This is a genomic window from Pseudomonas sp. BP11-1-1 (genome assembly GCF_052112105.1).
GTDB lineage: Bacteria > Pseudomonadota > Gammaproteobacteria > Pseudomonadales > Pseudomonadaceae > Aquipseudomonas > Aquipseudomonas alvandae.
This window is the reverse complement of record NZ_JAUTYU010000008.1, coordinates 112,905-168,688: the sequence shown is the minus strand read 5'-3', so window position 1 is coordinate 168,688 and position 55,784 is coordinate 112,905. Positions and strand designations below refer to the sequence as shown.

Annotated in this window: 57 protein-coding genes and 1 tRNA gene (2 of these 58 cut by a window edge); 11 read left to right on the top strand and 47 right to left on the bottom strand. The window is 60.0% G+C overall.

Annotated elements, in window-relative coordinates:
- Together Q7C33_RS17690 and Q7C33_RS17685 are read right to left on the bottom strand one after the other, a co-directional pair.
- On the bottom strand, window positions 1–152 hold the 5' end (the start) of the coding sequence (locus tag Q7C33_RS17690) for a fumarylacetoacetate hydrolase family protein (RefSeq protein WP_407683857.1). Its footprint begins 544 nt before the window's first position; the window shows 152 of its 696 coding nt (coding positions 1–152); its start codon is at window positions 150–152; the stop codon falls past the left edge of the window.
- A gap of 102 nt (window positions 153–254) precedes the next feature.
- The gene (locus Q7C33_RS17685; protein ID WP_198797956.1) at window positions 255–1,604 is read right to left on the bottom strand and encodes an MFS transporter; all 1,350 of its coding nucleotides are present in this window, start codon (window positions 1,602–1,604) and stop codon (window positions 255–257) included.
- Window positions 1,605–2,150: 546 nt separating this feature from the next.
- Here Q7C33_RS17685 and Q7C33_RS17680 point away from each other — a divergent pair.
- Together Q7C33_RS17680 and Q7C33_RS17675 are read left to right on the top strand one after the other, a co-directional pair.
- The gene (locus tag Q7C33_RS17680) at window positions 2,151–3,083 is read left to right on the top strand and encodes a helix-turn-helix transcriptional regulator (protein WP_030137768.1); all 933 of its coding nucleotides are present in this window, start codon (window positions 2,151–2,153) and stop codon (window positions 3,081–3,083) included.
- A 316-nt stretch (window positions 3,084–3,399) separates the two neighbouring features.
- On the top strand, window positions 3,400–4,314 hold the full coding sequence (locus Q7C33_RS17675) for a hypothetical protein (protein ID WP_030137767.1): 915 nt from the start codon (window positions 3,400–3,402) through the stop codon (window positions 4,312–4,314).
- 58 nt (window positions 4,315–4,372) lie between these two features.
- Here the strand turns inward: Q7C33_RS17675 and Q7C33_RS17670 are convergent, their stop codons facing one another.
- The 3 genes from Q7C33_RS17670 to Q7C33_RS17660 form a co-directional block, all read right to left on the bottom strand.
- Window positions 4,373–4,870 (bottom strand): nuclear transport factor 2 family protein, encoded by a 498-nt coding sequence (locus Q7C33_RS17670; protein ID WP_407683856.1) that lies wholly within the window; start codon window positions 4,868–4,870, stop codon window positions 4,373–4,375.
- Between the two features lie 119 nt (window positions 4,871–4,989).
- The gene (locus Q7C33_RS17665; protein WP_407683855.1) at window positions 4,990–6,012 is read right to left on the bottom strand and encodes a UV damage endonuclease UvsE; all 1,023 of its coding nucleotides are present in this window, start codon (window positions 6,010–6,012) and stop codon (window positions 4,990–4,992) included.
- Window positions 6,013–6,238: 226 nt separating this feature from the next.
- Window positions 6,239–6,328: transfer RNA gene (locus tag Q7C33_RS17660), tRNA-Ser, on the bottom strand.
- 307 nt (window positions 6,329–6,635) lie between these two features.
- Here Q7C33_RS17660 and Q7C33_RS17655 point away from each other — a divergent pair.
- From Q7C33_RS17655 to Q7C33_RS17645, 3 genes are all read left to right on the top strand, one after another.
- Window positions 6,636–7,325, top strand: coding sequence for a crotonase/enoyl-CoA hydratase family protein (locus tag Q7C33_RS17655; RefSeq protein ID WP_030137756.1), 690 nt, complete (start codon window positions 6,636–6,638; stop codon window positions 7,323–7,325).
- 349 nt (window positions 7,326–7,674) lie between these two features.
- Window positions 7,675–8,397 (top strand): lysophospholipid acyltransferase family protein, encoded by a 723-nt coding sequence (locus Q7C33_RS17650; RefSeq protein ID WP_258650058.1) that lies wholly within the window; start codon window positions 7,675–7,677, stop codon window positions 8,395–8,397.
- Window positions 8,398–8,533: 136 nt separating this feature from the next.
- Window positions 8,534–9,505 (top strand): magnesium and cobalt transport protein CorA, encoded by a 972-nt coding sequence (locus Q7C33_RS17645; protein WP_407683854.1) that lies wholly within the window; start codon window positions 8,534–8,536, stop codon window positions 9,503–9,505.
- 55 nt (window positions 9,506–9,560) lie between these two features.
- On the opposite strand, the gene Q7C33_RS17640 is transcribed toward Q7C33_RS17645, so the two are convergent.
- From Q7C33_RS17640 to Q7C33_RS17630, 3 genes are all read right to left on the bottom strand, one after another.
- Complete coding sequence (locus Q7C33_RS17640) at window positions 9,561–10,277, bottom strand: amidotransferase (RefSeq protein WP_407683853.1); 717 nt, start codon at window positions 10,275–10,277, stop codon at window positions 9,561–9,563.
- An 82-nt stretch (window positions 10,278–10,359) separates the two neighbouring features.
- A complete protein-coding gene (locus tag Q7C33_RS17635; RefSeq protein ID WP_407683852.1) occupies window positions 10,360–12,501 on the bottom strand; it encodes a 3-hydroxyacyl-CoA dehydrogenase NAD-binding domain-containing protein in 2,142 nt (713 codons plus the stop codon).
- Between the two features lie 25 nt (window positions 12,502–12,526).
- Window positions 12,527–13,732, bottom strand: a complete 1,206-nt coding sequence (locus Q7C33_RS17630; RefSeq protein ID WP_407683851.1) for an acetyl-CoA C-acetyltransferase — start codon at window positions 13,730–13,732, stop codon at window positions 12,527–12,529.
- Between the two features lie 609 nt (window positions 13,733–14,341).
- Between Q7C33_RS17630 and Q7C33_RS17625 the strand changes: the two genes are divergently transcribed.
- Window positions 14,342–15,154, top strand: coding sequence for a c-type cytochrome (locus Q7C33_RS17625; RefSeq protein WP_030137750.1), 813 nt, complete (start codon window positions 14,342–14,344; stop codon window positions 15,152–15,154).
- Between the two features lie 180 nt (window positions 15,155–15,334).
- Here the strand turns inward: Q7C33_RS17625 and Q7C33_RS17620 are convergent, their stop codons facing one another.
- From Q7C33_RS17620 to Q7C33_RS17555, 14 genes are all read right to left on the bottom strand, one after another.
- On the bottom strand, window positions 15,335–16,138 hold the full coding sequence (locus Q7C33_RS17620) for a transglutaminase family protein (RefSeq protein ID WP_407683850.1): 804 nt from the start codon (window positions 16,136–16,138) through the stop codon (window positions 15,335–15,337).
- Complete coding sequence (locus tag Q7C33_RS17615; protein WP_030137748.1) at window positions 16,135–17,085, bottom strand: alpha-E domain-containing protein; 951 nt, start codon at window positions 17,083–17,085, stop codon at window positions 16,135–16,137. The genes Q7C33_RS17620 and Q7C33_RS17615 overlap by 4 nt, the downstream gene beginning before the upstream one ends.
- A 10-nt stretch (window positions 17,086–17,095) precedes the next feature.
- Entirely contained in the window at window positions 17,096–18,505 is a 1,410-nt protein-coding gene (locus Q7C33_RS17610) for a circularly permuted type 2 ATP-grasp protein (protein ID WP_323155154.1), read from the bottom strand.
- A gap of 278 nt (window positions 18,506–18,783) precedes the next feature.
- On the bottom strand, window positions 18,784–19,125 hold the full coding sequence (locus tag Q7C33_RS17605; protein ID WP_030137746.1) for a ribonuclease E inhibitor RraB: 342 nt from the start codon (window positions 19,123–19,125) through the stop codon (window positions 18,784–18,786).
- A gap of 202 nt (window positions 19,126–19,327) precedes the next feature.
- Complete coding sequence (locus Q7C33_RS17600) at window positions 19,328–19,564, bottom strand: hypothetical protein (RefSeq protein ID WP_030137745.1); 237 nt, start codon at window positions 19,562–19,564, stop codon at window positions 19,328–19,330.
- Window positions 19,565–19,700: 136 nt separating this feature from the next.
- Entirely contained in the window at window positions 19,701–20,309 is a 609-nt protein-coding gene (locus tag Q7C33_RS17595; RefSeq protein WP_217861494.1) for an START domain-containing protein, read from the bottom strand.
- A gap of 55 nt (window positions 20,310–20,364) precedes the next feature.
- Window positions 20,365–20,619, bottom strand: a complete 255-nt coding sequence (locus Q7C33_RS17590; protein ID WP_030137743.1) for a YkgJ family cysteine cluster protein — start codon at window positions 20,617–20,619, stop codon at window positions 20,365–20,367.
- Window positions 20,620–20,766: 147 nt separating this feature from the next.
- Entirely contained in the window at window positions 20,767–21,240 is a 474-nt protein-coding gene (locus Q7C33_RS17585; RefSeq protein WP_030137742.1) for a hypothetical protein, read from the bottom strand.
- A gap of 85 nt (window positions 21,241–21,325) precedes the next feature.
- A complete protein-coding gene (locus Q7C33_RS17580) occupies window positions 21,326–22,768 on the bottom strand; it encodes an aminotransferase-like domain-containing protein (protein WP_181287978.1) in 1,443 nt (480 codons plus the stop codon).
- A gap of 195 nt (window positions 22,769–22,963) precedes the next feature.
- Entirely contained in the window at window positions 22,964–23,773 is an 810-nt protein-coding gene (locus tag Q7C33_RS17575; RefSeq protein WP_030137740.1) for an OmpA family protein, read from the bottom strand.
- A complete protein-coding gene (locus Q7C33_RS17570; RefSeq protein ID WP_030137739.1) occupies window positions 23,770–24,129 on the bottom strand; it encodes a DUF4398 domain-containing protein in 360 nt (119 codons plus the stop codon). The genes Q7C33_RS17575 and Q7C33_RS17570 overlap by 4 nt, the downstream gene beginning before the upstream one ends.
- Before the next feature lie 9 nt (window positions 24,130–24,138).
- On the bottom strand, window positions 24,139–24,963 hold the full coding sequence (locus Q7C33_RS17565; protein ID WP_030137738.1) for a substrate-binding periplasmic protein: 825 nt from the start codon (window positions 24,961–24,963) through the stop codon (window positions 24,139–24,141).
- A 74-nt stretch (window positions 24,964–25,037) separates the two neighbouring features.
- Window positions 25,038–25,967: an electron transfer flavoprotein subunit alpha/FixB family protein gene (locus Q7C33_RS17560; protein WP_030137737.1), complete on the bottom strand. Its 930-nt coding sequence runs from the start codon at window positions 25,965–25,967 to the stop codon at window positions 25,038–25,040.
- 2 nt (window positions 25,968–25,969) lie between these two features.
- Window positions 25,970–26,719, bottom strand: coding sequence for an electron transfer flavoprotein subunit beta/FixA family protein (locus tag Q7C33_RS17555; RefSeq protein WP_007908338.1), 750 nt, complete (start codon window positions 26,717–26,719; stop codon window positions 25,970–25,972).
- Between the two features lie 545 nt (window positions 26,720–27,264).
- Here Q7C33_RS17555 and Q7C33_RS17550 point away from each other — a divergent pair.
- Window positions 27,265–28,929, top strand: coding sequence for an electron transfer flavoprotein-ubiquinone oxidoreductase (locus Q7C33_RS17550; protein WP_030137736.1), 1,665 nt, complete (start codon window positions 27,265–27,267; stop codon window positions 28,927–28,929).
- A gap of 184 nt (window positions 28,930–29,113) precedes the next feature.
- On the opposite strand, the gene Q7C33_RS17545 is transcribed toward Q7C33_RS17550, so the two are convergent.
- Window positions 29,114–30,004, bottom strand: coding sequence for an AraC family transcriptional regulator (locus Q7C33_RS17545; RefSeq protein ID WP_217861492.1), 891 nt, complete (start codon window positions 30,002–30,004; stop codon window positions 29,114–29,116).
- Between the two features lie 179 nt (window positions 30,005–30,183).
- On the opposite strand from Q7C33_RS17545, the gene Q7C33_RS17540 reads away from it, so the two are divergent.
- Window positions 30,184–31,236 (top strand): NAD(P)-dependent alcohol dehydrogenase, encoded by a 1,053-nt coding sequence (locus Q7C33_RS17540; RefSeq protein ID WP_030137734.1) that lies wholly within the window; start codon window positions 30,184–30,186, stop codon window positions 31,234–31,236.
- A gap of 6 nt (window positions 31,237–31,242) precedes the next feature.
- Here Q7C33_RS17540 and Q7C33_RS17535 read toward each other — a convergent pair whose 3' ends face one another.
- The 5 genes from Q7C33_RS17535 to Q7C33_RS17515 all read right to left on the bottom strand — a co-directional run bounded on the left by Q7C33_RS17535 (window position 31,243) and on the right by Q7C33_RS17515 (window position 36,470).
- Entirely contained in the window at window positions 31,243–32,046 is an 804-nt protein-coding gene (locus tag Q7C33_RS17535; protein ID WP_198797949.1) for an IclR family transcriptional regulator, read from the bottom strand.
- Between the two features lie 59 nt (window positions 32,047–32,105).
- Window positions 32,106–33,416 (bottom strand): MFS transporter, encoded by a 1,311-nt coding sequence (locus Q7C33_RS17530; protein ID WP_323155157.1) that lies wholly within the window; start codon window positions 33,414–33,416, stop codon window positions 32,106–32,108.
- Window positions 33,417–33,649: 233 nt separating this feature from the next.
- On the bottom strand, window positions 33,650–34,798 hold the full coding sequence (dgoD, locus tag Q7C33_RS17525) for a galactonate dehydratase (RefSeq protein WP_030137731.1): 1,149 nt from the start codon (window positions 34,796–34,798) through the stop codon (window positions 33,650–33,652).
- 49 nt (window positions 34,799–34,847) lie between these two features.
- Window positions 34,848–35,468, bottom strand: a complete 621-nt coding sequence (locus Q7C33_RS17520; RefSeq protein ID WP_030137730.1) for a 2-dehydro-3-deoxy-6-phosphogalactonate aldolase — start codon at window positions 35,466–35,468, stop codon at window positions 34,848–34,850.
- Window positions 35,469–35,486: 18 nt separating this feature from the next.
- Complete coding sequence (locus Q7C33_RS17515; RefSeq protein ID WP_407683849.1) at window positions 35,487–36,470, bottom strand: 2-dehydro-3-deoxygalactonokinase; 984 nt, start codon at window positions 36,468–36,470, stop codon at window positions 35,487–35,489.
- A gap of 190 nt (window positions 36,471–36,660) precedes the next feature.
- On the opposite strand from Q7C33_RS17515, the gene Q7C33_RS17510 reads away from it, so the two are divergent.
- Window positions 36,661–37,293, top strand: coding sequence for a glutathione S-transferase family protein (locus Q7C33_RS17510; RefSeq protein WP_030137728.1), 633 nt, complete (start codon window positions 36,661–36,663; stop codon window positions 37,291–37,293).
- Window positions 37,294–37,296: 3 nt separating this feature from the next.
- Here the strand turns inward: Q7C33_RS17510 and Q7C33_RS17505 are convergent, their stop codons facing one another.
- Window positions 37,297–37,779: a GNAT family N-acetyltransferase gene (locus Q7C33_RS17505; RefSeq protein ID WP_030137727.1), complete on the bottom strand. Its 483-nt coding sequence runs from the start codon at window positions 37,777–37,779 to the stop codon at window positions 37,297–37,299.
- Window positions 37,780–37,947: 168 nt separating this feature from the next.
- On the opposite strand from Q7C33_RS17505, the gene Q7C33_RS17500 reads away from it, so the two are divergent.
- Entirely contained in the window at window positions 37,948–38,292 is a 345-nt protein-coding gene (locus tag Q7C33_RS17500; RefSeq protein WP_198797946.1) for a hypothetical protein, read from the top strand.
- Window positions 38,293–38,322: 30 nt separating this feature from the next.
- Complete coding sequence (locus Q7C33_RS17495) at window positions 38,323–38,703, top strand: Rho termination factor N-terminal domain-containing protein (RefSeq protein ID WP_407683848.1); 381 nt, start codon at window positions 38,323–38,325, stop codon at window positions 38,701–38,703.
- Window positions 38,704–39,108: 405 nt separating this feature from the next.
- On the opposite strand, the gene araH is transcribed toward Q7C33_RS17495, so the two are convergent.
- From araH to acpP, 18 genes are all read right to left on the bottom strand, one after another.
- Window positions 39,109–40,077: an L-arabinose ABC transporter permease AraH gene (gene araH / locus Q7C33_RS17490; protein ID WP_030137724.1), complete on the bottom strand. Its 969-nt coding sequence runs from the start codon at window positions 40,075–40,077 to the stop codon at window positions 39,109–39,111.
- Between the two features lie 10 nt (window positions 40,078–40,087).
- On the bottom strand, window positions 40,088–41,632 hold the full coding sequence (gene araG, locus Q7C33_RS17485; RefSeq protein ID WP_407683847.1) for an L-arabinose ABC transporter ATP-binding protein AraG: 1,545 nt from the start codon (window positions 41,630–41,632) through the stop codon (window positions 40,088–40,090).
- A gap of 75 nt (window positions 41,633–41,707) precedes the next feature.
- The gene (locus tag Q7C33_RS17480) at window positions 41,708–42,712 is read right to left on the bottom strand and encodes a substrate-binding domain-containing protein (protein WP_030137722.1); all 1,005 of its coding nucleotides are present in this window, start codon (window positions 42,710–42,712) and stop codon (window positions 41,708–41,710) included.
- Window positions 42,713–42,886: 174 nt separating this feature from the next.
- Window positions 42,887–43,705, bottom strand: coding sequence for an SDR family oxidoreductase (locus tag Q7C33_RS17475; protein ID WP_030137721.1), 819 nt, complete (start codon window positions 43,703–43,705; stop codon window positions 42,887–42,889).
- A 236-nt stretch (window positions 43,706–43,941) separates the two neighbouring features.
- A complete protein-coding gene (locus Q7C33_RS17470; protein WP_407683846.1) occupies window positions 43,942–44,817 on the bottom strand; it encodes an SMP-30/gluconolactonase/LRE family protein in 876 nt (291 codons plus the stop codon).
- Window positions 44,814–45,560, bottom strand: a complete 747-nt coding sequence (locus Q7C33_RS17465) for a FadR/GntR family transcriptional regulator (RefSeq protein WP_030137719.1) — start codon at window positions 45,558–45,560, stop codon at window positions 44,814–44,816. The genes Q7C33_RS17470 and Q7C33_RS17465 overlap by 4 nt, the downstream gene beginning before the upstream one ends.
- Window positions 45,561–45,851: 291 nt before the next feature.
- Window positions 45,852–46,412 (bottom strand): DUF1285 domain-containing protein, encoded by a 561-nt coding sequence (locus tag Q7C33_RS17460; protein ID WP_217861486.1) that lies wholly within the window; start codon window positions 46,410–46,412, stop codon window positions 45,852–45,854.
- Window positions 46,413–46,427: 15 nt separating this feature from the next.
- A complete protein-coding gene (locus Q7C33_RS17455; RefSeq protein ID WP_030137717.1) occupies window positions 46,428–47,033 on the bottom strand; it encodes a DUF4823 domain-containing protein in 606 nt (201 codons plus the stop codon).
- 231 nt (window positions 47,034–47,264) lie between these two features.
- Window positions 47,265–48,233: a GTP 3',8-cyclase MoaA gene (locus Q7C33_RS17450; protein WP_030137716.1), complete on the bottom strand. Its 969-nt coding sequence runs from the start codon at window positions 48,231–48,233 to the stop codon at window positions 47,265–47,267.
- A gap of 138 nt (window positions 48,234–48,371) precedes the next feature.
- A complete protein-coding gene (locus tag Q7C33_RS17445) occupies window positions 48,372–49,010 on the bottom strand; it encodes a TetR/AcrR family transcriptional regulator (protein WP_030137715.1) in 639 nt (212 codons plus the stop codon).
- A 384-nt stretch (window positions 49,011–49,394) separates the two neighbouring features.
- On the bottom strand, window positions 49,395–50,189 hold the full coding sequence (locus tag Q7C33_RS17440) for a TatD family hydrolase (RefSeq protein WP_030137714.1): 795 nt from the start codon (window positions 50,187–50,189) through the stop codon (window positions 49,395–49,397).
- 11 nt (window positions 50,190–50,200) lie between these two features.
- Window positions 50,201–50,557, bottom strand: a complete 357-nt coding sequence (locus Q7C33_RS17435; RefSeq protein ID WP_030137713.1) for a PilZ domain-containing protein — start codon at window positions 50,555–50,557, stop codon at window positions 50,201–50,203.
- A 40-nt stretch (window positions 50,558–50,597) separates the two neighbouring features.
- Entirely contained in the window at window positions 50,598–51,584 is a 987-nt protein-coding gene (locus Q7C33_RS17430) for a DNA polymerase III subunit delta' (RefSeq protein WP_030137712.1), read from the bottom strand.
- A complete protein-coding gene (gene tmk / locus Q7C33_RS17425; RefSeq protein ID WP_217861485.1) occupies window positions 51,577–52,209 on the bottom strand; it encodes a dTMP kinase in 633 nt (210 codons plus the stop codon). Before tmk ends, Q7C33_RS17430 begins: the two co-directional genes overlap by 8 nt.
- A 19-nt stretch (window positions 52,210–52,228) precedes the next feature.
- Window positions 52,229–53,389, bottom strand: coding sequence for an endolytic transglycosylase MltG (gene mltG / locus Q7C33_RS17420; RefSeq protein ID WP_407683845.1), 1,161 nt, complete (start codon window positions 53,387–53,389; stop codon window positions 52,229–52,231).
- A 3-nt stretch (window positions 53,390–53,392) separates the two neighbouring features.
- Entirely contained in the window at window positions 53,393–54,208 is an 816-nt protein-coding gene (gene pabC / locus Q7C33_RS17415) for an aminodeoxychorismate lyase (RefSeq protein ID WP_030137709.1), read from the bottom strand.
- Window positions 54,208–55,452, bottom strand: coding sequence for a beta-ketoacyl-ACP synthase II (gene fabF / locus Q7C33_RS17410; protein WP_264427810.1), 1,245 nt, complete (start codon window positions 55,450–55,452; stop codon window positions 54,208–54,210). The genes pabC and fabF overlap by 1 nt, the downstream gene beginning before the upstream one ends.
- A gap of 108 nt (window positions 55,453–55,560) precedes the next feature.
- Window positions 55,561–55,784, bottom strand: the 3' portion of a protein-coding gene (gene acpP / locus Q7C33_RS17405; RefSeq protein ID WP_003175607.1) for an acyl carrier protein. It continues 13 nt past the right edge of the window; only the last 224 of its 237 coding nucleotides appear in the window; its start codon lies off the right edge, out of view; it ends in the stop codon at window positions 55,561–55,563.

Here is a 55,784-nt window from a genome sequence, read left to right as displayed (position 1 = left end):
GGAGGCAGGCGGTTCTGGCCGCCCTGGGCGTCTGGCCACGGATAATTGCGACCGACACAAAACACCCGGCCAACGGGAAAACGCTGAGAGGTGCCGATCACCGGCAGGGCGACGGGCAAATCCGGAGTAAAGACGTATTCGGGCATGTTCATCCTGTTGAAAGTCCTGTTGGAAGCATCAGCGTACGGCGGCATTTCCCGACAAAGTTGGACGAATGCCGCCTCGTATTGGAAAAAAACAGTTTTTTCCTGTGCTCAGCGCGCCTTCAATTCGATGCGATACAAACGGCCGAGCAGCAAGGAATAAGACAAGGTGCCGACCAGCGCCACGCCACCGATGAACCAGAAGGCCAAGGCAAACGAGCCGGTCTTGTGGACGATCGCGCCAATCACGATGGGCGTGACGATGCCGCCGATGTTGGCGGCCAGGCTGGTTATCCCACCGGTCAGCCCGATCAGCTCCTTGGGGGCGACTTCCGACACCGCCGCCCACGAGGAGGACGCGATCCCTTGGGCGAAAAAGGCGACGGTCAATACCGCAATGCAGATCACGTTCGAGTCGGTGAAATTCACCAGGACGATGGACATGCCCAGCATCGATCCCACCACCAGCGGCAACTTGCGGGCGAACGACAACGAATAGCCGCGGCGGATCAACAAGTCGGAAATGATCCCGGCCAGCAAGATGCCCACCGTCGCGCCCACGAACGGCAGCACCGCGAAGATCCCGGCCTTGATCATGGTCAGGTGGCGCTCCTCGATCAGGTACGTCGGGAACCAGGTCAGGAAGAAATACAACGCCGACGTGCTGGCGAACTTGCCGATGCAAATCGCCCAGACCTGGCGGTAGCTGAACAGCTCGACGATCTGCCGCCAGTTGAACCGGGTGCGCTCCTGGCTGCTCTTGACCAGCCCTCCCCCGGCTTCGATGTACTTGAGTTCTTCTTTGCTGACCTTCTTGCAGTTCATCGGGTCGCGGTACAGGTACAACCAGGCGATGCCGAAGACGATGCCAAGCGCACCGGTGCTGTAGAAAACGTGCCGCCAATCGTAGGTCGTCGCCAGCCACAGCAGCGCACCGGTAAACAGCGCCGTCCCCAAGTACTGGCCACAAACGTAGATGCTACTGGCCAGGCCCCTTTCCCGCGCCGGAAACCACACCGTGACCGCCCGGCTGTTGGCTGGGAATGCCGGTGCTTCCATCGCACCGACAGCCAGGCGCAAGCCGAACAGCGACGCAAAACCCGTGGCGAACCCCTGGCACACGGTGACGGTCGACCAACTGATCAGCGACACCCCGTAGGTGAACCGGGAACCGAAGCGATCGGCGATGAAGCCGGCGGGTACCAAGGCCAGCGCGTAGGTCCAGGCAAACGCGGAGAAGACCAGGCCCATTTCGATCTTGTCGAGCCCCAGGTCCTTGGCCAGGAATGGCGCGGCAATCGAAATATTCACCCGGTCTATGTAGTTGATGATCGTTGCAATCAACAGCAACGACAGCATGAACCAGCGCCGCCGCGACGGCAGACGCTCGGACGCCACGGCATCCCGGGCGTCGGCAATACCTGGCGGCGCAGTGGTCTGGGAGGTGTGTGAATTCGACATGAGGGGACCTCGTTATTGTTAGAAGGGTCGAGATATTGCGGACAGCCGAAGCCATTGCCCTCGATCTCCGGGGCAGGACAATCACAACGTGATGGGGGCTTGGTCAGCCGTTGTCAGGCGTTCGCAGCGGCCAGGCGACAGCGTTGGCCAGGAGGATCGGGGAGCAGTGGGAGGACGTTCATGATGGGCGCACCTTGGGTTGTTTTTGGATGGGTCGGGTTGCGTTGCCCCAACAGTGGTCGTACAACCAATCGAAATCAACCTGAGCGTTAGATCATTTTTTCCTGCAAAAACAACGTTGGACAAACCTGTCCAAAAAAATCGGCGCATACGGTAACTGCCGACAGTGTTCTATTCTCATAATAAGCTTTTGTTTTTTAAGTAAAAAATCAAACAATTATGAACGCAGTCATTTTGGACAGCTTCTCCAATTGCCTCCCTATACAAAAAAGCCCCCTCCCTGATGTCATCGTATAACCACTTGTAAATCCCACGTCCCCTTGGCCACAATCCGGTCATCAAGCGCTTGTCGAGGATTCCAAGGCGATGTCATTACCGAACCGAGTCCCCACTTACGTCATGCAACAACGCAGCGAATTGACGGACTTCTATATCCGCGACAAAAAAGGACGACGCGCCGAAACCAGCCCGCACCGCCACGAATATTTCCAGATCCAGATCAACCTTGGCGGCGACACCGTGCAACACATCGGCAACGTCCAGCGGCCGTTCCCACGCAACACCCTGGCCTTCATCCTGCCCCACCGGGTGCATGTGATTCCGCACCCGGTGGACAGCAATTTCGTGGTGATCAATTTTTCCCAGACCTTCCTTCTTCCGCATTTGCAATGCGACCCGATGGACCTGGAAGAAGTCTCGATTCTGCTGGCGCCTGAACTGTCGCCGTTCCGCTTCCAGGAACACCTGGACTTCGTCCTGAGCGACGAGGCATTTGCCAAGATACGTGCGTTGATCGAACAGATGCGTGCATTGGACGAGAACCGTCAGTTCGGCACACGCGAGATGCTCAAGGGCTTGCTGCTGCAACTGATCGGCAGCGTCTGCGCCTTGTATGCCGAACCACTCAAGCGCTTGGCCGAAGAGAACGCCGCCGAAGTCAGCCGACGCGATGCATTGGGCAGGATGTCCGAATACTTGCGCAAGAACATCGCCGACCCCGACCTGAACCTGATCAAAGTGGCAGCGGCGACCTATCTGTCGCCGACGTACTTGACCCACTGGCTGCGCAAGGAAATCGGCAAGACCTTCACTGAACTGGTGCTCGAACGCCGGATGCATGCGGCGCGCAACTACTTGCTCAACGGAACACGGCCAGTGGGCGAAGTGGCGAGGTTATGTGGCTTCGCCGACGAGGCTTACTTCTCCAGGCGTTTTCGCCAGATACACGGCCAACCGCCAGGGCAGTTCAGGCGGCAGCAGTTGAACCCGGACAGTCCGCAGTTGCCGTTGAATACTTGATCAAACGCTAATCAAGCGATGTCTCCACCAGTATTTAATTTGCGCCCGACCTACTGGCAGATTGCCGCCACCTGAACTATACATTCCTCCACGCCAAGAGGGATCGACGATGAGCATTACTGCGCTAGCACGGCTGCTATATCAAATGCTCACACCGGGATCGAGCGACGCCGTTCTCTTTTCTGGTTTTCCCTTTAGCCCACCCGGAAAAAACACCGACCACGGGCGATCGTAACGACTACCAATTAGCTCCAGTTGGCTGCGCCCCCGGCCCAGCCAACAACCTGTTGCACTAACGACAAAAGGGAAGAGTCTGATGAGTTCATTCACGATAACGGCGTTGACCATACTGATGGCCAGCACAATTTCCGGTTGCGCGACATGGACCCACACAAGAGTGCTCGAAGCGGAAGAGAGAGTCATTATTTACTCAGAAATTGACTCCGTGGACAGTAATCCCAAAAAAATACAGGTCATGTGCTCCGAACCGAGTCCCGATGCCTTGAAAACCTTGGCTGCGTCCATGAATGTGGAGAAACAGGAAGTAGCAAAACTGGCGGCCGCCTATTCAGAAGCAGGTGCAAATATTGGCTTGAGAACCCATTCGATTCAGCTCCTTCGCGATCAGCTTTTTGCCATCTGCCAAGGTTATGCGAATAAAGGGATTTCCGGCCCTGCCTATCAAATGATGTTGACTCGCAACCAACGAAATACCGTCGCCCTCATGGCTATTGAACAACTCACAGGCGTTCTGCAAACGCCAGCAGTGAAGTTGTCGGGCTCGGCATCAATAGGTGCAAACCAGGAACTTATCGCCCTGAACCAAAAACTCAAAGTCGAGGCGGAAACGAAGTACAACGCACTCACAGCTGCTCAAAAAACGGAGACTGAAGGTCAAGGATTAAAAAAACAGATCGATGAATATACCGCGTCCATCGAAAGAGCCAAGAACGCGATCGTTGCAGCCACCGCTAACGCCGAGAATTCAGCGCAGGGCGGACGACCTGATGCGGCCACGATAGGCGCTATCGCAGAAAAAGTGAAAGAGATTGCTATTGAAATCTTGAGCCAAAATGACCTGTTTTACGTATGTCTGGACATGGATCAAACTTATGCAAACCTCAAAAAAGACCTCCCCGCTGCGCTAAGGGCGCGTTGTGATAAAGCCTATACAAATCTGGACCCAAGGAGCATTCAATCTGGATCCGGATCCGGATCTGCGACCCAATGAACGGGCCTATCTATCGAACTGATAATAAATAACGGACTTCCCACTTCACTGAAAAGCCCTAGGGGACAAGTTTGACCCGGTGCATGAGATCGTCGAGAGCATAGGTATCCAGGAAGGCGGTCACTTCGATGACTTGCCCATTCTTGAACGTCATATGCCACAGATAGGTGTTGTTGTAGGGTTTCTGATCCAGCGCCGTGGCCCTTCCATGCCAAAGAACAACCACGACGTCATCCTCGGCAATGATGCTTTGCACCGTGGGGACAATCGGCGTTGCCAGTCGCGCAGTGATTGACCGGACGACTTGGGCCAACTCAGCCTTGCTGGCGTACATACCGGAAACGGGGCTCGTCCCCGCCACGGTCCATCTGGCATCGGGCGCAAGCAGATCGAACACCGTGCCTTTGCCTTGCTGCCAATTTGTGAATGCCTCGCGCACCAGCGTCGCATTGGTTTGCTGGGTTGAAGTTGGCGACGCTCCAGCGATCGATGTCGAAAGTGCCAGGCACAGGACAATGGCATGAAGATGTAAGACTGAACTCATCGATAGTTTCATGATGTCTCTCGCAGCAATGCTATGGATTAAGGCTCTTTAAAAAGAACCTTAACGATATGCGCGCAGAAACCTTTGCTTAATACTGCTCGACGCTTGCCTGATGCTATTCGAGCCTGGTCTTAGCCATTCAGGACGTCTTCATAGAACGCCAGCGCAGCCACGTTCTTATCCTTCGCTTCCAACATGATGTCGAAGCGGTCCAAAAAACCGAGGGCGTACTGGTTCGTCCAGTGATTCCACATCTGCGCGCTGTGGCCGTACAGGTCTCGTTTGGACACGACCTTCAACAAGTTCTCCATCTCAAGCTTGTCGCCTGCATCGAAGCCCAACTCCTGTAGCCGCTCTGGTGGCTGGGAGTAATGCATCGTGGGCCGAACGCCGCGCCAACTGTCGATAACGCGTTGGACTCGCGGGGAATCCGGCGCGATGTAGTCGTTCTCATTGATCCAGCAGTGATGAATGTCCAGCACGACGGGGGCGAGGTCGGCGAGTTGCAGGCAATCATCCACGCCGTAGGCCTTTTCCTCGTTTTCAAACGTGATGCAGTTGCGCGACACCTCCGACAAGCGCGGCCAGACCGAACGAATCCCCTCGCCCCCCAGCCGCCCGGCAATGTGCACGTTGCATTTGAAATCCTGGAAGCGCCGACCGAAGCCCATCATCCGGATCATGTCGGCGTGGTACTCGAACTCGGCGAGGCTGTTTTCCACCACTGGCGGTTTATCTGAACCCAGCACGCAGTACTGGCCGGGATGAAAGGACAACCGGATATCCGCTGCACGCGCCAGGTCGCCAATGGCGGCGAAGCGTTTGGCAAGTTCGCGCTGGATGCCGGGGTCTTGATAGAAAGCGCTCACCTTCGGATGACTGTAGAACGGCAACAGGTCGCTGCTCAGTCGAAGCATGCGCAGGGTCGGTGGCAGCTCGGCGACGTAGGCGATGAGGCGCAACTGCGCGTCGAGATTGTGCGTGACGATTTCCAGAAGCTTGTCGCGGGCGATTTGCACGGAGACGCTGTCCATCCAGCGTAATGTCGTGGTGCGGGGGTTGAAGGGAGCTTCGATGGTCTTTAGCGCAGCCGCAGAAAGGCCGCGATCAGGGTGGCGGTATTGGCAGGCGAAGCCGATGCGGGGGTGGGTCATGGGAGGTCCTGGCCGTTGAGTCCGTGTCGGCGGTAGACATCCTGGTGATTGAGTTGTCGTTTTTGGATTGGCTATTGGGTGACGAAGCTAATTTGCCTGTTGCGCCGGTTTTCGCTAAGTCAGGACTCCGTTCCCAGATTGTTCCCATATCGCCCTTTTCCAGACACCAAAAACCACAAACCCCCGACTTTCTCTAGGAAAATCAGGGGTTTGTGTTTGTAGAATGTGGCGGTGAAGGAGAGATTCGAACTCTCGATACAGTTTCCTGTATACACACTTTCCAGGCGTGCTCCTTAAGCCACTCGGACACTTCACCGTGTCTCGGCAAACTGTTCAGTCTGTCGAGGCGCGCTAATGTAGTCGAAAGCCTTTGCGATGGCAAAGGTTTTTTTCAGAATTTTCATGCGGTTAAGGCTGGCCCGGGTTTCAAACCGGCTGGGGGATGGCAAACCGGCCAAACTCTGGCCTGGTCTGTGGGCCGCGCGACGGAAACAGGCGCGGCCCTTGGGGCGGGGCGGGCTGTTTATAGAAGGCAGGGCTGACCGGTGAGTCAGTCACGGCGCTTTACCTGGCCTGCGACGGTGGGTAACGTCTGCTCCACTTCTCTTACAAGGAATAGCGTCATGAGCGACCTGATTGCCTACCATCTCGAAGACGGTATCGCGACCCTGACCTTGAACAACGGCAAGGTCAATGCCATTTCGCCTGATGTGATCGTCGCGTTCAACGCCGCGCTGGACCAGGCGGTGGCCGATCGCGCGGTGGTGATCATTACCGGGCAGCCGGGGATTCTGTCGGGCGGTTACGATTTGAAAGTGATGACTGCCGGCCCGAAGGAAGCGGTAAGCCTGGTGGCGTCCGGCTCGACCCTGGCCCGCCGCCTGTTGTCGCACCCCTTCCCTGTCGTCGTCGCGTGCCCTGGGCATGCCGTGGCCAAGGGTGCGTTCCTGTTGTTGTCGGCGGATTACCGCATTGGTGTCGAGGGGCCGTTCACCATCGGCCTGAACGAAGTGCAGATCGGCATGACCATGCACCACGCCGGTATCGAGCTGGCCCGCGATCGCTTGCGCAAGTCGGCGTTCCACCGTTCGGTGATCAATGGCGAGATGTTTAATCCGCAGAGCGCCGTGGACGCGGGTTTCCTCGACAAGGTGGTCTCGCCTGATGAGCTGCAGGCGGCGGCATTGGAAGCCGCGCGTCAGTTGAAGAAAATCAACATGACCGCCCACAAGAACACCAAGCTCAAGGTCCGCAAGGCGCTGCTGGATGCGTTGGACAGCGCGATCCTGCTGGATCAGGAGCATATGGGCTGAACCGTGGCGAGGGCGCTTGCTCCCGTTCGGCGGGATGTAGGAGCTGCCGAAGGCTGCGATCTTTTGGTCTTCCGTTCGCTTGAAATTCCAATGTCAGGTGAAAGATTGCAGCCTCGTTGCACTCGTCAGCTCCTACAGGCCAAGTGAAAGCAGGCGCCCCGCCACGGGTCAACCGGATCTTTTTCCACCCAAGGTGGACCTGACCCTGCGGCCGCTCTAACCCGCTTTCTACGCGCTATTTAGAAACATACGCTTAAACATCGCCTATCTCCTACCTCTACAGGGGCAATTGCCGAAAACAGTGCACATCCGTACACTGCGCCACCTTTTGTCCCGACGGGGCTTGTTGATGTTGTTTACGTTGCGTATGTGTTTGATGGGCCTGCATTTTGTCCTGGCGGGGGTGGTGGGTGTGATTCTTGGCCTGTGCCGGCCGTTCAACCCTGACAACAGCCGTTTATGCGCCCGGCTGTATGCGTTGCCTGCCATGTGGTTCCTGCGCCTGCGGGTCAAGGCCGAGGTCGACACGCTGGTAAACAAATCCCAGAGCTGCGTGATCATCGCCAATCATCAATCCAACTACGATCTGTTCGTATTCGGTAATGTGGTGCCGCGCCGCACGGTGTGCATTGGCAAGAAAAGCCTGAAATGGGTGCCGCTGTTCGGTCAGTTGTTCTGGCTGGCGGGCAATGTGTTGATTGACCGCGGCAATGCGATCAAGGCGCGCAAGGCGATGCTCACCACCACCCATACGCTGCAGCATGAGGACACCTCCATCTGGGTATTCCCGGAAGGCACGCGCAACCTGGGCGAAGCGTTGCTGCCGTTCAAGAAAGGCGCGTTCCAGATGGCGATTGCCGCCGGGGTGCCGATTATCCCTGTGTGTGTCAGCACCTATATCAAGCACATGCGCCTTAATCGCTGGCGCAGTGGCGACATTCTCATACGCTCGCTGCCGGCGATTCCTACAACGGGCCTGAGCATGGAGGACATGCCCCGCCTCATCGCCCAATGCCGCGAGCAGATGCAAGCGTGCATCGAGACGATGGACCGGCAGTTGCAGGTCGCCTGACAGGAAACCCGCCCATACGGCGGGTTTTCTTTTGCGGCGAACTCAGCGAATTTCACTGACTCTCAAGCAACATGGCGCGCTAAGCTGGACGGTGCCTGTATCACTGCCAATTTCCAAGAAGAAGTGAACCATCATCATGGGTAGAGTCGTTGCTGCTGCGGTTTACAGCGCCGGTAAGAAAGTCACCAATATAACCCTCGACGAAGGCAGCGCCTGGGCTGCGAAACCAGGACATTTCGTTTGGATCGGCCTCGAAGAGCCCAGCACGCTGGAACTGACCAACCTGCAACGCCAGTTCAACCTGCACGAGCTGGCGATCGAAGACGCCATGGAGAAACACAGTCGTCCGAAGCTGGAGACCTTTGGCGATGCGCTGTTCATCGTCACGTATTCGCCAGTGCGCAAGGACGGCAAGCTGCAATTCATCGAAACCCATATCTTCGCCGGCAAGGGCTACATCATCACCGCCCGCAATGGTCACTCGGCTTCCTACGCCCACGTCCGGCAGCGCTGTGAGGCACGTCCACTCCTGCTGGAACATGGGGAGGATTTCGTGCTCTACGCGATTCTCGATTTCGTCATTGAAAACTACCAGCCGGTGGGCGAAGCCATTCATGCCGAGATCGATGAACTTGAGCGCAACGTGCTCTGCAGCGCCCTGAACGAGCGCGACATCCAGAACCTTCACAGCTTGCGCCGCGACGTGCTGCGCCTGCGTCGCTACGCGGCGCCGATGGTGGAGATCAGCGAAGAACTGCAGCGCTTGGATTTTCCGTTCATCGACAAGAACATGGGTCCGTATTTCCGCGATGTGCAGATCCACGTCACGCGGCAGATGGAAGACCTGGCGACCCTGGCGGACATCGCCAGCCAGACCATCGAAATCGGCGTGCTGCTCGAAGCCTCGCGCCAGAGCGTGGTGCAGCGCAAGTTCGCGGCCTGGGCGGCCATCCTGGCGTTTCCCACCGCAGTGGCCGGGATCTATGGGATGAACTTTGAAAATATGCCGGAGCTAACCTGGCACTATGGATATTTCATGGTGCTCGGATTTATCGGCGTGGGATGTACCGCGTTGTGGGCGAGTTTCAAGCGGTCGGGATGGTTATAACGGCAGCCACAAGCTTCAAGCTCCAACTTGCCGCTCGTAGCTTGAAGCTTGCAGCTTAAACCGGCTTGTGAGCAACAAAACGCATCATCCATTCAGCCACCGTCGTGCCGTGGTGTTCCTGTTCAAGGCTTGCCACGCCCTGGCTGTAGATCTTCTCGCCGAGGTGCTGCTGGCGGATTTCCAGCAAGGCCCGGGAATAATCGTGGATGAATTCCGGGTGACCCTGGAAGCACAGGACCTGGTCATTGATGTGATAGGCCGCGAACGGGCAGAAATCGCTCGAGGCGATGACCGTGGCATTTTCCGGCAGCTCAGTCACTTGGTCCTGATGACTGATCAACAGGGTCAACTCTTCCATCACCGGGCTCATCCAAGGCGCCTTGGCCGCGAGTGTGTAGCGATGGGTGCCCACACCCCAACCCTGGCTGGCCCGTTCGGTCTTGCCGCCCAGCAGCAACGCCAACAGTTGATGACCAAAGCAGACGCCCAGCAACTTGTCGCCACGCTGGTAGCGGTCCATGAGGTAGGTCTTGAGGGTCTGGATCCACGGATCAGTGCCGAAGGAGTCGGCCTTGCTGCCGGTCACCAGGTACGCGTCGAACTGTTCGTCATCGCTGGGGTATTGCCCTTCCATCACGTTGTAGACGATGAAGTCAGCCGCGATGGGCTGTTGCGAGAACAGGCGCTGGAACATCTGCCCGTAACCCTGATATTGATCGACCAGTTCCGGACGCAGGATATCGGTTTCCAGTATGCAGATGCGTAGCGACATAAAAAATACCTGACACGATGATGGGAATATTGCACACCCCAGAGCCTGCCTTGAAACACCGTCCCAAGGCAAGCCCCCGCCGTCAGAACCGCGCGTGCCTGGCGGCTTTTTCCAACAACAAGGCCGGCGGCGAGAAACGTTCGCCATATTGTTCGGCCAAGTATTGGCAGCGGGCGATAAATGCCGGCAAGCCGTACTGGTTGATGAACTGCAACGCGCCTCCCGTCCAAGACGCGAATCCGATGCCAAGGACCGAGCCGATATTGGCGTCGGCCGTCGAAGTGACGACGCCTTCCTCCACGCAACGAACGGTTTCCAGGGCCTGGATGAATAACAGTCGGTCACGTATATCCTGAGCCTGGATTTGCCCGGCGGTGTTCTCGAAACGCTCCTTGAGCACCGGCCAGAGGTACTTCTGCCCTTGCTCTGGATACTCGTAGAAACCGGCCCCACCCGCCTTCCCCGGTCGCTTGTATTCGAGCAGCAAGTCGATCACGGCGAATGCGGGATGCTCCGTCGGCGCTTTCCCTTCCGCTTGTAAGTCTTGGGCGGTTTGCTTGCGGATATGGCTCATCAGGCTGAGGGAAACTTCGTCGGAAACAGCCAACGGCCCAACCGGCATACCGACCTTTTGCGCCTCGGTTTCGATCATCGGCGCACTCACGCCTTCGCCGAGCATGGCGATGCCTTCATGGATGAAGGTACCGAAGACCCGCGACGTGAAAAACCCGCGACTGTCGTTGACGACAATGGGCGTCTTGTCGATTTGCCGGACGAAATCGAAGCCTCGGGCTAGCGTCTCATCGCTGGTACGAGCCCCCCGGATGATTTCGATCAAGGGCATCTTTTCCACCGGGCTGAAGAAATGCAGGCCGATAAACTTGCTTTCATCTGGTATGGCCTTGGCCAGGCCGGTGATGGGAAGAGTTGACGTATTCGACGCGATCACCGCATCAGGCCCCGCCACCGCTTGGGCTGCGGCAGTCACGTTGGCCTTCAGGGCACGGTCCTCGAAGACCGCCTCGATGATCAATTCGCAACCGGTCAGGTCGGCATCGCTGTCGGTGGGGTGGATGCGCGCCAACGTGGCGTCACGCTGAGCAGCGGTGAGCTGGCCGCGTGCGACTTGCTTGTCCAGCAGCGTCGCGCAACGAGCCTTGGCTTTTTGCGCGGCAGCCAGGTCGATGTCCTTGAGCACCACGTCGATGCCCGCCGCTGCGCTGACATGAGCAATACCCGCCCCCATCATCCCGGCACCAAGCACCGCGACTTTTCTTGTCAGAAAAGGCGCAAAACCGTGTGGGCGGGAACCGCCAGCCTTGATCTCGTTGAGTTGAAACCAGAAGGTGCCGATCAGGTTCTTCGCCACCTGGCCGGTCACCAGTTCGGTGAAATAACGGCTTTCGATCAGATGGGCCGCGTCAAACGTCACCTGCGCCCCTTCCACTGCGGCGCAGAGAATTTTCTCCGGGGCCGGCAGGCAACCCTGGGTCTTGCTGCGCAGGATCGAAGGTGCGATCGCCAGCGTCTGGGCGACGGCAGGATCGGACGGTGTCCCGCCCGGAATCCGATAGCCTTTCGTATCCCAAGGTTGCACTACGCTCGGGTTGGCGAGAATCCAGGCGCGAGCCTTGGTGAGCAGGTCGTCGCGGTCCGCCGCCAGTTCATCGATCAGGCCGGCCTGCAGTGCTTGTTGCGGTCGAATCCGCTTGCCTTCGAGCAGATACGGCAATGCCTTTTCCAAACCAAGCAAGCGCACCATCCGCACCACTCCACCGCCGCCCGGCAACAGGCCGAAGGTCACTTCCGGCAGGCCGATCAGCACCGACGGGTGATCCAGCGCCACGCGGTGATGACACGCGAGGCAGATTTCCCAGCCACCGCCCAGGGCCGCACCGTTGATAGCGGCAACCACCGGTTTTCCGAGGGTTTCCAGTGTGCGCAGTTGTGCCTTGAGACCCAGCACGGTTTCGTAGAAGGCCTTGGCCTGGGATGGTCCGACTTGAATCAGCTCGTTCAGGTCGCCACCGGCAAAAAAGGTCTGCTTGGCCGACGTGATGATCACGCCGGCGATCGAGTCTTTCTCGACGGCGAGACGCGCAACGCAGGCCGCCATCGCCTCGCGGTACATCGCGTTCATGGTGTTGGCGCTCTGGCCTGGCATATCCAGCGTCAGGACGACGATCCGGTCCGGGCCGGTTTCGTAACGAATGGCATCGGTCATGAAAAATGTTCCTTGAAGTCCAGGCTCAGAGGCGTTCGATGATGGTGGCGATGCCCATGCCACCGCCGACACACAGCGTCGCCAGGCCATAACGCAGGCGACGCGCCTCCAGCTCATCCAGCAGCGTGCCGAGGATGGCGCACCCGGTGGCGCCCAGCGGATGGCCCATGGCGATGGAGCCGCCGTTGACGTTGACCTTGGCGGGGTCGATGGCCATGTCCTTGATGAATTTGAGCACCACCGAGGCGAAGGCTTCGTTGACCTCGAACAAGTCGATGTCCTCGACCCGCAGCCCGGCTTTCGCCAAGGCCTTGCGGGTGGCCGGGGCCGGGCCGGTGAGCATGATGGTCGGCTCGGTGCTGATGACGGCGGTAGCGACGATTCGGGCCCGGGGTTGCAGGCCCAGCTCGCGTCCCTTTGCCTCGGAACCGATGAGCATCAGCGCCGCGCCGTCGACGATGCCCGAGCTGTTGCCTGGGGTGTGCACGTGATGGATCCGTTCGACATGGCTGTAGACCCGCAACGCCGTCGCGTCGAAGCCCATCTGCCCCATCGCCTCGAAACTCGGCCGGAGTTTGCCCAGGCCTTCCAGCGTCGAGTCGGCGCGAATGAACTCGTCGTGGTCCAGCAGCACGATGCCGCTCTGGTCCCGCACCGCCACCAGGGATTTATCGAACGAACCGTTTTCCCGCGCCCGCGCGGCTTTATGCTGGGACTGCAATGCAAAGGTGTCGACGTCCTCGCGACTGAAACCTTCGAGGGTAGCGATCAGGTCGGCGCCGATGCCCTGGGGAACGAAATGACCATGCAGGTTGGACTGCGGGTCCAACGCCCAGGCGCCACCGTCACTGCCCATCGGCACCCGTGACATGGACTCGACGCCGCCGGCCACCACCAGGTCTTCGAAACCGGAACGCACTTTCATCGCAGCCAGGTTCACCGCTTCCAGGCCCGATGCGCAAAAACGGTTGAGCTGCACGCCGGGCACGCTGACATCCCAATCAGCCACCAGGGCGGCGGTTTTGGCGATATCTGCGCCTTGATCACCTGTCGGCGTCACGCAGCCGAGCACGATGTCGTCCACATGGCCCGTGTCCAGGCTCATACGCTGGCGCAACGCGGTCAACAGGCCGCTGAGCAGGTTCACCGGTTTGACGGTATACAGGGCGCCGTCAGGTTTTCCCTTGCCACGCGGCGTGCGTAATGCGTCAAAAATAAAAGCTTCGGTCATGACATCCTCGAACCGCCGTTGGGACAAAACCACACCTGCAACCATAAGCCCAGCGGCGCTGGATTCAATGACGCCATTGCTCAACGACGTTGACAGCCACGCTCAGACGAACGGTAGCGTGCTATCGGGTTAACCGATTCAGGTAAGCAAGCTGTCTAGCAAAAGGGCCGGCAGGAAGGTGGCAATAGGCCTCATGTCTTTTTTATAGCGTTCAGCAAGAAGTCCATACGAATTGGATCTAAGCCAAGACGGCCGCGGCCCCTAATGTAAAGCTTGTACAAGAAAAGTCGTCGGGTTTTGCCGGGGCGCTTGTCAGACAGGAAGTGCAACGCCAGCCGTCATGGAGTTATGCAGGCTGGCCTCAGGAAATAACAAAAAAGGCGGGTCAGCCATGTTCAAACATTCGAAAGTTCGCCAAGCCGGACTCATTCTCTTCGCCACGACACTGCTGTTGATCTTGCCGAATATCACCAAGGTCATCGGCTGACAGGCGCATGGTGTCTACACCATTCATGAGTTGCATCATCCACGCCGGTAAGCGAACGCTGTTCCAGCGACGGTGGTTGTGCCACCCTTTGCGCTTCCCTCTCGACATGGAAGGCGACTCATTTGAAAGTCCTCATCGTGATGGGGGCGCTGCTGCTCAGCTCGCCCCTTTATGCCGCACAGCTGGTGTTGGAGCTGGGCGCGAATACGCGTACGTGGCAAACCGAGGCGCTGCTCAAGCATCCTGAAGCGCGGACGGTCCAGATTGCCGAAGATGTCTCCTACAAAAAGCCGATGAATTATCGCGCCGTGCCGCTGGCCGCGCTGTTGACCGGTGTCCAGGCGAACGACCATCTCCAGGCCGTGGCGCTGGACGGCTTTGCCGCCGAACTGCCCGCCGCACCGTTGCTCAACAAGACCGGCGCGAGGGCGTGGCTGGCCATCGAAGACCCGGCCAAGCCATGGCCGCCGCTCGGGGACGGCAAGAAAAGCGCCGGACCGTTCTATCTGGTCTGGACCGATCCTCAAGCCGGCCATATCAGCCCTGAACAATGGCCGTACGCGGTGGCAAGCATCAAGCGCCTGTCAGCGGTGGCCGATCGCTTCCCTGCCCTGCTGCCCTCGCCCGACCTCGCCAAGGATGATCCGGTGAACAAGGGGTTCGAACTGTTCCAGAAGAACTGCCTGGCCTGCCACCGCCTCAACGGCGCGGGGGATGCGCAGTTCGGTCCGGACCTGAACATTCCTTTCAACCCTACGGAATATTTCTCGGGGGATTTCCTCAAGCGCTACATCCGTGACCCGCAGGGCATGCGTCACTGGCCCCAGGGGAAAATGCCCGGATTCTCGGCGACAGTGCTGCCGGATTCGGAGCTGGATTTGCTGGTGGGGTATTTGAAGCATATGGCGGGGCGCAAGCAGCCGTTGGGTCAATAGATCAGCTTGTTTTGTCTAAGCCAGTCCCGCTGGCCCTTGTAGGAGCTGTCGAGCAAAGCGAGGCTGCGATCTTTTCCAGACATTTGAGCTCCAAGCCAAGGATCTAAAAATCGCAGCCTCGCTTCGCTCGGCAGCTCCTACACAGCGGGAGCAAGCTCGTCGCCACAAGAGCTGGATCGTTTACTGCTGCTGCGCCGTAATCACCGGAGCCGGCGTCACCAGCACCTTGGCGTGCATCTGTTCAAACCCGCCGCCACGGCGCATGCCACGCACCGGGCAGGCGTCCAGGTAATCCAGGCCTACCGCCAATTTCAAGTGTCGCTCCGGACGGGCCAGTTGGTTGGTCACGTCGAAGCTGTACCAGGCGTCATCGAGCCATGCTTCGGCCCAGGCATGGCTCGCCAGGTGTTCGCTGTCTTCGTTGAACAGATAACCCGACACATAACGCGCCGGCACGCCCAGGCTGCGGGCGCACGCCAGGAACGCATGGGCATGGTCCTGGCAAACTCCGCTGCGACCGGCAAACGCCTGGGCCGCGCTGGTCTCCACTTCGGTGGAGCCCGGTGTGTAGGTCATATGTTGGTTGAGCCCGTGCATCAAATCGATCAGCGCCACACGATCGCGACGCTGCTTGCACTGCGCCTGGGCGAAGGCGCGAAGGGCTTCGTCCGCTTCGGTGAGCCGGGTGAAACGCAGGAAGGGCAGCGCCGATTGGCTTTCGTGCTCGGCTTCACGCGACGGGTCGATATCCACCTGGCCACGGGCACCGATGATGATGGTTTCGTGGGGCTCGTCCAGCGTCAGCACATGAAGGATGTTGCCGAACGGATCGAGCTGCGACCGCACCGGTCGAGGCAGGTCCAGCTGCCAGCTCAGCACGTGCTGGCGTTCGCTGTCGTGCGGCGTCAGGCGCAGGTACTGAATGCTTGCGCGAACCTGGTCTTCATAGTGGTAGGCCGTTTCGTGGCTGATCGAGAGTCTCATATGACCTCCAGGTAGGAACTGTGAATGGCATTGCCCAGTTCACGGACCAGTGGGATGAATTCGGTGAGCCAGGCGTGCAGCCCACCGTCGAGGATTTCATTGATGCCGGTATAGCGCAGGCGTGCGTCCATCTCCGCCGCCAGGCGTTGGGCCTGCCGACCGTTGCTGCCGGGCAGGCTGGCGAGAATCTGGTCGATCTCTTCGGTGCAGGCCCGCAAGGAGCGCGGGACGTCGGCACGCAACAACAGCAGTTCAGCCACATGCCGGGCACCGGGGGCGTCACGGTAGATTTCGGTGTAGGCCTCGAAGGAAGACAGCGCTCGCAACAACGCGCTCCATTGATAGTAGGCGTGGGCGGTGCCGTCGTTGACAGCATGGGCCTGGTCGCCGGCCATTTCGTAGCGGGCGTCGAGCAGGCGCAGGGTGTTGTCGGCCCTTTCGATGAACGTTCCCAGGCGTATGAACCTGAACGCATCGTTGCGCATGATGGTGCCGTAGGTGGCGCCGCGAAACAGATGGGACCGCTCCTTGATCCATTCGCAGAAACGGCTCATGCCGTAGCGGCCCAGGCCCAGCTCGGCGATCTGGCGAATTTCCAGCCAGGTGGCGTTCACGTTTTCCCACATGTCGGCGGTGATTCGGCCACGCACCGCATGGGCACTGGCACGTGCGGAACCCAGGCAACTGTAGATACTGGCGGGGTTGGCCGCCTCCAGGGCGAAAAAATGCAGCAGGCGCTCGGCGTGCAGATCGCCGTGCCTGTCCCGGTAGTCATCCAGCGTGCCGGTAATGAGCAATGGCATGGCCAGTTCATGCAAGCCGTCGCCGCGCCCATCCTGGGGCATCAATGACAGCGAATAACTGACGTCGAGCATCCGCGCGAGGTTTTCCGCGCGCTCCAGATAACGCGACATCCAATACAAGTCCGAGGCGGTCCTGCTTAACATGGCAGCTCCTTCATTCCTCGACCACCCAAGTGTCCTTGGTGCCTCCGCCCTGTGAAGAATTCACCACCAGGGAACCTTCGCGCAGCGCCACGCGGGTCAGGCCACCCGGCACCACGCGGGTTTCTCGCCCCGCCAGGACAAACGGACGCAAATCGATATGGCGCGGCGCGATGCCGTTTTCGACAAAGGTCGGGCACGTCGACAAGGACAACGTTGGTTGAGCGATGTACGCATGCGGCTTGGCCTTGATCCGCTCGCGGAAGGCGTCGATCTGCGCCGTCGTCGAGGCTGGCCCCACCAGCATGCCGTAACCGCCGGAGCCTTGGGTTTCCTTGACGACCAGGTCCGCAAGGTTCGCCAGCACATGGGAAAGTTCAGCGGGGTTACGACATTGCCAGGTGGGGACGTTGCTCAGGATCGGCTCCTCGTCCAGGTAGAACCGGATCATGTCGGTGACAAACGGATACACCGATTTGTCATCCGCCACACCTGTGCCGATGGCGTTGGCCAACACCACGTTGCCCGAACGGTAGGAGGACAGCAGCCCCGGCACGCCGAGCATCGACTGCGGATTGAAGGCCAGCGGATCGAGGAAGGCGTCATCGAGGCGACGGTAGATCACGTCAACGGCTTTCGGTCCGTCCGTGGTGCGCATGAAGACCTTGTCGTCACGCACGAACAGATCCGCGCCCTCCACCAGCTCGACGCCCATCTCACGGGCGAGGAAGGCGTGTTCGAAAAACGCACTGTTGAAACGCCCGGGGGTCAGGACCACGACGCTTGGGTCGTCCAAGTGACTGGCGCTTTTCAGCGTATCGAGCAGCAGGTTCGGATAATGGTCGATCGGTGCGATGCGTTGGGCGGCGAACAGTTCGGGGAACAGGCGCATCATCATCTTGCGGTCTTCGAGCATGTAGCTGACGCCGCTGGGCGTACGCAGATTGTCCTCGAGCACGTAGTACGTGCCGTCACCGTCGCGCACCAGATCGACACCGCAAATGTGGGCATAGACATCGCGATGCAGATCCAGCCCCTGCATCGCCAGTTGATATTGATCGTTGGCCAGGACCTGCTCGGCCGGAATGATGCCGGCCCGAATGATCCGCTGTTCGTGATAAAGGTCGGCCAGGAACATGTTCAGCGCCTTGACCCGCTGGATACATCCACGTTCGACCATTCGCCATTCACTGGCGGGAATGCTGCGCGGAATGGTATCGAAAGGGATCAGGCGCTCCGTTCCCTGCTCATCGCCGTAAAGCGTGAACGTGATGCCGGCGCGATGAAACAACAGGTCGGCCTCGCGTCGCCGTTGTGCCAGGAGCTCGTCGGGCGTTTCGGCCAGCCATTGGGCGAACGCTCGATAATGTGGGCGGACCTGGCCGTCGGCATCGTACATTTCATCAAAACCAGTGCGGATCATGCCGTACTCCTTGTCACCCCGGCTCAGGCGTCGCAAGGCCCGTGCCAGCGGCATAAACGCTTTATGATCAACAGCTTGGTTTATCCCTCGACAGGCCGGGCACCCTTGTGGTGCAGCGGATATCCCTATCCGGCTTGCCTCGCTTCATTGCGACGCAGGACGTCGCTATCCCTGAGCATAGTCAAGATAGAGAGGGCACAGTGATGAACAGCGGACATGCCAGACATGAAAACGGCCGACACAAAGGTCAGCCGTTGCTGTGAGGCACAAGGAAAATGTCAGGCCTGCAGGCGCCGGATCTCCTGCTTGACGCCCCAACCTTCGATGATGCCACCCAGGGGCTCCACCACGGCTTCGAAGTTCAGCTCGAAGTCGCCGATGTCATCATAGGTGGCGTACATCACCCGGCTCAGTTCCAACGACCAGGCTCCATCTTCGCGAGCACTGATCTGCGCATTCAACGATTCGCCGCGAAAATGACCCGCCGCCCTGCGCGCCCGCTCCTCGTCGGGGAAAATGGCGTAGAACTCGATGGGATGGAATTGGGAGAAATCGAAACCGCCCTCTTTCATGCGGCGCAGCACGCTGGTGCTGATGTCTTCTTGATAGGCTGTGCTCATGAAACGTCCTCCTCAGACCGATGGATAGACTTTCCGTCTTCCCGTGCGTGCAACCTGCGGTTACAAGCAGTACGGCATCAACTGACCGTCGGGACACAAGCATGTAGCTGACAAGACCGGACCTTGGCGATCCTTTCGCTGATCTCGATTGCAGAGTAGCTTCAAGTCATCGCCGCTGCCAAGCGGGACCAGACAAGGATTTTCATGAAATCGGTTTAATGCTGATGATTTCAATGCTGTTTTGGGTTTTGAGACTTTTGAGCGTAGGGTCTTCGGTGCGACCTTCCAGGTCGTTGAGGTCAAGCTTGGCGGGTACCGGCAGCAGCTTCTGCCGGATCAACTGGGCAGCCTGCTCCATGGTGGGCTCCTGGTCGTAATCGAACTGCTCGGCGATGGCTTCGCCGTGATCGTCAACGAAAGTGATTTCCCACTTTGGCATCGGTGTCTCCTTGATCAATTCATGGCTGGGCTTGCCTTCATCTCGACATTGACGGCGAAACAATCGTTCCGCTGAGCTGCCGACGGCACAGATGAAAAAACCGCCTCGAGGGCGGTTTCTTCATAGACGATAGCCGTTATTTTTCGGCGCGCTCTTTCAACGCTTTCAGCGTGTTGAACGGCGCGTCCACCACGAACTTGTTAGCCAGCCAGGACGGTACGTCGCCGCCCGGCTCGGTGTGGACCTGATAGGTCACTTCGATTCGGTCCGCACCCTTGGGGGTGAATGTCCAGAAGCCGTCGACTTGTGTCACACGTACAAAGCCCTTCTCCTCCGGTGCGTAACTCGGTACGCCCTTGAGCTTGCGAGTCAAGCTGCCATCGGCGCCCTCCTCGGTGGTGACTTCCAATACGGAATCACGGGACGTCACCGGCCAAGGCGTATTGAACTGGGTGTAGGTCCAGCTCTTGTTGCCCTCATGCTTGAGCAGCTTCTGGCTCTTGCATTCATGAATCCAGGCGCAGGCACCAGGCACGTCTTCCTGCAGGGCTCGCAATTTCGCCATGGTGGTCTTCATGACGGTCACGCCACGGTAGGCCTTGTATTTGGAACCGGTCACTTCACTGAGTGACACCTGGATACCTTCCTTGTCCTTGGCGACCTGCCAGTCCTCTGCCTGTGCGGTAGCCGTCGCCAACAACACGGTCAAACCACACAACACAGCCATACGATGCAGCGAACCCATAGGTTGTTTTCCTTATTGTCCAAGTTCGTTCATGTCAGTCTTGACGATTGCCCCACTACGCTGCCGTGACCTGCTCCCACCATCCAATCAACCGAATGGCTTCGTCGCTGCTGCTGCCGCAGACCTCGATGTCGGCCACAAACGCCGAGCACACCGCCGGGCGCTCCGGTTGGCCGAAGATCTGGCACAGATTATCGACCGACAACTGTACGCAACGTTCTCCCGCCGGCTTGCCCTGGGGCATGCCCGGGATGGGCGAACTGATGGAAGGGGCGATGCAACAGGCGCCACAGCCCTCACGGCACTTCATGACGAGGAATACCTCACGACAGGTAATGATTGGTAACAACAACAGAGTAACGGCTAAAACAGGTGTTTTAAATTACCGTCCCCGTGTTTTTTCGCAGAAGGTGCGATGACTGGGCAGTCAACGACGAACAGCAGGACTGCGCCCGGCCTATTGCTTGAATTCGAACTCGAGCGCGGCGCCTTCCACCTCGTTGCGCTCCTGATTGCGCAGCGGCAATTGCATCTCGTTGCTCAACAGGCGGCCGTTAAGCTGGAACGGACCGGGCTTCTCTCCGAACATCGCCGGCAGCAGTGGCTCGCGCTTGGGTAATGGCGCCTTGCCCGGAGGTTGCAGCTCTTCGACCATGCCATGGGGCAGGCTCAGATCCAGCTTGGCCGGAGGCAGTGGCGTCTTGGCGACTTCGTGGGCGGATTTGCTCTTGGAAGCGATAGGCGCGCGCTTTTTTTTCGCGGGTGCTGTTTTCTTGGCGGGAGCCTTCTTGGCCGCTGCGCTCTTCGGCGTGTCCTTGGTAATACTGGCGGCCGGCTTCTCCTGCGCTGAAGCCGCCACGGCGACGCCTCCCATGTGGAAGGCACTCAACAGGCCGATCAAAACCCAGACAGCAGGAACAATGGTTTTCATAAACCCAACGGCACTTACGGCAGAGACCCTAATGCTGGCCTGATAATGAGGCGCTGACAAGCACATCGAAGCGACACAAGGCCTGCTACAGGTATCCGTTGGCGGTCTCCTGGCATAACTGCTTCGCCAGCAGCCCCAGCGTCATCAGGGCCCGCTCCGCCTCACGGTTCCAGGGTGTGCCGCAGTTCAGACGAATGCAATGGTTGAACTGTTCGGTATTACTGAAGATCAACCCCGGCGCAATACTGATGCCTTGCTGCAACGCCTGTACATGCAATTCCTGGGTATTGACCCGCCCCGGCAGGCTGACCCACAGGATGAAGCCGCCGGTGGGACGGCTCATTTGCGTGCCTTCCGGGAAATACTGCTGGACCGCCAGTTGGAATGCGCTGAGGTTCTTGCGGTACTCCTGACGGATGTAGCGCAAGTGCCGATCGTAGCCGCCATTCTCCAGATACGCCGCGATGCCCATCTGCGTGACGCTGCAGGCCGAATGAGTGCTGAACGTCTGGAGCCGCTGGATTTCCTGCTGGAACTTGCCAGCAATCATCCAACCGATGCGTACCCCTGGGGACAAGGTCTTGGAAAAACTCGAACAGTAGATCACCCGGTCCAATCGATCATAGGCTTTCAGCGCCTTGGTGCGGCCCTGCTCGAACATCAACTCACCATAGATGTCGTCCTCGACTATCTGGATATCGAAGTCCGATGCCAGGCGCAGCAGTTGCTTTTGCCGCTCCTCCGGCATGGTGCCGCCAAGGGGGTTGCTCAGGCGTGTGGTCAGCACCAGCGCCTTGATCGACCATTGGTTGGCCGCCAACTGCAGGGCCTCGAGGCTCATGCCGGTGACCGGGTCGCTGGGAATCTCGATGACCTTGAGGCCCAGCAGATCTGCCAACTGCAGCAAACCGTAATAGGTCGGCGACTCCGCAGCGATCAGGTCCCCTGGCCGGGTCAGCACGCGCAAGGACATTTGCAGCGCATCCACGCAGCCGTGAGTGATCACCACTTCGGAAGGGTCCACCACGACACCGGCGTCACGCATGCGAATCGCCACCTGGCGGCGCAACGGCTCGAAACCGGGGCTGAACATGTAGCTGAACGCCCGCGGGCTGTGGAAACGCGTGACCTTGGCCAGTTGCTGATGCAGCGCCCGGACAGGCAGGTAGTCGACGCTGGGAACCGCTGCCCCCAGCGGAAACACACCTTCGCGACGCGACTCGACCAATACCTGCTGGATAATGCTGCTGCGCGTTACCAGCCCGGGGCGCTCGACCCGGGCGATGTCCGGCGTCGGCGCGGTCAACGCTGGCGTCTGATGCACGTAATAGCCCGATTGCGGCCGCGCACGAATCAACCCCTGGTCTTCGAGATTGGCGTACGCCTGCAGCACGGTGGCATGGCTGACGTTGAGCTGCGAGCTCATCTTGCGCACCGAAGGCACCCGTTCGCCGGGTTGATACACACCGCGCCGGATGTCTTCGGCCAGTTGTTGAGCAATACGTTGATAGAGCAGGAGGTTGGTCATGACGCAGCACTCGATTTCACGGGCATTTTATTCTTGTCGGACTTTACCGGAACAGTTTAGAAGTGTACTGGGACAGTTGCCAGATTACCCGACAGTACAGTGCAGTGACAGCCCAACTGTACTCACTCGCCGCCAATCTCCAGGCAAAAAAAACCCGGCGCCTTTGAGGGGCCGGGTTTTCCAGCGACGCGGCCCTCAGCGGGCGGCGCCGAGCTGGCCTTTTTCGTCGGAGAACACGATCTCAACGCGTCGGTTCTGTGCCCGGCCGCGCTCGGTTGCATTGACGTCGACCGGGTACTGATCGCCGTAGCCTTCGACCTGGATGCGCTTCTCGTCGATGCCCAGGTCCACCAGCACGTCCGCCACGGCCTGCGCGCGATCACGGGACAGCTTGAGGTTCTCCTGCTTGCCGCCGGTGCTGTCGGTGTAGCCTTCGATACGCACCACGCGTTTGGGATTGAGCTGCAGGAATTGCACGATCTTGAGCACCACACGGTTGGCCGAGTTCTTCAACTCGGCCTCACCCGTATCGAACAGAACGTCACCGAGGGTCATCACCAGGCCCCGGTCAGTCTGGGTGGTGGCCATCGCCAGGATCTGTTCTTCCAGCAACTTGCCCTGCTGCTGGACGCTTTGCAGCTTGGATTCGCGCAAGGCCAGTTGCAGGCGCTGACGTTCCAGCTCGAGTTTCAACGCACGCTCCTCGTTGAGCACCTGGTTGCTGTGTTCACGAGCGATCTGGCTGTAGCGCTGGCTCAGGTAGGCGTAATGCTGCACATCCTCGCCACTGCCCCAATACGTGGACAAGCGGTCGGCACGGGCCAGCGACTCGCCGGCGCGAATCACGTCCTTGGGGGCGGCACGCAATACATTGGAATCTTCCTTGACCTTCTGGAAATCGGCGCTCGCCTGTTCCAGCGTCGCTTCGCTACGCTGGCCCGCGCAGCCGTACAAACTGGCCAGTCCTGCGAGAACCAAACCGCCGAATACATGGGAGGGCTTCATTGGGCATCCTCCCTCAACTGTTTGCGCAAGCGCTTGATGCGCGTATCGAGCACGTTCAGTTTCTCCTGGCTCTTGAGAGTCAGCACCTTCGCTTCGGCCAGGCGTGCATCCAGTTCGGCCTGTTCGGCCCGCATGCGGGCCTTTTTGTAGGATTCGTCGGCCATGTTGCCTTTGGCGCGGGCAAATTTTTCCTCGGCGAGTTTCAATTCAGGCACTTCATCGGCGGTGGCGCCTACTGCGTGGGCTTGCTCGATGGCTTGCTCAGTCAAGCGGATCTGTTCATTCGGCGCCGGATCGGCTGCACAACCCGCCAGAGCCAGAACGGCCAGGGCAGCGAAAAGAGGTCGAATAGTCACTAATGTTCCCTACTGTTTTGGGGCACTGACAGTTGGTTGCAACTGTGTTCGCCAACGCTCCAGATTGCGCTGCAACACAGCCTCTGTCAGGCCGGACGCGGCCAATTCTGTCATCTTTTGCGCCAGCTGTCCGCGTAACCATGGGTCGTTGCAGGCGGAGTTATGGGAAACCGCGAGGAACAGGCCCGGCTTGTCCACCGGTTGCGGCGCAGCTTGCAGGTCATTCGCCATTCCCAAGGTCTGCGCCATCGCCAGGCCTGAGTAGCGCCCAGCCAGTACATATTCCACTTCGCCCAGGAGCAATTTCTGAAAGGCCTGGGTCAGGTTGGGCGTGCGGGTCAGGGTTAGATTCTGCTCAGCGAAGACGCCAAATCCCTGTGTCATTCGAGCCTTCTCCGACAAGGCGCCGGGATGCCCGTGAAGATCCTCTGGCCGCTCGATCACCAATGTCGAATCCTTGCGGGTCCAGACCAGGTAATCGTTCTCCAGCAGCGGCGGATGCACGTAATCCAGCACTTCCAGGCCAGTCGTGGTCAACGGGGCGTCGGTGAGCAGGTCCATGCGTCCGCTGCGCACTTCGTCCAGCGCCTGGGCGCGCTTGCCGGCGTATAGAATTTCAATCTTGATGCCCAGCGCTTTCGCCACTTGCTCCAGCAGATCGGCGCCGGCACCAATCAAATGCTTGGGATCCTGGGGGTCTTGCCATAGATACGGCGGCGCATCGGGGCTGCCGGTGGCGATCAGGCGCTCGCATTTGCCAGCGGCGACCGACAGGCCTGGCGCGCACCCCAGCGCCAACAGCAACGACCAGCCAGCCAAACGGCGAAGATCCATCGCACCACACTCCCGTCCGCAGAAATAAAAAACCCGGCCAAAGGGCCGGGCTCTTTATAAGTGAAGATGCTGGATTAGACCAGCTTCTCCAACTCAGGTACGGCTTCGAACAAGTCCGCGACCAGGCCGTAGTCGGCCACTTGGAAGATTGGCGCTTCTTCGTCCTTGTTGATCGCAACGATCACCTTGGAGTCTTTCATGCCGGCCAGGTGCTGGATCGCGCCGGAGATACCGACGGCGATGTACAGCTGTGGCGCAACGATCTTGCCGGTCTGGCCGACCTGCATATCGTTGGGCACGAAGCCTGCGTCAACCGCCGCGCGGGATGCGCCAACGGCAGCGCCCAGCTTGTCGGCCAAGGCGTACAGGTGCTTGAAGTTGTCACCGTTCTGCATGCCACGGCCGCCGGAAACGACGATCTTGGCAGCGGTCAGTTCAGGACGGTCGGACTTGGCCAGTTCTTCGTTGACGAAGCTGGAAATGCTGGCGTCATGGGCAGCGCCTACGGCTTCAATGGCAGCCGAGCCACCTTCGGCGGCAACCGGGTCGAAACCGGTGGCGCGAACGGTGATGACTTTGACCGAGGCAGTCGATTGCACGGTGGCAATGGCGTTGCCGGCGTAGATCGGACGCTTAAAGGTGTCGGCGCTTTCGACCGAGATGATCTCGGAGATCTGGTCGACGTCCAGAGCAGCGGCGACGCGAGGCAGGATGTTTTTACCGTTGGAGGTCGCGGCAGCCAGGATGTGGCTGTAGCCCTTGCCCAGCTCGGCCACTAGCGGCGCAACGTTTTCCGGCAACTGGTGCGCGTAGGCGGCATTGTCGGCGTTGAGGACTTTGCTCACGCCAGCGATTTTCGCAGCGGCTTCGGCAACGGCGCCAGCGCCCTGACCGGCTACCAGGACGTGGACATCGCCACCGATTTTGGCGGCGGCAGCAACGGTGTTCAGCGTGGCCGGAGCCAGCGCTTTGTTATCGTGTTCGGCGATTACCAAGATAGTCATTTTTAGATTACCTTCGCTTCGTTTTTCAGTTTCTCGACCAGTTCAGCCACCGACTTGACCTTGATGCCCGCGCTGCGTGCAGCCGGCGCTTCGACTTTCAGGGTCTTGTTGGTGGAGGCGGTGGAAACGCCCAAAGCGTCAGGAGTCAGCACTTCAAGCGGCTTCTTCTTGGCTTTCATGATGTTTGGCAGGGACGCGTAGCGCGGCTCGTTCAAACGCAGGTCGGTGGTGACGATGGCCGGCAGTTTCAGGGAAACGGTCTGCGCGCCGCCGTCGATTTCGCGGGTCACGGCAACGCTGTCGCCGGACACTTCGACTTTCGAAGCGAAGGTGCCCTGGCCGTAGCCGCTCAACGCAGCGAGCATCTGGCCGGTCTGGTTGTTGTCGCTGTCGATGGCCTGCTTGCCGAGGATCACCAGCTGTGGCTGCTCCTTGTCGACAACGGCTTTCAACAGCTTGGCAACGGCCAGGGAAGTCAGGTCTTCGGCGGATTCGACGAGGATGGCGCGATCGGCACCCAGCGCCAGCGCAGTGCGCAGTTGCTCCTGGGCAGTGGTCGGGCCGATGGAAACGACGACGATCTCAGTCGCCACGCCTTTCTCTTTCAGGCGTACGGCTTCTTCTACGGCGATTTCGCAGAAAGGGTTCATCGACATCTTGACGTTGGCGAGGTCGACGCCGGAGTTGTCCGCCTTGACGCGAACCTTGACGTTATAGTCGACCACTCGTTTGACAGCTACAAGAACCTTCATGGATTCCTCGTTACTCTCCGGTGAAAAGAAAGTCGCCCGGGCGAACCTGGCGGTTGATGATCATGGGCGCAAGGGCACCTCTAAAAACGCCGGCATGAACCACACATGACCTTGCTCACGGGAGTGAAGACCATTCGTCAGTGATGACCGATGAGTCATTCATTATCGCGGCGTGTAAACTGCGCGTCCAAACTTCGCAATTCGTCACTTTGTGCTGCCTTCGCCCTGTCTTTAGAGGTGCTCTTGAAACCAACAGTCAGCCTACGGCGAGCGCAAAACCGCCCGTATCTTGACCGGAACGCCTATTCCGGTCAATACGGCAAAATGGTCAGTCATAAGCCGTACGTCAGTGATTTATCTGGGCTCCGACGATTTCAAACAAACGTTTGTATTGGACCCTGAGAGTGGTGTAGATATAATGCGCCGCTTAGAGAGAGAGCCGCGTCTCATCCATTGTCGCTTTCGTCGCTTCGCGAAGGAAACAACGGATGCAACGCCAAACCTCCAATTAGAAAAAACTGTGAGCCTTGAGTAGGAGATAGCCTGTGGAACGCGAATACATGGAATTCGACGTGGTCATCGTCGGTGCCGGCCCCGCTGGCCTGTCTGCCGCCTGCCGACTGAAACAGAAGGCCGCCGAAGCCGGTAAGGAAATCAGCGTCTGCGTGGTCGAAAAAGGTTCCGAAGTCGGTGCGCACATCCTCTCCGGCGCGGTGTTCGAGCCCCGCGCCCTGAACGAACTGTTCCCGGACTGGAAAGAGCTCGGCGCGCCGTTGAACACGCCCGTCGTTCGAGATGACATTTATGTCCTGAGAAACGCCGACGCCGCGAGCAAAATCCCTGACTTCTTTGTGCCCAAGACCATGCACAACGAAGGCAACTATATTATTTCCCTGGGCAACCTGTGCCGCTGGCTAGCCCAGCAGGCCGAGAACCTGGGCGTGGAAATCTACCCGGGCTTCGCCGCCCAGGAGGCGCTGTTCGACGAGAACGGCGTGGTGCGCGGGATCATCACCGGCGACCTGGGTGTCGACCGCGAAGGCCATCCAAAGGAAGGCCTCTATACACCTGGCATGGAATTGCGTGGCAAATACACGCTGTTCGCCGAAGGCTGCCGCGGCCACATCGGCAAGCAACTGATCAAGCGCTTCAACCTGGACAGCGAAGCCGACACCCAGCACTACGGCATCGGCCTGAAGGAAATCTGGGAAATCGATCCGGCCAAGCACCAACCAGGCCTGGTGGTCCACACCGCCGGTTGGCCGCTGGACATCATGGGCACCGAGAACACCGGCGGCTCCTTCCTCTATCACCTGGAAAACAACCAGGTGGTGGTCGGCCTGATCGTTGACCTGTCCTACAGCAACACCTTCCTGTCGCCCTTCGACGAATTCCAGCGCCTCAAGCATCACCCGGTGCTCAAGCAGTACCTCGAAGGCGGCAAACGCGTCAGCTACGGCGCTCGCGCAATCGCCAAGGGCGGCCTGAACTCGCTGCCGAAAATGGTCTTCAAGGGCGGCGCGCTGATCGGTTGCGACCTCGGCACCCTGAACTTCGCCAAGATCAAGGGCAGCCACACCGCGATGAAGTCCGGCATGCTTGCCGCCGAGGCCGTGGCCGATCGCCTGTTCGCAGAATCCGAAGGCGGTGATGAACTGACCGCTTACGTCGACAGCTTCAAGAACAGCTGGCTGTATGAAGAACTGTTCGCCAGCCGCAACTTCGGTGCAGCGATCCACAAGTACGGCGCAATCATCGGCGGCGGCTTCAACTGGCTCGACCAGAACATCTTCGGCGGCAAGATCCCGTTCACCCTGCGCGACACCACGCCGGATTACGCTTGCCTCAAGCCGGCGGCCGAATGCAAGAAGATCGACTACCCGAAACCGGACGGCAAGATCAGCTTCGACAAGCTCAGCTCGGTGTTCATCTCCGGTACCAACCACGAAGAAGAACAGCCTTGCCACCTGAAGCTGACTGACCCGAGCATCCCGATCAGCAAGAATCTGCCGTTGTACGACGAACCGGCGCAGCGCTACTGCCCGGCCGGCGTGTACGAGGTGATCACCAAGGAAGACGGTGAAAAGCGCTTCCAGATCAACGCCCAGAACTGCGTTCACTGCAAGACCTGCGACATCAAGGACCCTGCGCAGAACATCACCTGGGTCACGCCGGAAGGCGCTGGCGGACCGACTTACCCGAACATGTAAGCCAACACGCTGGACATCGAGGCTCCCGCAATGGGGGCCTTTTTGTTGCCTGCGATCCTGACAACCACACCGAACCAATGTGGGAGCGAGCTTGCTCGCGAAAGCGGTGTCTCAGTCGACATTTGTTCTGAATGATAAACCGCTTTCGCGAGCAGGCTCGCTCCCACAAGGAATCCTGAATGGATCAGGCGACGCGCTCTTCCCCAGGGTTGCGCTCGAAGTAACGCTTGTACTCCCGGCTGAACTGCGACGGGCTCTGATACCCCACCTGATGCGCAACCTGGGCCACGCCCATGCCCTCGATCAGCAGCAGCCGCTGGGCCTTGAGCAGCCGCAAGCGCTTGAGATACTGCACCGGCGACAACAATGTGCTGCGCTTGAAATGCTCATGAAAGGTCGAGGCGCTCATGTTCGCGCAACTGGCCAGCGTCTCGACGTTCAGTGGCTCGGTGAAATGCGCATGCAAATGGCTCAGGGCCACGGCAATCCGCGCGAACTGGCCTTGCTGCTCCACCAGCGCCCGCAACACATCGGCCTGAGGCCCGCGCAACGCGACGAACAGCAACTCCCGGAGCCGCACCTGGCCCATGACCTGACATTCCAATGGATCGTGCAAGCAGCGCAACAACCGCTCGACAGCCCCACGCATGGCGTCGTCGAGCACCGCGCTGGTCATCGACTCCGGTGTCTGCGGCGGCAGGTTCCGACCGGGCATCAATCCCATGGCCAGCACCAGCTCCCCCAGCATCGCCCGATCGATCGCAACGGAAACGCCATACAGCGGAGCATTGGGCATGGCGTAGGTTTCGCATTCGAACGGCACCGGCAACGCCTGGATCAGATAATGCCCGGCGCCATATTCCAGCGTGCGTGGCCCCAGGTAGGCCAGTTTGCTGCCTTGGGCAATGATCACCAGGCTCGGTTCGTAGAGCTGCGGGCCACGAGCGACGTCCTGACTGGCGCGCAGCGCGTGCACGCCAGGCAGGCCCGTAGGGACGAAACCGTCACGGGTCGCCAAGGGTTCTATCAGTGAAACCAGCGTCGCGTTCGCATCGAGATGGCGGGTCAACAACATGGGCGAAAACTTCACGAAAAAAGGGATGAAACCATCATCGCAGGTCTTGCGTCACAAGAAATCAAATCCTGGCCAACGCCGGAGGATTAGGCATGACAGGCGTAGGAATCGCCATCGCCGCTTGCCGCCAGGACTCCCAAAATGGAACCCTCACCGTTCACTGCTTAGCGAGGTCCACCATGTACACAGCCATCGGATATGCCGCCCAATCGGCCACCACCCCCCTCGCCCCAATGAAGTTCGAGCGTCGCAGCCCGCGCGCCGACGACGTGGCGATCGACATTCTCTACTGCGGGGTCTGTCACTCCGACATCCACCAGGCCCGCAATGAATGGGGCATCGCTGTTTACCCATTGATGCCCGGCCATGAAATCATCGGAAAAGTCACCGCGGTCGGTGCGAATGTCACCGGCCATAAAGTCGGCGATCTGGTAGGCGTGGGCTGCATGGTCGACTCCTGCCGCGAGTGCGAAGCTTGCCGGTCCGATCTTGAGCAATACTGCCTGGAAGGCATGACCCAGACCTACGCCAGCCCGGACCGCATAAGTGGTGGCCACACCATGGGCGGCTATTCCGACAGCATCGTGGTCAGCGAGCACTTTGTACTGCGCATCCCGCAAACGCTTGACCCGGCCAGCGCCGCACCGCTGCTCTGCGCCGGCATCACCACTTACTCGCCGCTCAAGCACTACGGTGTGAAGGCCGGTGACAAGGTCGGCGTGCTGGGCATGGGCGGCCTGGGCCACATGGGCATCAAGTTCGCCAAGGCCATGGGCGCGGAAGTGACGCTGTTTACCCGCTCGGCAAGCAAGGCTGAAGAAGCCCGTCGCCAAGGCGCGGACCATGTGATTGTGTCTACCGACGCTGAACAGATGGCCGCCGCGGCCGGACGTTTCAACTTCCTTCTGGACACCATTCCGGTGCAGCACGACCTCAACCCCTACCTCGACACGCTGCATTTCAACGGCGTGCACATCATCGTGGGCTTGGTCGAGCCGGTCGACCCACCGGTACACGCGGCAAAACTGATCCTGGGCCGCCGAGTACTCGCCGGCTCGCTGATCGGCGGTATCGCAGAAACCCAGGAGATGCTGGATTTCTGCGCTGAGCACAACATCAGCTGCGACATTGAAATGCTCGACATCCGCCAGATCAACGAGGCCTACAGCCGCATGATCGCCGGGGACGTGAAGTACCGCTTCGTCATCGACATGGCGACGCTCAAGGCCTGACGCTCGTCAGACCTTGGCACCCAGCTCCGCCGACAGCCGGGCTGTGACCCCTTTGACCAGGGGAATCAGCTCGGCCATTTTCTCCAGCGGCATGTACGGCACGGTGCTGGCGATGCTGATACCGGCGACGATGCGCTTGCCGGCGTCGCGGATCGGCGCCGCCACACATCGGATCGACGGCTCGTTGTCCTCCAGGTCGAAGGCATAACCCCCCGCCACATACTCCACCATCCGTTGCTGGAACTGCTCCCAGGATTGTTCCTGGTGTTGTGGCCAGAATTGATTCTTCCCACCCGCCGGCAGGCTGATTTCATACAGCCGCTTCCATTGTTCCTGCGAGTCATCAAGCATCAGCGCCTTGCCGATCCCGGTCCGCGCCAACGGCATGCGATGGCCCACACGCGAGCGCATCTCCGGGCCGTTTCGCCCCGGATTCTTCAACAAGTACAAAACCTCGTCGCCCTCGCGAATCGCCAGGTGCACGGTGTCCCCGGTCAGCGCCGACAGCTCGTCCAGGTACGGCCCCGCCAGGCTCACCAATGGCAATTCTTCCCGGGCCTGGAAACCCAGTTCGATCAACTTCGGCCCCAGCAGATAGCCCACTTGCGGCACCACGCGCAGGTAACGTTCGTCCACCAGGCAACTGGCCAGGCGATGGGTGGTGCTGCGGGTGGTGCCGATCAGCCGGGCGATTTCCTTCAAGTCGCGGGCGCCGCTGGCAACCGCCTGGACCACGCCCAGGCCACGCAGCAATGTCTGCGTGCCAGTTGGTGCGGCATCCTTGATGATTTTTGGATCGTCTTGCTGCATGGCCGGCCTTCAACAGTGAGCGGGGAACGGGCGGCATTATGGTCGCCCGTCTCGTAGGACTACAACTCGATGCGCTCGACTTTCCCGACCAGCAGGATGTAGGACAGCGCGCCAGCCAATGCCAAGACGGCGATGTAGGTAATGGCCGGGGCAAACGAGTCGCCGCTGGCGAGGAAGCCAATGACGATAGGCGTGGCGATGGCCGCCAGGTTACCGATGAGATTGAACACCCCGCCGGTCAAGCCGAGCAGCCGCGCCGGCGCCAGGGTCGATACCAGCGACCAGGTGATGGACGCCAGGCCATTGCCAAAGAATGCCAGGGCCAGGAACGCGATCACCAGCGGCGTCGACTCGACGAAGTTGGCGCCGATGATCGAGGTGGAAATCAGCAAGCCACCAATGATCGGCAGCTTGCGCGCGAACCCCACCGTGGCGCCGCGACGGATCAGCCAGTCGGAGAAAAACCCGGAACACAGCACGCCGATAAACGCTGCGAGGAACGGCAACGATGCCAGCAGGCCGGACTTGATGAAGTCCATGCCGCGATATTTCACCAGGTAAGTCGGGAACCACGTCAGGAAAAACCACAGCGTGGAATTGAGGCAAAACTGGCCCAGGTAAATGCCCCACAACTTGCGTTGGGTCAGGACGATGCCGAGGTCGCTCCAGTTGAATTTAGCCTTGGCCTTGGCAGTCTCGGCCTGGATATCCACCAGTCCGCCGCCCTCGCGGATCAGCTCGATTTCGGCGGCGTTGGCGCCTTTGAAATCCCGTGGCTCGCGATACACCGCGTACCAGATCACCGCCCAGAGAATACCGACCGCGCCCGTGGCGACAAACACCATGTGCCAACCAAACGCGTGTTGCAGCCACGCCAGCACGGGCGTCAGGAATGCCAGGCCGACAAATTGCCCGGAGGTATAGAAACCAATGGCCGTGGCCCGTTCGCGCTCAGGAAACCAAGTCGTCACCACGCGGCTGTTGATCGGATAAGCCGGCGCTTCCAGCGCACCGACGGCCATGCGCAGAACGAACAAGGCGATGAAACTGGCGGCGAAACCGAGCATCACCGTGGCCGCCGACCACAGCAACAACGCCACGCTATACAGGATGCGCGGCGGCACCCGGTCCACCAGCCAGCCACCGGGGATCTGCATGGCTGCATAGGTCCAGCCGAACGCCGAGAAAATCAGCCCGACGTGGATCGGGTCAATGCCCAGGTCGCTGGTCAGTGCGGGGGCGGCAATCGAGAGGTTGCTGCGGTCCAGGTAGTTGATCACCACGGTGATGAACAGCAGGACCATGATGAAAAAACGCTTGCGGCTGGGCGTCACCAACGACGCCTGCGCGCTCAGGGTGTGCGCTTGCATGTGAGGTGCCTCTTTTTATGTTTATTGAGGAACGGGCGTACCGAAGAAGATCTCCCTGTCTGCGAAGAACAAACTGTGGGAGCGAGCTTGCTCGCGATGACGGTGTCAGTTGACGCATGTGTGACTGATACATCGCCATCGCGAGCAAGCTCGCTCCCACAGGGGATCTGGGGCGCTCATGCGTTTTGCATTCACCACAGGCCCACAGGGATCTCGGGTGAGTCAGGCGTGACTCACCACTCGGCAAAACTGCCATCGGCATGACGCCAGATCGGGTTGCGCCAGCGGTGGCCGATGGCCGCTCGCTCGATGACGTATTCCTCGTTGATCTCAATGCCAAGGCCCGGGCCATTGGGGATTTTCACGAAGCCTTTGTCATAGTCGAACACCTGCGGATCCTTGATGTAATCCAGCAGGTCGTTGCTCTCGTTGTAATGGATACCCAGGCTCTGCTCCTGGATAAACGCGTTGTAGCAAGCCGCGTCCAGTTGCAGGCACGCCGCCAAGGCAATCGGGCCCAGCGGGCAGTGCAGCGCCAGCGCCACGTCATAGGCTTCGGCCATGTTGGCGATCTTGCGAGTCTCGGTAATGCCGCCGGCGTGGGACGCATCCGGCTGGATGATGTCGACGTAGCCTTCGCTGAGCACCCGCTTGAAATCCCAACGCGAGAACAACCGCTCGCCCAAGGCAATCGGGGTGCTGGTCAACGGCGCCAATTCCTTCAGGGCTTCGTAGTTTTCGCTGAGCACCGGCTCTTCGATGAACATCAGTTTGTACGGATCGAGTTCCTTCATCAGCACTTTGGCCATCGGCTTGTGCACACGGCCGTGGAAGTCCACGCCAATGCCGACGTTCGGCCCGACCGCATCGCGCACCGCCGCCACGTTCGCCAAGGCGAGGTCGACTTTTTCGAAGGTGTCGAGAAACTGCAGCTCTTCGGTGCCGTTCATTTTCACAGCCGTGAAGCCGCGTCCGACGGCCTCTTTAGCCGCCCGAGCGGTGTCCGCCGGACGGTCGCCGCCGATCCAGGAGTAGACACGGATCTTGTCGCGCACCTGGCCGCCCAACAAATCGCTGACAGACACGCCCAGGGCCTTGCCCTTGATGTCCCACAAGGCCTGGTCGATACCGGCCAGGGCGCTCATGTGCACAGCGCCGCCACGGTAGAAGCCGCCGCGATAGAGCACCGTCCAGATGTCTTCGATATTGCGTGGATCTTTGCCGATCAGGTAGTCGGACAGTTCTTCAACGGCGGCCGCCACTGTGTGGGCACGGCCTTCGACCACGGGCTCGCCCCAGCCAGTCACGCCTTCGTCGGTCTCGACCTTGAGGAAGCACCAGCGCGGCGGAACGATAAACGTGGTCAGTTTGGTGATTTTCATCTTGTTGTCTCTCTTGTCAGATGCAGCGCGCGGGGCGCTGGAAAAGTCTTCAGTTCAAGGCGTTCCATGCGGCTACGTAGGCCTTGGCGCGCTCCGCCACTTCATCCGCTGTCAGGCCCGGCTTGAACAACCCGGAACCGAGGCCGAAACCTTTCACGCCGGCTTCGACGAACACCGCCATGTTGTCCGGGGTAATCCCGCCCACCGGCACCAGCACTGTCCCGGCCGGCAGCACCGCGAGCCAGGCCTTGACCACCGCCGGGCCCATTTGCTCGGCGGGAAACATCTTCAGCACATGGGCGCCTTCGGCCAGCGCGGCAAAGGCTTCGGTGGGCGTGGCAACGCCGGGAGACAGGTACAGCCCCGCCGCTTTCGCCGCCCGCAAGACCTTCGGATCGCTATGAGGCATGACGATCACTTGGCCGCCCGCGGCCTTGACCTGCTCCACCTGTTCCGGCGTCAGCACGGTACCTGCGCCGATCAGGCAATCGGCGGGCAAAGTACTGCGCAGGATGCGGATACTTTCGTACGGTTCGGGGGAATTGAGCGGCACTTCGATGACGCGAAATCCAGCGGCATAAAGGACTTCACCGATAGATGCCGCTTCCTCGGGGCGCAGGCCGCGCAGAATCGCGATCAGCCCGTTGTGCGCCAGCGCTTGTGTGAGCATGTCAGGTCTCCAGTAGGTTTAACGCGATGCGCTGGTTTCCAGCAGCCCGGCCGCCACGGCCAGTTGCCACAAACCGCGTTCGGTGGCCTGTTCGGCCAGGGTCACCCGGGCGAAACCGCAGGCGTCGAGGGCCCGCTGGTAACGGGCACACAGTTGAGAGTTGCCGATCAGCACCACGGTCGGCAGGTGGACGCTGTTGCGCCGATGACGTTGCACGGCGGCCAGGGCCGTCAGCTCATGGCCGATCAGGACGCCCGACAGATAATCGGCCTGGGCGCTCGCGCCGAGCTCACCCGTCAGGCCCAGGCTGCGAGCGCTGAACACGGTGGACAACGGACCGATCTCCCCATCCGCCGACAGCGACACCTGCACGCCGCGATCAAAAGCCACGCCGTCGAACGCCGTGCCACGCTGCTGGGTGCGGCCGAGAATGCTGTGGTCACTGAGCACGGCGAAGATCTCGCCCGTCATGAAGGTATCGAAATGGACGATGCAGCCCTCGGTCACTTCCACCCATTTCGAATGGCTGCCAGGCAAGCCGATCAGCACCGCTTCGTTCGGCAGGCTGTGCAACGCACCGAGCACCTGGGTTTCTTCGCCGCGCATCACATTGGGCAGCCGGGAGTGTTGGATCACTCCTGGCACGATGTGAACATCGACACCACGAAGGCTCCGAATGACTTGTAGGGAATGTCCGAGATTGGCGACGTTTGCCGGCGTGTCGCAGTAAGGCGCTTCCCGCCAACCCTGGGCGCTGCCGACCATGCCGCAGGCAATGACGGGCAAGCCTGGCTGCGCATCCAGCCAGTCGCCGCAGGCTTCATCGAAGGCCAGCTCAAAACCATCGGTGCAGACCTGGCCGGCCACGGTTCGCGGCCCGGACGGCAACTGCATGATCCCCGACGACAGCGAACGCTGTTCGAGCACCTCGCCTCCAGCGGCAAGTTTATAAGCCCGTAATGAGGTGGTCCCCCAATCGAGCGCGATCAATTGCGCCTGCATCCGCTTCACCTGTTTTGTTTTATTGGGCAGTGAGTGAGGCGGACTATAAACCCGCGGGCAATAAAATCTCAATATATAAATATCACTCCCATATATTGGGATTCTCGTAATAACCGCAAAACCATCGCCATCCAGCCAAGACCCTGCTACGTTTTCTGACCGGACGCCAAACAACTCAGGGAAAAAAGTGATGGGACAAACGCTGAAAATCCTCGGACGCACTTCCTCGATCAACGTCAGAAAAGTCTTGTGGACTTGTCAGGAACTGGACATCGACTATGAGCGTGAAGACTGGGGCATCGGTTTTGCCTCGACCCACGACCCGGCGTTCCTGGCGCTCAACCCCAACGCCCAGGTGCCGGTGATCATCGATGAGAACGGCGTGCTCTGGGAGTCGAACACCATCTGCCGCTACCTCGTAGGCAAGCATGGGCGCGACGATCTGCTACCCGCCGAACCTGCCGCACGGGCGCGTGTAGAGCAGTGGATGGATTGGCAAGCCACCGAGCTCAACCCGTCATGGGGCGATGCGTTTCACGGACTGGTGCGCAAGCACCCGGATTTCCAGGACCCACAACTCATCGCCGCCGGCGTCAAACGCTGGAACGACAAGATGGGCTTGCTGGAACAACAGCTGAACCACACCGGCGCTTACGTGGCCGGCGCGGACTTTTCCCTCGCGGACGTGCTCATCGGCCTGTCCACACATCGCTGGCGCCAGACGCCCATGGAGCGTCCGGACTACCCTGCGGTGGCCGCTTATTGCAAGCGGCTCGAACAACGGCCGGGATTTGCCGAATACGCGTCCGACGCGTACTCATGAACTTCAGTTGCCGTTAGCGAAGTCCCGGAGCACCTTGCCATCCATTCGATAGCGCACCCACTCTTCCTGGGGTTGCGCGCCGAGGGACTTATAGAAGTCGATGGCCGGGGTGTTCCAGTCCAGTACGCTCCACTCGAAGCGACCGCAATCGTTGTCGCAGGCGATCTTGGCCAGATGCCGCAAGAGTGTCTTGCCCGCCCCGCCACCGCGCTGTTCAGGTGTGATGTACAAGTCTTCGAGGTACAGGCAATTGCTGCCCAGCCAGGTGGAATAGCTGAAGAAAAACACCGCGAAACCTATCGGTACGCCATCGCGCAGGCAGATCAGGCCGTGGGCGGTCGCGCCTTCGCTGAACAGGCTGCGCTCGATGTCCGCAACGCTGGCAATGACTTCGTGGCGGGCTTTTTCGTAATCGGCAAGCTCGGTGATGAACGCAAGGATTTGCGGCGCATCGCTGGGTTGCGCGGGACGGATCTCGATCGACATGAACGGGCCTTGTAGCCAATTGAAAGCGCCATACTAAGCCGCCAGGCGCCGCTCGTCACATCTTCTACAGACAAACTTCCACGGTGCCGTTCGTCGCCCCTCAGGCACCAACCCCGCTCCAGCGCGGCCAAAAATCTGGCAAGCATTCCAAAAAATGGAGGCGACACCATGATCAATTCAAGGCTGACAGCATTCACCTTCGCGGCATTGTTGTCCTCGGCGGCATTCGCGGCCACGACCTCGGGGACCGGGCCGACCGACCCGGTTCAGGCACCGAACTCGCCCGCCACCCAAGGCTTGCCCAAATTGAACACCGACGGCACCGGCGGCACGCTGAACAATGGCCAGCCACCCGCGACGGGCACCGATCCACGGGTCCAAGGCAACGACACGGGGCGTCAGGGCGGCATGAACACCCCCGACTCCACTGCCCCCGACAACGCCGAGACCGGCGTGGGTTCGAAAACCACTACCGGAGGCTCGGGCTCCGAAGGTGGCGCCGCCAGCCAGTAGGCTCTACTCGGACACTGAGGAGGACATCCCATGCCTCGTGGAAGCAAAGACAAATACACCGACAAGCAAAAGCGCAAGGCCGAGCACATCGAAGAGAGCTATGAACACAAAGGTGTGTCGGAGGGCGAGGCCGAGGCTCGGGCCTGGGCCACCGTCAACAAGCAGTCGGGCGGCGGTGAGGCCTCCGGTGGCTCCGGCAAGAAAAAACCCGCCGAAGCGAAACAGTCCGACCGCAAGGAATCAGCCCGCCGCGCCGCCAAGTCCCGCGAGGGTCATCCGCGCACCAGCAAAGCCTCCCACGAGGCCCAGACGGTGGACAGCCTGATGAAGGAAGCCCGGGCGAAAAACATTCCCGGGCGTTCGAAGATGCGCAAGCAGGAATTGGTCGAAGCGTTGCGCAAGGCCGGGTGATGGTTGGCGTCAGGGAGGACGCCTTCGCGAGCAAGCTCGCTCCCACACGGGTTCTGCGCTGCGCCGAAGTTCTGAGCCTGGCACAAAAACCTGTGGGGGCGGGCTTGCTCGCGAAAGCGGTGGGTCAGCTAAGGAAGTGTTAATGTGCCGACGCCTTCGCGAGCAAGCTCGCTCCCACACGGGTTCTGCGCTGCGCCGAAGTTCTGAGCCTGGCACAAAAACCTGTGGGGGCGGGCTTGCTCGCGAAAGCGGTGGGTCAGCTAAGGAAGTGTTGGATGTGCCGACGCCTTCGCGAGCAAGCCCGCTCCCACACTGGTTCTGTGCTGCGCCGAAGTTCTGAGCCTGGCACAACAACCTGTGGGAGCGGGCTTGCTCGCGAAGGCGGTGTATTGGTTGACAGAATCTTCAGCGCTGCTTCAACCGGTCAATCACCACCGCCAGCAACAGGATCGAGCCGCGGATGACGTATTGGTAGAAGGTGTCGATGTTCTTCAGGTTCATCGCGTTCTCGATGATCGCCAGGATCAGCACGCCCGCGATGACGTGGCGGATCATGCCGATGCCGCCGCTCAACGAAACCCCACCGAGCACGCAGGCCGAGATCACGGTCAGCTCGAAGCCTTGGCCGATCATCGGTTGGCCCGACGTCATGCGCGAGGCCAGGATCACACCCGCCAGCGCACCAATAATGCCGTGCACGGCGAAGATAATGATCTTGGTGCGATCAACGTTCACCCCTGCCAACAACGCCGCTTCCTGGTTGCCACCGATGGCCATGGTGTTGCGCCCGTAGGTGGTGTAGTTCAGCAGCCAGCCGAAGAACAGGAAGCAGGCAATGGTGATCAGGATCGGCACCGGCACGCCGAACAACTGGCCGTTGCCGAAGACGAAGAAAGATTCTTCGGAAACGCCAACTGCTTTACCGTTGGCAAAGATATAGGCCAGGCCACGCACGATCTGCATGGTCGCCAGCGTGGTAATCAGCGCATTGACCCGCAGTTTCGCAATCACGATGCCGTTGATCAGGCCAACGATCAGCCCCATCACCAACGCCGCGCTGACCCCGAGGAAGACGCTGTCAGTGTCGCGCATCACCACTGCCGCAACCACGCCGGCACAGGCAATGACCGACCCCACCGACAAGTCGAAGTGCCCGGACGCCAGGCAATACAACATGGTGCAGGCCGCGATACCGGTGGTGGAAATCGCCAGGCCCAGGCCCCGCATGTTCAACGGCGACAGGAAGTTGTCGATCATCAGGGTGCAGAGCACGAAGATGCCGATGGCCGCCAGCAGCATGACCCAGTCGTCGAGGAAGCGGCGCAGGTCCAGGGGTTTGCGTGCCGTTGGCAGTGCATTGTTTTGAATGGTCATGATTTACCTCTCAGTTCGCCGCGTCGGCAACGCGTTGGCGCGGCAGCGCCAGTTGCAGCAGGTTGGATTCGTTGGCCTGGTCGCGCGGCAGCTCGCCACGCATGGCCCCTTCGCAGAGCACCAGGATTCGGTCGGAAATGCCCATCACTTCCATCAGGTCACTGGACACCACAATCACCGCGATACCCTCCGCCGCCAGGTTGTGGATAATCTGGTAGATCTCGGCCTTGGCACCGATGTCGATGCCACGGGTCGGCTCATCCAGCAGCAGGACTTTCATCGGCATCGACAGCCAGCGACCCAGAATCGCCTTCTGCTGGTTGCCGCCGGACAGGTACATGATTTTCTGGCTCGCCGCCGGGGTCTTCACCTTCAGCGACTTGATCTGCTTGTCGGCATTGCCCCGCTCCCAGTCACCACGCAACAGGCAGCCGAGCGCGGAATGAGCCGGACGAGCGCTGATGTTGATGTTCTCGCCCACGCTGCCCAACGGGATGATGCCTTCCTTCTTGCGGTCTTCCGGGCAGAGCAACACGCCAGCGGCGATGGCATCGCGGGGCGAACGCAGTTTCAATTCCTTGCCGTGCAGCACCAGGCTGCCCTCGCTCTGGCGCTCCAGGCCACTGAGCAAGCGAAACAGCTCGGTACGACCGGCGCCGACCAGCCCGAACAAGCCGAGGATCTCGCCCTTGTGCACCTGGAAACTCACCGGTTCGCGCAAGCCCGGCCCGAGCAGGCCCTTTACCTGCAACGCCACATCGCCGCGCTCCCGGGGACGATAGTCATAAATGTCCTGGATATCGCGACCGACCATGCACGTGACCAGCTGATCATGGGTCAGCTCGCTCATGTTCTCGAAAGTACGGACATAACGCCCGTCCTTGAAGACCGTCACTGCGTTACAGATACGGAACACTTCCTCCATGCGATGGCTGACGTACAGCACCACTTTGCCCTCGTCCCGCAGACGGGCGATGATCGCCATCAACCGGTCGATTTCCCGGGCCGACAGGCTGCTGGTCGGCTCGTCGAAGGCGATGACGTGGGCGCCACGGGACAACGCCTTGGCGATTTCCACCAATTGGCGCTGACCCAGTGACAGGCGACCGACTTTTTCCTGTGGGTCGATTTCGTCCGCCAGGCCTTTGAGCAGCGTCAACGCCTGCTGGCGCAGCACGCCACGATTGACCAGGCCGAAACGCGCCGGCAAGTGACCGAGGAACAAGTTCTCCGCGACGGTCATTTCCGGCACCAGGTGCAACTCCTGGTGAATCACCGCGACACCATTGGCGATGCTGTCGGCGGTGCCTTTGAAGGCCATCGTCTGCTCGCCGATCTGCAGATCACCGCTGCTCGGAATGTAGGCGCCACCGAGGATCTTGAGCAAGGTGGACTTGCCCGCGCCGTTCTCGCCCATCAAGGCATGCACCTGCCCCGGATGCGCGACGAAACTGATATTGGCCAGCGCCTGCACGCCGGGAAACGATTTACCGATCCCGTTGAATCGCAAGCTGCCACCGATGTTCTGTTGCTGTGCCGCTGTTTGCGCTTGCATAACCACCTCGAACTTACAGAGATCAAGCGACCCCGTCACGTGTGTGACCGGGGCCGCTTTTGAATCAACCGGCCATCAATTCCACAAGCCGATCTTTTCCAGCTCCTGCTTGAAGTTCTCCCGGGTGATCAGCGTCACCTCGTCCATGGCGGTGTACTTCGGCGGCTCCTTGCCGGTGGTGACCCACTCGTACATCATTTCGGCAGTCTTGTAGCCTTCGATGTGCGGGCTCGGCAGCATCGAACCGAAGAAGCCGCTTTCCGGTTTCTTCAGCTCGCCGATGGCGTCAGTGCCGTTGATACCAATACCGATCACGTTGGCCGCCTTGAACCCGGCCGCTTCGGTGGCACGCACGCCGCCCAGCACGGTGTTGTCGTTCATGCCGCCGATGATCAGGTTTTTCGCGCCGCTTGGCAGCTTCACCAACGCCGAGTTGGTGGAGTCCATGCTGCCGGGGACGTCGAGAGTTTTCAGGGCCGCGAAGAGGATGTGGTCTTTCGGCATGCCTGCGTCTTCCAGAGACTTGACCGAACCGTCGGTGCGCTTCTTGCCGGTGTCCAGTTCGTTGAAGGTGTTGACCACCGCGTAGGTGTCTTTCCAGTCCCAGCCACGTTTTTTCGCTTCGGCCGCCATGGCGGCGCCTTGCTTCTGGCCCACCTCGAACGCAGCCATGCCCAGGTACGGCACGTCTTCCATGAACTTGCCCTTGGAATCGACAAAACGGTCGTCCACGGCAATCACCTTGAGATCATTGAGTTTGGCCTTGGCCATGATGGCCGGGCCGAGGGACACGTCCGGCGGACAGATCACGAAGCCCTTGGCACCGTTGGCGGCCAGGCTGTCGATGGCCGAGAGGGTCTTCTCGCCGTCGGGCACGGCGATCTTGATCAATTGGAAGCCTTTGTCTTTGGCAGCTTTTTCAGCGAACGCCCACTCGGTCTGGAACCAGGGCTCCTCGGCCTGCTTGACCAGGAAACCGATTTTTACCGGATCGGCCGCCAGCAAGTGGCTGCTGAGGCTGACCGCGGTCACCGCGAGGGCGGCGCGACACAGGGAACGGATCCCACGACGATGTTTCATAGCTGACTCCTTGTTTTTTTTATTGAAAGCCAAACGTCCAGGGATCTGCTCCACGTGGGTGGAAATGCGCAGGCTGGTCGCTCAAATCGTGTTACTGCACAGCATAGGTCTAAATAGTCATATCGTATGATGATTGGATTACAGGCGAAGTTTCCTACCGCAATCCAAGAATGTTCAGTCGTGGTACATGACCGAACGTCCACCATCGATGGTGATGCATGAAGCATTGATAAACGGTGCTTCGTCACTGGCCAGGAATACGGCCGTCATCGCCACTTCGATCGGCTGCCCGATACGCCGTGGCGGGTGCAGATCCAGCGCGCGCTGGCGTTCGGCATGGGGATCGGCGAAGCCGTTCCAGTAGTCGATGTTCAGTTGCGTCTCGATGTAGCCCGGCGCGATGGCATTCACGCGCACGCCCTTGGGCGCGTACTCGATGCCCAGGGCGCGGGTCAGGCCCAGCAGCCCATGCTTGGCGACGGGATACGGGAAACAGCCAGGAATGATGTGGGACGAATGGGTCGAGGCAATGTTGATGATGCTGCCCACGCCCTGCTCGATCATTTGCGGCAATACCGCCTTGCAACCGTACCAGGCGCCATCCAGGTCGATGGCGAAGCAGCGGCGCCAGTCCTCTTCGGTCATTTCCAGCGGATCGCGGAACACATTGACGCCAGCGCAGTTCACCAGCACATCGATGCGACCGTGCAGTTCGACGGCCCGGCGGGCCATGGCGTGCAGATCCTGCTGGTTCGAAACGTCGACCTTCAGCGCCTGCACATCGGCGCCTTGTCCGCGCCAATGGGCGGCGACGGCTTCGACCTTTTCAACCTGGATATCGCTGATCACCAGTCGCGCCTGTTGCGACGCGAATGCGGCCACGATTGCTTCGCCGATACCTTGGGCCGCGCCGGTAAGCAACACGACCTTGTCTTTCAGTCGCTGCCCTTTGGGAGGCTCGGGCACGGGCGGCAAGCACAGCACGTCAGCCATGAATCATGACTCCAGCAGGCAGGCACGACAAAAACCGGACATCCGTGGATGGCCGGCCTGACAGAGCCTGAACGAGGAGTTGTTCGCGGACGCCGCCAGGGCGTCCGGGAAAAGATTGATGCATCGCTTCACCTGTTTTGTTTTTTTAGTGTGAGTGCGTACTGCTGATGGAGCCGACTATAAACCCGACCGCCAAATAATCTCAATATATATATTTACATCCCATATTCTGGGATTTAACCAGCGAACCGCGTACAAGCCACGCCCGGCACATCGACGCGCATCGACAGCACCGCACCGTCCAACGGATGACCGAGCGGACTGGCTGCACTGGTGATGTACAGCGTCTTGAGATCTTCCCCACCGAATACACAACTGGTCGGGCGACTGACCGGCAGTTCTATCACCCGATCGACATGGCCGTCCGGATGCAACCGCAGCAGGCAACTGCCGTCCCAGCGAGCGTTCCAGACATAACCCCGTGCATCCATGGCCGAACCGTCCGGGCCGCCACGGGAATGGGGTCCGAACCAGACTTCAGCCGGCGCCAGCTTGCCATCGGGGTAAATGAAATGACGGTACAGCGTGCCGTCCAGGCTTTCGCCGAAATACACCGTCGTGCCATCGGGGCTCCATAACAGCGTGTTGGGAATACCCAGGCCGCGTAGCAACGGCATCACACGGCCATCGGTCCCGACACGGAACAGGCCGCCGGAACGCCGCTCGACAGGCAGGTCTTCGCCATGTTCACCGATGTTGTTCTGCATGGTACCGAGCCAGAGCTGGCCCAACGCGTCGCAGCGGGCTTCGTTGGCGCGGTTGCCAGGCTGTGGATCGGCCATGCACAGCAGCTTCAGGCGCGGCTCCAACCCTGGCGAATCGAGATCCAACCGATAGACACCACTGCTCAGCGTCACCAACGCGTCGCCGCTCTGGGTCGGGATAAACGCCGAGACGTGTTCGGGCATCTGCCAGATCTGCACGTTCGCGCCAATCAGCCGCAGCGCTTGCTTGCCGATGATATCGACCCAATACAACGCCTGCGTCGGCTCATCCCAGAATGGCCCCTCGCCCAGCTTCGCGCGGTGTTCTGTCAAAGCCGTCCACTTCATTGAAACCTCCTGTCCCCGGGTGCCCCGGCGTTATCTGGTCGACCGGCCATGACATTGGGGTAAAAACGCTTGATGGCCAGGTCTGCGTTATCGATCAGGGTCATGCAGGCCCAGACGCCCCGCGTCGCATCCCGTGCGGCGATCGCCTCGGCAATGTCCTTGTGGATCGGCAAAGTGCGGCGCAGCTCGTCCGGGTCGGCCGCCGACACCTCGAACGAAACCGCCAGCAACGCGCCCAAGGCCGGAACCATTTGTTCGATGAATTGATTGTGGCTGGCGGCGAGGATGCATTCGTGGAAGAACTGGTCGGCGCGGTTGTAATCCGCGCCGCTGTCCACCGCCCGCTCCAAGGCATGATAGGCCACGCGGATCGCCTGCACCTGCTCGGCCGTCGCCCGTTCGCAGGCCCATCTCACGGCCATGGGTTCGATGGTGCGTCGCAGGTCCAGCAGGTCGTCGACGAAGTTTTCCGGCAGGCCACTGCGTGACAGCCAGCCGACTACTTGCGGATCAAACAGATTCCAGCGGCGCACCGGCAGCACCCGCGTGCCGACCTTCGGCCCGACCTCCAGCATGCCTTTGGCAACCAGCGTCTTGATGGCCTCGCGAATCACCGTGCGGCTGACGCCCAGTTGCTCGCCAAGGTCTGCTTCGACCTTGATGGTTTGCCCAGGCTTGACCTGGCCGGCGGCAATCCAGCCCCCCAGCCAATCGACGGTCGATGCGTGAAAACTGCTGGACATGAATACCCCGTGGGCGATTTTTTGTTAGGCGCCCACGCTAATCATCATACGATTGGGTGTCAATTTGAATTTTGCATACCACTGTGGGAGCGGACTTGCTCGCGAAAGCGGTGGGTCAGTTGTGAAGGTGTTGGATGTACCGACGCCTTCGCGAGCAAGCTCGCTCCCACAGGGTTTGGTGGCGCACACAGATATTGCAGGCACCCCAAATCCACTGTGGGAGCGAGCTTGCTCGCGATAGCGATCCTTCAGCCGACGCGGATGTTGGATCAACCCTCACTTCCACAAGGATCAGGGTTCCAGGCCGATGGGGAAGAACTCGCCACCACTCCACACGCCCAACCAACTCTGCCCGTCGATCTCGCGGCTGACCGCCAGCTCCACCAGTTGGTAGAACACGTTGCGATGGATCAAGGCCTCGAGGTTGCTGCGCACATGCACGTAGGGCGCCGGTTCCTGGGTCTGGGGATCGATCACGACGCGCATCGGATGTTCCGGGCCGGCTTCGGTGATTTCCTCGACATTGGTGGTGAAGCGCAACAACTGCGCTTCACCCTGCCCTTCGACTTCAAGAGTCACCGCCACGAACGGCGCGTCATCGACCTTGATGCCGACTTTTTCCACGGGAGTGATCAGGAAATAATCATCGCCGTCGCGGCGAATGATGGTGGAGAACAGCTTGACCATCGGCTTGCGCCCGATGGGCGTGCCCAGGTAATACCAGGTGCCGTCCCGGGCGATACGCATGTCGATGTCGCCGCAGAAGTCGGGGTTCCACAAGTGGACCGGAGGCAGGCCTTTGGTCTTGGGGATCTGCCCCAGCAGGTCATTGGCTTTTTGCGGTCCGCTCATGGTGTCTCCTTCTGTTTATTCGTCGCTCATCCCCAGCAGGCTGCGGGCGTACTCACGCAACGGCGTGGCGATGAGGTCTTGTGGCTGCTTGTCGTGCAACGTCAGCAAACCGCCACGGCTCTTGATGCGTGCAGTATCAATCAAATACTGGGTGCTGGTCTCGATCAACATGATTTGAATCACGCTTGTGTCGACGCCCAGGCGATCCACGGCCTCCTCATCCAGCCATTCGTCAGTATTGCCGATGCGGTTGTCGGCCTTGGCGAAGCGGGTGTAAAGCAGGTAGTGGGCGCCAGCAGCCCGCGCTTCGCCCATCGCCTGGTCGAGGCCTTCCGGGACTCGGGCGCGACGAACCATCGGGAAATATTCGATGAAACCGTTGAAGGCTTCTTCAGCCACGACGTTGGGCCGAGGATAGGCGCTGCCCGGCGGAGCAAAAGCGCCTTGGGCGATGTAGATGAAGGAATCCGGCTGGATGCGCAGGTTGTTCACGCGGCGGCTGTCGCTATGGTCCAGCAGGCCGGCATCGCTCATGTGATAACGAACGCCCTCCCCCATGTCGCTGACATTCATGCAGCCACCAAGCGTCAAAACGGTCAGCAGCAAAAACAGGCTACGCATCCTATCCTCCAAAAACCGGTGACGGAAAACCGGCGAATGGCCGTGGGATGCAGCTTTTGCGCCAGCTTGATGGGGGAATGGTTCATTATTCCTGTGGCGAGGGGATTTATCCCCGCTGGGTGCGAAGCGCCCCCAAAGGACAGAAATGTTCGACCTGATTCTCCGAGGCGATAGTTCCGGGGTGGCTGCGCAACCCAGCGGGGATAAATCCCCTCGCCACAACAGCCTTATTCAGCCACCGATGATTTTCATGATGGTTGCGCCACCGGAAAACGCCACTTCCTGCTTGTCCCCCAGCGCCTTGACCAGCAGACGCTGGAGCGCCGGCAAGGCTTGGTGACGAGGCTTGTCCAGCAGATCGCCGACGAAGTGACGGTTGCTCGACGACAGGCAGCCATGCAGCCAGCCGGTGGACGACAAGCGCAGTCGCGAACAGGTCCGGCAGAACGGCACGCTCTCGTTGGCGATCACGCCAAAATGGCCTAACCCCGGAATTTCGTAGCGCACGGCTGTCGCATCGACAGGCGCATCGGCCTGCAGGTATTCGTATTGCTCGCCAATCAGGCCCAGCAGTTGCTGGAGGCTGACGAACTGTTGCAGGAACGCATTGGAATCGCTGGCCAGGTGGCCCATGCGCATCAACTCGATGAACCGCAGTTCATAGCCACGTTCCAGGCAATACTCCAGCAACGGCATCACCTGATCGAGGTTCTGCCCGCGCAACGGCACCATGTTGACCTTGATTTTCATCCCGGCGGCCCGGGCTTGCTCCATGCCGTCCAGCACGGTCGCCAGGTCGCCGCCACGGGCGATGCTGCGAAACGCAGCAGGGTCGAGGGTGTCGAGGGAAACATTGATGCGACGGATACCGGCGTTTACCAACAACGGCAATTTCTTCGCCAGCAACTGACCGTTGGTAGTCAGGCTGATGTCTTCCAACCCCATCTGCCCCACCGCCGTCATGAAACTTTCGAGCTTGGGGCTGACCAGCGGCTCGCCACCGGTGATGCGCAACCGCTCGATACCGGCGGCTTCGATCAGATAAGCAACGCCTCGCGCCATGGCCTCGGCCGACAGTTCATCCTGCGCAGCCACCAGCCGCTTGCCGTCAGGCACGCAGTAGGTACAGGCGTAATTGCAGGCTGAAGTCAGGCTGATCCGCAAATTGCGAAAACGCCTGCCTTGACGGTCAACGATCATGGATCACTCCGGCGAAAGAAGAATCGAGTCCGAGAAAATTGACCTAGAAATCAAGTTTTCGCAAGACCCAAGCCTGAGTATATTCCTCGGGCACTGCGCCATGTAAGCGGACATGGCGCAATCAGGTAGCTGAATGCCTCAACTGCTCGGGACTTCCGGGTCGCGCTTGCGCTTGTTGCCCATGCGCACGCCGATGTCCATCAGGAACTGGAAGAAACCTTCCTGATCTTCCAGCACGTTGCTCCAGAACGGCGAGTGATACAGCGCCACCGCGCCATGTACCAATGCCCAGGCAGCGCAATAATGGAAATACGGCGGCACGTCTTCGAGCTTGCCTTCGCTGATCCGGCCCTTGATCAAGAGGGTCAGGCGATCGAAGTTCGAAGCGCGAATCTTGTGCAGCTCCTCGACCATCTCTGGCACCTGGTTGCCCTTGACCACCTTTTCTTCGAGGCGATCGAACAAGCGATAACGTTGCGGGTCGCGCATACGGAACTCGAAGTAGGCCCGGGACAGGGCTTCCTTGTCCTTGTCGACATCGGCCGAATGCAGGAGCTCGTTCAAATCGCGCTCGTAATCGAGCATCAGGCGCAGGTAGATCTCGGCCTTGGATTTGAAGTGTTTATAGATCGTGCCTTTGCCGATACCCACGGCATCCGCAATCATCTCGACGGTGACGCTGTCTTCGCCCTGGTCGAGGAACAACTTGAGCGCGGTGTCGAGAATTTCCTGCTCGCGGCGACGAAACTCACGGACCTTACGGGGTTCTTTGTGCATAAGAAAAAGGTCTGAAGGGTCAAAATTCGAAGCCCGGTATTATGCCTAACTTACGCAAAAATGCACGGATCATCCGTTCTGGGCCACAGATCTCAACAAAACCGCGCAAATCCGGCTCCTCCGTTTCAACTGATGCCTTATCGCCGCGCAGGCGTCAGGCACAATGAGAACCTATCCGAAGCGAACGTATTCCAAATTTGTTTAAAAACCAACCCGGTGAAACTGGACGCACTGCCATAGTGATCAATACTTGAACTGTCGGCGCGACATCTCCCCCAAGTGACGCGCCGATAAAGGTGCCAACGGACCGCGTGCCTTTGTTTTACTCCTAATGGTCTTAACCCGGATTCACCCCCCAGAACCCGGGTTTTTTTTGTCTCGGTTTCAGGCCATCGGCGAACGGACGCGCGCCAATGGGAACAGGCGCTTGAAGTTTTCCGTGGTTTGCTCCGCGAACCGGCCATAGGATTCCCCCCGCAACATCGCCAGGAACTCCGCCACTTCCCGCACATATTGCGGAAGGTTTGGCTTGCCGCGATACGGGATTGGCGCCAGGTAAGGCGAGTCGGTCTCGACCAACAGGCGATCGGCCGGCACCTTGCTGGCAACGTCGCGCAAGGCGTCGGCATTGCGGAACGTGACAATACCGGACAAGGAAATGTAATAACCCATGTCCAGCGCAGCCTTGGCCATGTCCCAATCTTCAGTGAAGCAATGCAACACACCGGCCTGGGGCAGCGCCGCGTCGCGCAACAGGGCCAAAGTATCGGCCCGTGCCCCACGGGTGTGGATAATCACCGGCTTGCCGGTCTGTCTTGCGGCTTCCAAGTGCAAGCGGAACGACGCCTGCTGTACCTCGGAGGCCTCCGGCTCGTAGTGATAATCGAGACCGGTTTCGCCGATGGCGACGACTCGAGGGTGGTCGAGTTCATGCAGCAGCCAGTCCAGGGCGGGCGTAGCATCGGGTTGTACGTCCAGCGGGTGGATGCCGACCGAACAATCGACATCCTCGTAACGTTCGGCCAGGACCTTGACGTCGGCAGCGTTGTCGGCGCTGACGCCGATGCACAGGAAGTGTCCGACGCCCCGCTGGCGCGCGGCATCCAGCGCGGCATCCAGGGAACCGCCGTGGGCGGCAAGGTCGAGGCGATCGAGGTGGCAATGAGAGTCTACGAGCATAAGGGGCCAGGCTACATCGTATGGGTAGGACGGTCGGACTTGAGCGATCCGGCCAGGTGGGTTTCGATCTGATTGCGGGCCGAGTTGTCACCCTCGTTGAACTGCACGCCAACGCCGGCGGCCCGATTACCCTGGGCGCCCTTGGGGGTGATCCAGATGACCTTGCCGGCGACCGGTATCTTTTCCGCTTCGTCCATCAGGCTCAACAGCATGAACACCTCGTCGCCCAGGCGATAATTCTTGTTGGTAGGAATGAACAGGCCACCGTTCTTGATAAACGGCATGTAGGCTGCGTAAAGCACGGACTTGTCCTTGATGGTCAGGGACAGGATGCCGTTGCGTGGCCCGGGACTGACAGGTTCGTTCATGCTGATCTCCGCTGCGATTGAGCTGAGTCTAGTGCCTCTGTCAGGTACGACCAGGCAAACTCGCCCATTGCACCAACAGCGCCTCCAGCAGCAACACGCGATTGAGGTTCGCCTTGCTCAGCACCTTCTGACGTTGGGCAAGAATCCAGTCCTGAATGTTCAAGATTTTGTCCTGGCTGCTTTTTTGCGCCAGGTACTGGATCACCTTGCGCATATCCGGCAATCCGAGGCCGGCTTCGTCCTCGGTGAGCTGATAACGCAGGATCAGGCTCGACCAATCGCAGAACCAGTCGAACAACAGCAACAAGGGGATGGCGTTCCACCCCTCGGCCAGTTGTGTCGGCGATTGCTGCTGCTTGAGCAGCTTCTTCACGCCGTCCACGACCAGGGCCCGCTGCTCGCGCACGCCTTGGGCCTGGAGGCTGACCGCCGCCAGCGGCGAGCCGGCGGCCAGGGTCAGCAGTTCGACGCGCTCTTCATCGGAGCTGTCAGGCAAGGCCTTGGCCAGCCATTGCAGGCTCATTGCCTCGCTGGGCAGCGGACAGGTCTGCTGAACGCAACGGCTCTTGATGGTCGGCAGCAAACGGCTCGGCTGATGGCTGACCAGCAACAGCACGGTATCGCCGGAAGGCTCTTCGAGGCTCTTGAGCAAGGCGTTGGCGGCGTTGATGTTCATCGACTCCACCGGCTCGATCAGCACCACTTTGCGCCCGCCCATTTGCGAGGTCTGGACCACGAAGCTGACCAGGTCACGAACCTGGTCGACCTTGATCGCCTTGTCCGCCTCTTCCGGCTCCAGCACGTAATTGTCAGGATGGCTACCGGCCTTGAGCAACAGGCAGGACTTGCATTCACCGCAGGCATTCGAGGCCGCCGGGGCCTGGCACAACAGGCTGGCCATCAGGCGTTCGGCCAGCGCTCGCTTGCCGATTCCGACCGGGCCATGCAACAGGTAGGCATGGGCGTGCTGGGCACGGCCGGCCAGTTGTTGCCAAAGGCCGTCCTGCCAGGGATAAGCTTCAGCCACGGGCACGCTCCAGCAAGCGCGGCAACAAATCCTCCAGCGATTGCTGGACCTGCGTCAACGGCTGAGCGGCATCGATCAACAGGTAACGCGCCGGATCGGCCTTGGCGCGCCCCAGGAAGGCATTGCGCACGGCGTTGAAGAACCCCTGCCCTTCGAGCTCGAAGCGGTCCAGCCGGCCACGAGCGCTTGCCCGTGCCAGGCCGATTTCCACTGGCAGGTCGAAAACCAGGGTCAGGTCGGGACGAAGGTCACCCTGGACAAAGGTTTCCAGCGTCGCGATGCGTTCAAGGGACAAGCCACGCCCGCCGCCCTGATAGGCATAAGTCGAATCGGTAAAGCGGTCGCACAACACGACAGCGCCGCGAGCCAGCGCCGGGCGAATCACCTCGGCCAAATGCTGCGCCCGCGCGGCAAACACCAGCAACAATTCGGTATCGGGATTCATGATTTCATCGGCCGGTGCCAGCAGCACCTCGCGAATCCGCTCGGCCAGTGGCGTGCCGCCCGGCTCGCGGGTCAGCACCACCTCGATGCCGGCAGCCCGCAGGCGCTCGGCCAGGTACTCGCGATTGGTGCTCTTGCCGGCGCCTTCCGGGCCTTCCAGTGTGATAAACAAGCCAGTCACGGGCGATCCTTAGTCAAAGTCATTGCGAGCTCGGCGGCTCGCTCGCATTCGGTTCGGGGGCAGGCTCTTGTGGCGGCACCTGAGGCACGGCTTCAGGCGCCGTGTCCGGTGACGCTGCGGGAATCGGTGCCGAATCATCCGGGGTCGCCGGGGCCGGACTGGAGCGATAATCGGCACGGCGCTTGAGCTGGAATTCACGCACCGCGTTGTTGTGCGTCTCCAGATCATCGGAAAAGACATGGCTGCCATCGCCACGGGCAACGAAGTAAAGACTGTTGCCGTCGGCCGGGTTCAACGCCGCGTGGATCGCTTCGCGCCCCACCATTGCAATCGGTGTCGGCGGCAAACCCGGGATCAGGTAAGTGTTATAGGGATTCTCTTCTTTCAGATGGGCACGGGTGAGCTTGCCGGTGTAGCGCTCGCCGAGGCCATAGATCACGGTCGGGTCGGTCTGCAGCAGCATGCCCAGACGCAGGCGACGCACGAACACTCCAGCGATCTGGCCACGTTCCTGGGGCACCCCGGTTTCCTTTTCTATCAGGGAGGCCATGATCAGGGCCTGATAGGGTTGGCTGTACGGGACGTCGGCGGCACGCTGTGCCCACTCTTTGGCAAGCACGTCGTCCAGCCGATCGTAGGCCTTCTTCAACAGATCGGCATCCGTGGTGCCCCGCACGAAGCGGTAGGTATCCGGGAAGAACCGGCCTTCGGGGAACACGCCCGAATGACCAAGGCGGTCCATGACCTGGCTGTCGCTCAGGCCAGCAAGGGTCTGCTGGAGTTTTTCGTCCTTGGCCAATGCCGCGCGCACCTGACGGAAATTCCAGCCCTCCACCAGCGTCACGCTGTACTGCACCACATCTCCGCGCTTCCAGACGCCGATCAAGGCTTCCATGGTCATGCCCGGCACCATCCGATATTCACCGGAGTGCAATGGCTGGTCGGCTAGATTGAAGCGCCAATAAATACGCAGCCAGAAGGCGTCCTTGATCAGGCCGTCGGCTTCGAGGCGCTTCAAGGTTCCGGTCGGGGTGGTCCCGTTGGGTACGTCCAGCAACTCTTCCTGGGTGATGTTCAGCGGCTGTTGCAGCGCCGAATGAATCTTCCAGGCTGAAGCGCCCAACAACAGCCCTGCCAGAACCAGTCCGGTCTCCAGCAGCAGCAAGAATTTACGTCTCACGAATCAGGCATCCAATAGCGCACGGGCAAGGGTCTGCAGTTTACGGGTGAGTGGGCCAGCCGACCAGCGTGCCGAACCGCATCCGAGTACCGGCCACACGCCATATACGCTGTTGCAGACAAAGACCTCATCGGCCTGGTGCAACTGTTCGAGGCTGATATCCATGATTTGCGTAGCGATACCTTGGGAATTGGCTTGAAACAACAATTCTGCGCGCATCACCCCGGCGACACCGCAACGGCTCAGGTCCGCTGTAGACAAGACCCCATCGCGCACCAGGAACAGATTACTGAACACGCCTTCGATCACCCGCCCGGACGCGTCCTGCATCAAGCCGTCGGCATACCGCGAATCAGTCCATTCAGCACGGGCCAGCACCTGTTCCAGGCGATTGAGGTGCTTGAGACCGGCAAGCAAAGGCTGCTCGGACAAGCGCACTGAACAGGGAAACAGGAGCACGCCTTGCTCGGCATGGGCAGCGGGATAAGCAACAGGAGCACTGCCCTGCAGGATGCGTCGGGCGGTGGCCGAGGGATCGGCGGCATAACCACGCTGACTGTCGCCACGGGTCACGATCAATTTCATCACGCCGTCACCCTGACACCGGGCGTAAGCGCTCAGCTCGGCGCTCACCACCGTCATGTCGACCCTGAGCGCCAATCGCTGGCAGCCTGTTTCCAGGCGCTGCAAGTGACGCTCCAGCAACAGTGGCCTGCCATTGCGCACGGCGATGGTCTCGAACAACCCATCGCCATAAGCCAGGCCGCGATCTTTCAGCGACAGGACGTCAGCCGGTTGACCGTCGACCCAGCTCTCCATCAACCTGCGAACCGGCGGAACACCAGCGAACCATTGGTCCCGCCAAAACCGAAGGAGTTGGACAACACCACATCGATGTCCATGCCACGGGCTGTATGCGGCACGAAGTCCAGGTCGCACCCTTCGTCAGGCTCATCGAGGTTGATGGTTGGCGGCGCCGTCTGGCTGTTGATCGCCAAGACGCTGAAGATCGCTTCCACCGCCCCTGCCGCACCCAGCAGGTGACCGGTCATGGACTTGGTGGAGCTGACCGCCAGCTTGTAGGCGTGTTCGCCAAACACCGTCTTGATCGCCTGGGCTTCGGCCAAGTCACCCGCCGGAGTAGAAGTGCCGTGAGCGTTGATGTATTGCACTTGGTCGCCGTTGATCTTCGCGTCACGCAAGGCGTTGGCGATGCAACGGGCGGCACCGGCGCCATCGGCCGGTGGCGACGTCATGTGGTACGCGTCGCCACTGGTGCCAAAACCGATCAGCTCGGCATAGATGGTCGCGCCGCGGGCCTTGGCGTGTTCCAGCTCTTCGAGCACCAGCGCACCGGCACCGTCGGACAGCACGAAGCCGTCACGGCCCTTGTCCCATGGTCGGCTGGCACGTGCTGGCTCATCGTTGCGGGTCGACAGCGCACGGGACGCGCCGAAACCGCCCATGCCCAGGCCGCAAGCGGCCATTTCGGCGCCACCGGCAATCATCACGTCGGCTTCGTCGTACATGATGTTGCGCGCGGCCATGCCGATGCAGTGGGTGCCGGTGGTGCACGCCGTAGCGATGGCGTAGTTAGGCCCCTGTGCACCCAAGTGGATGGACAGGAAACCGGAAATCATATTGATGATCGAGCCCGGCACGAAGAACGGAGAAATCCGTCGCGGCCCCGAATCGTGCAGCGTGCGGCTGGTTTCTTCGATATTGGTCAAGCCGCCAATACCCGAGCCCATGGCCACGCCGATGCGTTCACGATTGGCATCGGTCACTTCCAGCCCGGCGTTGCGCACCGCCTGGAACCCGGCTGCCAAGCCGTATTGAATGAACAGGTCAAGCTTGCGAGCTTCCTTGACCGACAAGTATTCCTCGACATTGAAGCCTTTTACCGAGCCGCCAAAACGGGTGGAATAGGCAGAAAGGTCGGTGTGTTCGATCAGACCAATGCCACTACGGCCAGCCAGAATGCCCTGCCAACTGCTTGGCACATCCGTGCCCAGTGGCGACAACATACCCATACCGGTGACTACGACGCGTCTACGCGACACAGCACTCTCCTTTTTCAAATGACGACTTTGCATCAGGCCTAAAGAAAAAACCGCACGCCGTGATGGCAGTGCGGTTTTTCCATGACAGCTAGCGACGACTAAAAACGATTACGCCTGGTGGCTGGTAACGTAGTCGATAGCAGCTTGTACAGTAGTGATCTTTTCAGCTTCTTCGTCAGGAATCTCGGTCTCGAATTCCTCTTCCAGAGCCATCACCAGCTCAACAGTGTCAAGGGAGTCGGCACCCAGGTCTTCAACGAAGGAAGCGGTGTTCACAACTTCTTCTTCTTTAACGCCCAGTTGCTCGGCAACGATTTTCTTGACGCGCTCTT

Excerpts from the sequence above, each read along its gene's own strand:
- Q7C33_RS17680 (WP_030137768.1), top strand. The coding sequence starts at position 2,151 with ATGTCATTACCGAACCGAGTCCCCACTTACGTCATGCAACAACGCAGC.
- Q7C33_RS17600 (WP_030137745.1), bottom strand. The coding sequence starts at position 19,564 with ATGCCAAAGTGGGAAATCACTTTCGTTGACGATCACGGCGAAGCCATC.
- Q7C33_RS17455 (WP_030137717.1), bottom strand. The coding sequence starts at position 47,033 with ATGCGTAGCCTGTTTTTGCTGCTGACCGTTTTGACGCTTGGTGGCTGC.
- Q7C33_RS17475 (WP_030137721.1), bottom strand. The coding sequence starts at position 43,705 with ATGGCTGACGTGCTGTGCTTGCCGCCCGTGCCCGAGCCTCCCAAAGGG.
- araG (WP_407683847.1), bottom strand. The coding sequence starts at position 41,632 with ATGCAAGCGCAAACAGCGGCACAGCAACAGAACATCGGTGGCAGCTTG.
- Q7C33_RS17480 (WP_030137722.1), bottom strand. The coding sequence starts at position 42,712 with ATGAAACATCGTCGTGGGATCCGTTCCCTGTGTCGCGCCGCCCTCGCG.
- Q7C33_RS17675 (WP_030137767.1), top strand. The coding sequence starts at position 3,400 with ATGAGTTCATTCACGATAACGGCGTTGACCATACTGATGGCCAGCACA.
- Q7C33_RS17615 (WP_030137748.1), bottom strand. The coding sequence starts at position 17,085 with ATGTTAAGCAGGACCGCCTCGGACTTGTATTGGATGTCGCGTTATCTG.
- Q7C33_RS17540 (WP_030137734.1), top strand. The coding sequence starts at position 30,184 with ATGTACACAGCCATCGGATATGCCGCCCAATCGGCCACCACCCCCCTC.
- Q7C33_RS17630 (WP_407683851.1), bottom strand. The coding sequence starts at position 13,732 with ATGACCGAAGCTTTTATTTTTGACGCATTACGCACGCCGCGTGGCAAG.
- Q7C33_RS17520 (WP_030137730.1), bottom strand. The coding sequence starts at position 35,468 with ATGCTCACACAAGCGCTGGCGCACAACGGGCTGATCGCGATTCTGCGC.
- Q7C33_RS17620 (WP_407683850.1), bottom strand. The coding sequence starts at position 16,138 with ATGAGACTCTCGATCAGCCACGAAACGGCCTACCACTATGAAGACCAG.
- Q7C33_RS17535 (WP_198797949.1), bottom strand. The coding sequence starts at position 32,046 with ATGCAGCAAGACGATCCAAAAATCATCAAGGATGCCGCACCAACTGGC.
- Q7C33_RS17685 (WP_198797956.1), bottom strand. The coding sequence starts at position 1,604 with ATGTCGAATTCACACACCTCCCAGACCACTGCGCCGCCAGGTATTGCC.
- Q7C33_RS17645 (WP_407683854.1), top strand. The coding sequence starts at position 8,534 with ATGGGTAGAGTCGTTGCTGCTGCGGTTTACAGCGCCGGTAAGAAAGTC.
- Q7C33_RS17555 (WP_007908338.1), bottom strand. The coding sequence starts at position 26,719 with ATGAAGGTTCTTGTAGCTGTCAAACGAGTGGTCGACTATAACGTCAAG.
- Q7C33_RS17440 (WP_030137714.1), bottom strand. The coding sequence starts at position 50,189 with ATGCTCGTAGACTCTCATTGCCACCTCGATCGCCTCGACCTTGCCGCC.
- Q7C33_RS17655 (WP_030137756.1), top strand. The coding sequence starts at position 6,636 with ATGAGCGACCTGATTGCCTACCATCTCGAAGACGGTATCGCGACCCTG.
- pabC (WP_030137709.1), bottom strand. The coding sequence starts at position 54,208 with ATGGAGAGCTGGGTCGACGGTCAACCGGCTGACGTCCTGTCGCTGAAA.
- Q7C33_RS17580 (WP_181287978.1), bottom strand. The coding sequence starts at position 22,768 with ATGACCAACCTCCTGCTCTATCAACGTATTGCTCAACAACTGGCCGAA.
- Q7C33_RS17510 (WP_030137728.1), top strand. The coding sequence starts at position 36,661 with ATGGGACAAACGCTGAAAATCCTCGGACGCACTTCCTCGATCAACGTC.
- Q7C33_RS17495 (WP_407683848.1), top strand. The coding sequence starts at position 38,323 with ATGCCTCGTGGAAGCAAAGACAAATACACCGACAAGCAAAAGCGCAAG.
- araH (WP_030137724.1), bottom strand. The coding sequence starts at position 40,077 with ATGACCATTCAAAACAATGCACTGCCAACGGCACGCAAACCCCTGGAC.
- dgoD (WP_030137731.1), bottom strand. The coding sequence starts at position 34,798 with ATGAAAATCACCAAACTGACCACGTTTATCGTTCCGCCGCGCTGGTGC.
- Q7C33_RS17565 (WP_030137738.1), bottom strand. The coding sequence starts at position 24,963 with ATGGATCTTCGCCGTTTGGCTGGCTGGTCGTTGCTGTTGGCGCTGGGG.
- Q7C33_RS17460 (WP_217861486.1), bottom strand. The coding sequence starts at position 46,412 with ATGAGCGGACCGCAAAAAGCCAATGACCTGCTGGGGCAGATCCCCAAG.
- Q7C33_RS17545 (WP_217861492.1), bottom strand. The coding sequence starts at position 30,004 with ATGTTGTTGACCCGCCATCTCGATGCGAACGCGACGCTGGTTTCACTG.
- Q7C33_RS17670 (WP_407683856.1), bottom strand. The coding sequence starts at position 4,870 with ATGAAACTATCGATGAGTTCAGTCTTACATCTTCATGCCATTGTCCTG.
- Q7C33_RS17640 (WP_407683853.1), bottom strand. The coding sequence starts at position 10,277 with ATGTCGCTACGCATCTGCATACTGGAAACCGATATCCTGCGTCCGGAA.
- Q7C33_RS17650 (WP_258650058.1), top strand. The coding sequence starts at position 7,675 with ATGTTGTTTACGTTGCGTATGTGTTTGATGGGCCTGCATTTTGTCCTG.
- Q7C33_RS17590 (WP_030137743.1), bottom strand. The coding sequence starts at position 20,619 with ATGAAGTGCCGTGAGGGCTGTGGCGCCTGTTGCATCGCCCCTTCCATC.
- Q7C33_RS17665 (WP_407683855.1), bottom strand. The coding sequence starts at position 6,012 with ATGACCCACCCCCGCATCGGCTTCGCCTGCCAATACCGCCACCCTGAT.
- Q7C33_RS17435 (WP_030137713.1), bottom strand. The coding sequence starts at position 50,557 with ATGAACGAACCTGTCAGTCCCGGGCCACGCAACGGCATCCTGTCCCTG.
- Q7C33_RS17515 (WP_407683849.1), bottom strand. The coding sequence starts at position 36,470 with ATGCAGGCGCAATTGATCGCGCTCGATTGGGGGACCACCTCATTACGG.
- Q7C33_RS17605 (WP_030137746.1), bottom strand. The coding sequence starts at position 19,125 with ATGAGCACAGCCTATCAAGAAGACATCAGCACCAGCGTGCTGCGCCGC.
- Q7C33_RS17595 (WP_217861494.1), bottom strand. The coding sequence starts at position 20,309 with ATGGGTTCGCTGCATCGTATGGCTGTGTTGTGTGGTTTGACCGTGTTG.
- Q7C33_RS17530 (WP_323155157.1), bottom strand. The coding sequence starts at position 33,416 with ATGCAAGCGCACACCCTGAGCGCGCAGGCGTCGTTGGTGACGCCCAGC.
- Q7C33_RS17610 (WP_323155154.1), bottom strand. The coding sequence starts at position 18,505 with ATGATCCGCACTGGTTTTGATGAAATGTACGATGCCGACGGCCAGGTC.
- Q7C33_RS17560 (WP_030137737.1), bottom strand. The coding sequence starts at position 25,967 with ATGACTATCTTGGTAATCGCCGAACACGATAACAAAGCGCTGGCTCCG.
- Q7C33_RS17635 (WP_407683852.1), bottom strand. The coding sequence starts at position 12,501 with ATGACCGATGCCATTCGTTACGAAACCGGCCCGGACCGGATCGTCGTC.
- Q7C33_RS17445 (WP_030137715.1), bottom strand. The coding sequence starts at position 49,010 with ATGCACAAAGAACCCCGTAAGGTCCGTGAGTTTCGTCGCCGCGAGCAG.
- Q7C33_RS17470 (WP_407683846.1), bottom strand. The coding sequence starts at position 44,817 with ATGAAGTGGACGGCTTTGACAGAACACCGCGCGAAGCTGGGCGAGGGG.
- Q7C33_RS17505 (WP_030137727.1), bottom strand. The coding sequence starts at position 37,779 with ATGTCGATCGAGATCCGTCCCGCGCAACCCAGCGATGCGCCGCAAATC.
- Q7C33_RS17450 (WP_030137716.1), bottom strand. The coding sequence starts at position 48,233 with ATGATCGTTGACCGTCAAGGCAGGCGTTTTCGCAATTTGCGGATCAGC.
- Q7C33_RS17465 (WP_030137719.1), bottom strand. The coding sequence starts at position 45,560 with ATGTCCAGCAGTTTTCACGCATCGACCGTCGATTGGCTGGGGGGCTGG.
- Q7C33_RS17500 (WP_198797946.1), top strand. The coding sequence starts at position 37,948 with ATGATCAATTCAAGGCTGACAGCATTCACCTTCGCGGCATTGTTGTCC.
- Q7C33_RS17585 (WP_030137742.1), bottom strand. The coding sequence starts at position 21,240 with ATGAAAACCATTGTTCCTGCTGTCTGGGTTTTGATCGGCCTGTTGAGT.
- Q7C33_RS17575 (WP_030137740.1), bottom strand. The coding sequence starts at position 23,773 with ATGAAGCCCTCCCATGTATTCGGCGGTTTGGTTCTCGCAGGACTGGCC.